We start from the raw sequence: 57,671 nt of genomic DNA, 5'->3' as shown, positions 1-57,671 counted from the left end.
GAGCCAGCTCTACGCCGACGCGGCGTGGCGAGATCTGCTACTTGGGGGGGCGGCACAGCCGGCGGCGTCCGGGGGGGGCGCCGGGAAGCGCGGTGGGCTGGGTGTTGGCCACGCGGTCGCGACGCGAAGCCGTGATCCGGGGGCCGCGGGAGGCCCCTGGCGGTCAGACGCCGGCGGGGCGGGGAGCTAGCGTGGCGCCGCGCACAGCGCGTTTTCGACGATCTCTCGGTCGGGCTCGTCGCCCGCATAGACCCAGATCATCGCCATCGGCGCGTCGCTGCGGTTGATAAACCGGTGCGGCGCGCCCTCGGGCACGCACGCGGTGTCGCAGCCGCTGAGCTCGTGCTCGCGACCGGCGACCTGGCACACGGCGGCGCCTTCGATAATCGAGATCGACTCGTCGTAGTGGTGCGTGTGGCACGGCAGGGACGACCCGGGCTGGAACCGACCGTAGCCGCCGCACACGCCGGAAGAACCGAAACGCGACGCGAACAAGTCGGTGAACTCGGCGTCGGTCGCCAGCTCGTATCGCTCCACGTCCGCGAAGCGCCGGATCGACTCGGGGCCGCCCGCCGGGGGCGCCGAGCGGTCCTCGGGCTTGTCGGTTGGCGGTTCGACGAGTTGGCGGTCGGGCGCGTCGCTCGGGAAGGAGACGTGCACCACGGCGTCCTCCGCGCTCGACGCGTTGCCCACCGAGTGGGGCACGCCGGCCGGCACGAACAAGCTGTCGAGCCTGGTGAGCCGGTACCGGCGGTTCTCCACCTGCACAACGACCGCCCCCTCGACGATGACCATCGCCTCGCCGCAAGCATGGACGTGCGTGGGCAGTTCGGTGTTTGGTGAGAAGGCGGCCAGTGCGGTAGTGAGCCCCCGCGCCCCCCGATCGCCCGAGGCCAGGACGGTCAAAGCGACTCCGCGGGCTAGGGGCTCGCCGTCGGAGCCACCGACCCGCGTGACGAATTCGACACGGTCGACTATTGAGGGCATGTGATTGACGCCTGATGGGGGGGTTGCGCGCTTGTCGGCGGCGGCCCGCCCGGTTGCGGGGCGTGGTCGCATCCGCCACGAGTCCGGGCCGGAGCGGGATCGCCGTCCTCTAACGCCGATGATGTGGGCGTCGGCCGCGCCGAGTCAACGCAACGGGCGAGGCCGTGCCGGCAAAGGCAAGAGTTTCGCCCGATCCAACAGGCGGAGGGGCCGAGGCCCCCGGTAGGATGCATCGCCACGCATCGCCACCAACGGCGCGCCGGTTGTGCGGCGTGTGGCTCTTCACCCCATCGGCCCTGATGACGCAACGCACGGCGCTGACGACCCTCTCGCTGATGCTGAGCGTCGCGATCGGGGTGGCCGTGTCGGCGTCCGGAGACCGAGGGGCGCCCACGCCCGTCGGCGGGCGTGAGAGGCCGCTGATCGGGCTCTCACTGGGCACGCTGGCCGAGGAACGCTGGCGCCGCGACCGCGATCTGTTCGTCGCGCGGGCGGAGGAGTTGGGCGCCGACGTGCTGACCCTGGCGGGCAGCGGCGACGGCATGCGCCAGAACCGCGACGTGGAAGCCCTCATCAGCCGCGGCGTGGGGGCGCTGGTTATCGTCGCCTTCGACCCGGCCGCCATGTCCAAGGCGGTCGCGTCGGCGCGCGCCCGCGGCATCCCGGTCGTTTGCTACGACAGGATGATCACCGACTGCGACGTCGACCTCTATGTCAGCTTCAACAACTTCGAGGTCGGTCGGCTGCAGGCGGAGTACCTCGTCCAGAACACACCGCCCGGCGCGCGGATCGTGCGTATCAGCGGCCCGAAGACCGACCACACGGCCCAGATGTTTCGCCGCGGGCAAGACAGCGTGCTCGGGCCGCTGGTCGAATCGGGGGCCGTCGTCTTGCTGCGGGACGACTACGCGAGCGGGTGGCGGCCGGACGAGGCGAAGAAGATCGTGGCGGCCGCGATCACCGAGCACGGCGACGCCATCGACGGCGTGCTCGCTACCAACGACGGCTGCGCAGGCGGGGCGGTCCAGGCTCTGCTCGAAGAGGGGATCGCCGGCCGGGTCGTCGTGACGGGGCAGGACGCCGACCTCGCCGCGTGCCAGCGGATCGCCCGCGGTCACCAGACGATGTCCGTTTACAAGCCCTTGGAGCGGCTCGCCACCGCGGCGGCCGACGCGGCCGTCGCGTTCGCTCGAGGGCGCACTGTCGTGGCGCGAGACCAGGTGGACAACGGCTTCGAGCGGGTCCCGGCCATCCTCGAAGAAGCGGTTGTCGTCGATCGGTTGAACCTCCGATCCACCGTCGTCGATAGCGGCTTCCACCCGGCCGAGGCGCTCGAGTGAGCCAAAGGATCATCCTGCGAGCGGCCGAGGTCCAGAAGAGCTTCGGCGCCACGCGCGCGCTCCGCGGCGTGACGTTTGACGCACGCGCGGGAGAGGTCCACGCGCTCTGCGGCGAGAACGGCGCCGGCAAGTCGACGCTCGTCGGCGTGCTGGGCGGGCTGCACGCTTGGAAGTCGTACGAGGGGGAGGTCTGGATCGACGGGAGGCTTGCCCGGTGGACCGGCGTGCGCGACGCCGAAGCGGCCGGCGTCGTGGTGGTGCACCAGGAGCTCGCCCTGATCGATTCGCTCTCGATCGCAGAGAACTTGTTCTTGCACGGCTATCCCGCCAGCCGGGTGCGGGTTCATTGGGCGGAGCTCGAACGCCAGGGTCGCGACGCCCTGCGCCGGGTTGGGCTTGGCCTCTCGCCCGACGAAGCGGTGGGCTCCCTGGGCGCCGGGCAGAAGCAGCTGGTGGAAGTCGCCCGCGGCTTGGTGAAGCGGCCGAAGGTGCTGATCCTCGACGAGCCGACCGCGTCGCTCACCGAGCGCGACGCCGCCCACCTGTTCGAGATCCTCCGGGGCCTGCGGCGCGAGGGGGTCGCGATCGTCTATATCTCGCACCGCCTCGCGGAGGTGCTGAGCCTTGCGGACCGCGTGTCCGTGTTGCGCGACGGGTCGACCGTCGCCACCGACGACGCGGCCAACCTCGACGAGCCGGCGATCGTGCGGCACATGGTCGGTCGGCAACTGGCCGCGGCCAGGCCGCGCCAGCCCCCGGCGAACGCCGCTGCGCCGGCGCTCCGGGTGCGCGACCTCACTGCCTACGGCGCCGGCGGCGGGCGGGCGGTCCGCGACGTTTCCTTCGACGTCCGACCCGGCGAGGTGGTGGGCGTCGCGGGGCTGATGGGGGCGGGCCGATCGGAGCTGCTGATGCACCTGTACGGCCTATGGGGAAAGCGGGTCGCGGGCTCCGTTCACGTCGGAGGCCGTGATTATCCGGCGCCCACGCCGATCCGTTCGGTCGAGCGGGGTGTGGTGCTGATCACCGAAGACCGCCGCGGGCTCGGCCTCGCTCTGGACGAGAGCAGCGGCCGGAACCTGTCGCTGTCGTCGCTCGGGTCGATCGCCGATCGGTTCGGCGTCGTCGACCGGGCGGTCGAGCGCCGCCGAAACGAGTCGGTTTGCGACGCGGTGTGCCTTTCGCGGGGCGCGCTGCCGCGGCCCGTGCGGCAGCTCTCGGGCGGCAACCAGCAGAAGGTCGTGCTGGGCCGCGCGCTGCTGACCGACCCTCGGCTTATCCTCCTCGACGAGCCCTTCCGGGGCGTGGACATCGCGGCGAAGCGGCAGATCATGGAGCTGGTCTCCGACCTTGCCACGCGGGGCAAAGCCATCCTCTTGGTGTCGAGCGAGCTGGGCGAGCTGTTTCAGATTTGCAATCGCTTGATGGTGCTCGCGGCCGGCCGCGTGGCGGCGTCGTTCGACGCGCCGCCGTTCTCGCTCGACGAGGTCTTGCTAGCGGCCACGCGGGCGACGCATGCGCCAGCCGGCGCAGGGGGCGGTGGGGCATGACCGGGCCGAACCTGTCCGCAGAGACCGATCGGGCGCCGCAGCGGCTGCGCTCGGCCGACGCGGCGCGCCGACCGGAGGTCTCGCTGTCGACGCTCGCGTTGCCGATTGGCTTGGCGGCGATCTGGGTGTTCTTCTCTGTCGCCGTCGATGACTTTCTAACGCCGCGCAACCTGTCGATGCTCGCGATCGAGCTGTCGGTCACGGCGACGCTCGCGGTGGGGATGCTGCTGATCATCCTGCCGGGGCACATCGATCTGGCGGCCGGATCGGGAGTCGGGTTCCTCGGCGGGCTGGCCGCTATGCTGGTCTTCCACCACGGCTGCCCAGCCGGCGCCGCGTTAGCAATTTCTTTAGTAGCTGGCGTCGCGATCTGGGGCGCGATGGGGGTGGCGATCACGCGGCTCAAGGTGCAGTCGTTCATCATCACGCTGGGCGGTTTGTTGATACTTCGCGGCAGCTTCTGGTTCCTGATTTCCAGCTCCGCGACTCCCGTCAGTCGCGGGGGCGAGACCAACCTCTACTCGGCGCTGACGACCAGCTACCTGTCGCCCGGGGCAAGCCTGGCGTTCGCGGCGGTGGCTGTGGCGTTGGGGGGCGGCCTCGCCCTGCGGCGTCGGCGGTCGCTCGCACGGAGCGGCTACCCGACCGAGCCCCTCGAATCGGCGGTGCTCAAGGGGCTGGTAGCGGCCCAGGCGTTGTTCTTGCTCGTGTTGGTTTGCAACCTCTACCGCGGGCTCCCCGCCCCGCTTCTGGTGCTTGGGGCGCTCTGTGCGGTGGCCCACTTTGTAACGAGCGAGACCGTCCTGGGCCGGCGGCTCTACGCCATCGGCGGCAACGCGGCGGCCGCGCGCGCGTGTGGCGTGCCGGTCGAGCGGGCGGTGATCACGGCCTTCGCGACGATGGGCGCGTTTGTCGCGATCACCGGCTTCCTGCAGACGTCGTACGCCGGCGCCGCGACGACGACGGTCGGGGAACTAATGGAACTGGACGCCATCGCCGCGTGCGTGATCGGCGGCGCGAGCCTCCGCGGCGGGCGGGGGAGTGTCGTCTCGACGCTCGCCGGCGCCCTCGTGATCGCGAGCCTGCTCAACGGGCTGACCCTGATGGCCGTCGCGCCGGAGGTCAAACTGATCGTCCGCGGGGCCGTGCTGGTCGGCGCGGTGACGATGGACGTCCGCCTGCGAGGCGGTTCGTAGGCCGCGTGGGATCCGGCGCCGCGGCAAGCAGCGCGAAGCGGGGCCCGTTGTCGTGGCGGCCCCGCCGCTTGCCTCGTTCGGCATGTCGTCCAACGCATCGGCCACGTTCCTTGCCCTTTCCGAGCGCGGTAGAGGATTCCGCTTGCGGGTGCGGAGTGGCGGCCGGAGACTCCGTAGGCGTGGTCGGTGACAAACCGTGTCGCGGCTCGCCCTGCTCGCGCGGCTGGGGCGGCTGCTATCGTCCGGTCCACCGGCCGCCCGCCCGCAGCGGGCCGCTTTTCAAAGCCTGGTAAAGGCCAGGCGGACCACTCTTCTAGCAGCTCTGAGGTGACCTAATGAGATTTCGAATGGCGGCGTTGTGCTTTGGGGTGTCGCTCTGTTTCGCGCACGCCGATGCGGCGACTCTTCTCGCCGGGTACGACATGGACACGAACAATGGCACGGCGGCCGGCGCAGCGGTGTTGGATGTGTCGGGTCTGGCGACTCCGCTCGACGCGGTCATCCAGCCGTCTTCTTCGGTCGTGGCCGACAACACCCGGCCGAACGCCGCTGCGGGCAACCAGGTGCTGAGCGTCGGCGTCACGGGCCTCGGCGCTTTCTCGCCGTACGACGCGAGGCTCGACACGGGGACCGACGGCTTCACGTTCGTCGCCTGGGTCAAGCACTCCAACAGCGCGAACTTCCAATCGGTCGTCGGCCGGGGCCCCTTCGCCGAGCGGATCTTCAACGACTTCGGCGGGTACCCGATCGCGATCAGCAACGGGACGAACAACCCCGGCGGGTTCCAATTCCTCGGGACCGGCACGTCCGACAACGCCGATGGCGAGTGGCATCATGTCGCCGTGTCGCTCGACCTGTCCGACCCGCTCGATCCGCGTATCAAGGGCTACCAAGACGGCATGCTCGTCGCCAACAACCCGACCGACATCCCCGGGCTCAACCCGATCAGCAACGGGATCGATATCGCCGGCCGTCAGTTCGACAACGGGGACGCGTTCCCCAACTCGATGCTCGACGACGTAGCGATGTTCCGCGGAGCGCTGAGCGATTCGGACGTCTCGGCGCTCTACAGCGGCGCCAAGTCGCTCGCCGATTTCGCGATCCCCGAGCCGTCGGCCGCCCTCCTCGCGCTGACGCCGGCGGTGGTCTTCGCGACCCGTCGTCGGTGGCGCGCGGCGTGAAGGACGCCGCACGGAGCGCCCTACCGGTGGGGGACGTTGGACGCGTCAGCTCCCTGGCGCCGCGACCGCGGCGCCAGGGAGAACGCGGCCGCCGCTGGGAGCCGCCGATCCGATGAGATGTTATTCTGGCTTTCGACCGCAATCCATGCGGGTCCCTCCTCGACGCGTGTCGTCCCCAAATCATCTACGGTGCAGGCATGAGAATCTCTACTCTTCTGGCGGTCGGCCTGGTCCTGGTGCTTGCGTTGGACGCGGGAGCGCAGCAGCTTGTCGTCGCGTATGACTTCGAGGGCGAGGCCGGTTCCAGTTTCGCGATGGACAAGTCCGCCTTCGGCTCGCCCTTGAACGCCCTGCTCACGCCCGGCGCTGAGATCGTCGCCGACACCGAGCGTGGCGACGTTCTCCAAACCAGCTCGATGGGCTTCGGCGCACAGACGCTCTACAACGAGAAGTTGGAGCTCACCTCTTCGTTCACGCTCCAAGCGTGGGTGAAGATCGATCCGAGCACGGCGCGGGCGGGCCAAGACATCTTCGAGCACATCGTCGGCCGGCCCGGATCCGGCCCTCGGATCTTCAACCACTTCGGGTTGGGCGCCCTGGGGGCGGCGCAACGCTTCAACACCGAGTTCAGCCTGTTCGAGGGCTTCAACCCAGTCGACTTCGGTCCGTACGACGGGGTCGACGGCGATGGTCAGTGGCACCACCTGTTGATCAGTTGGAACCACGTGACCGGCGACTTCTGGGGATTCTGGGACGGGGTCAACGGCAACAGCACCGAGGGCAACGGCGTGTTCGGCAACAGCCCGAACCCCTCGATCTCCGACGTGCTGGTCACGCACGAAGGACCCCCGGGGCTGATTTTCTCCATCGGCGGCAACCCGCTGACGGGCGGTGAGCGCTTGCCGGACTCGCTGATCGACGACGTGGCTTTCTGGGAGGGCTTCGCGACCCCGGAGGTTGCTCAAGGCCTGTTCGACGGCACTTACACGATCTTCGACGCGCCGATCATCGACCCCGCCGCCGTGGACGGTCTCCCCGGCGACTTCAACGACGACGGGGCCGTCGACGCCGCCGATTACACGGTCTTCCGTGACAATTCGGGCGGCGACACGGCCCTGCCGAACGACGACGGTCTCGGCACGCCGATCGGGTCCGCGCACTACGACCTGTGGGTCGCCAACTACGGGCAATCACCTGCTGAAACGGCGGCCGTCCCCGAGCCGACCGGCGTCGCTATATTGGGCGGGATTGCCGCTTCGGTTGGAGTCGCCCGTCGTCGACACGCTCGAACGGTGTGATCGGATCGCGATGGTTAAGGAAGGACGAGCCGCAGCAGCGCGCAGGACCGCCGCCTTGTTGGCGGCGGTCGCGCTGCTCGCCGCAGGAGCGGACCGTTGGGCCGCGGCGCCGTCGGTTCAGGCGCCGCCGGGGTTGCCCCTTCTTTCGGCTTCCGACACCTCCGAAGACACGCCGGAGCGCGTCGAGTTGGGGCGACGCCTCTTCTTCGAAAAACAACTATCGCGCGACGGCTCGATCGACTGCGCTTCGTGCCACGATCCGCGGAAGGGCTGGTCGAGCGGCGCGCCGCAGGCTGTCGGAATCGGCGGGGCGCTGACTCCGCGGAATCCGCCGTCTCTGGTCAACGTGCGGTACCACTTCGATTACTTCTGGGACGGCCGCGCGCCGCGCCTGGAGCAAGCGGTCACCGCGCCGATCGAGCATCCCGACGAGATGGACCTGCCGCTCGACGAGGCGGCCGAGCGTCTGAACGCATCCGAGCGCTACACGGCCGAGTTCGAATCGGCCTTCGGTGAGCCGGCGAGCCCCGAGACGATCGCCTCGGCGCTGGCCGCGTTCGTCCGGTCGCTCGTGGCCGGCGACGCGCCCGTCGACCGCTACCGGTCGGGCGATCTGGCCGCGTTGTCGGAGGCCGCCCGCCGCGGGCACGACGTGTTCATGTTCCGGGCGAACTGCCAAATGTGCCACCGCGGACCGATGTTCTCGGACGGCGATTACCACAACCTCGGCGTGGGGATGGAGCGCGACCCGCCCGACAAGGGCCGAGCCGCCGTTACGGGCGACGAGCTGTACCAGCTTGGCGCCTTCCGCACGCCTTCGCTGCGCGACGTGGCGCGCACCGCGCCCTACATGCACGACGGCCGTTTCGAGACCCTCGAGGAGGTAGTCGAGTTCTATGAGAAGGGCGGGTTCTTGAACGCGTTCCGGATGCCGATGCTGAACGTCGTGCCGCTGACCGAACAAGAGAAGTCCGACTTGGTCGCCTTCCTGAAGGAAGGCCTGACGAGTTCAAATTACCCAGCGATCGCGGCGCCCGCGGACCCGCTCGATTGACGCCCGCCGCTGGCGCCGGGCCGGCACAGGGCCTGCCATCAGTCGGCGGCATCGAGTGGGGCGTCGGACACCTCGCAGACGACCCGGAAGCCGGCGAACACGTAGCCGGCGAGAGCTTCGACCCGGTGATGAGACGCACAGAACGCCGCCGGCGTGTCCCAGGCCCCGCCCCGCAGCACCCGGTAGACGTTCTGTGGGCCGACCGGGTCGGTTGCGTCGCCGCGGTGGTAGCTCCGCAGGCCGTCGCTGCACCATTCCCACGTGTTGCCGTGCATGTCGAACAGGCCGAAGGGGTTGGGCGGGTAGGAGCCGACGACCGACATCCTGCCGAGCGCCACCAGGGCGTTTTCGGGATCGCCCAACGAGCTGAAATTCGCCTGGGCCAGCGTCAGCTCGTCGCCAAAGGCAAAGCTCGTGTCGCGGCCGCCGCGGCAGGCGTACTCCCACTCGGCCTCGGTAGGCAACCGGTAGGAGCGTCTCGCGGCTCGCTCCTCGGGCAGGTCCGAGATGCGCCGGCAGAACTCTTCGGCGAAGTTCCAAGTCACGTTGTCGATGGGCAAGCGCGAGGTGTCGATGTCCTGCACGAGTGCGCGGCCCCCGCCGGTCTTTGAGAAGAACGGTTCGATCGGGTGGTTGAAGCGCACGTCCATGACCTCGGCATACTGGCCCTGGGTTACCTCGTGTGCGCCGATGTAAAAGGGTTTGGTGAGCGTGACCCGGTGTCGGGGCGCCGCCAGGGGGTCCGTCGGGGAGGGGTCCGTCGGGGAGGAGTCCGCCGCGGCGCCCATCGGGAAGGCGCCGGGCTCCAGCCGCACCAACTCCATGCCGAGGCTGTTGACGAACCGTTGCGGCTGCGGCGCCGAGGCGGCCGGACGCTTTGTGCAGCCCAGAGACATGCCAGCCAGACAAGCCAGCAGAGCGGTTAGACTCCTCGCACAGCCAGCCGCCGCACGCCCTCGGGGAGCGAGCAATTTCCGCTGCATGTTCATTTAGGACAGATTCCTTGGCATTACCGCTCGGCCCAATCAGATCGCATTGCGGCGTTGGAAATCGAACCACTATCGTCGATATCGCCGCGGCTGGCGGTTGCAGCCGGCCGCGTGCCGAGCACGGGAGAGCGGCCGATCGGCCCCGGGCTCTGAAGCAAGACTTTTCTCATCATCGAACGTGGCGCCATGTTGTCAACGCATTTTTGCGACGATCAAGAACACGGCCGCGGGGCTAACGGCGACACCAATCGCCGGCCGACCGGGGCCCACCCACGCGGCATTGCCCGCTCGCTCGCAAGCGGCTTCACGCTGGTCGAATTGCTCGTGGTCATCGCGATCATCGGCATCCTGGTGGCGTTGCTGCTGCCGGCGGTTCAGGCGGCGCGCGAGGCGGCGCGTCGGACCGAATGCCGCAACAACCTAAAGCAACTCGCGTTGTCGATCCTCAACTACGAAGACACCAAAGACATCCTGCCGCCCGCTGGCCAGTTTGGCCCGACGGTTCTCGACAAGCAGTTCAACTACACGGGCGAGATCTACGCGAACTGGGCGACCCTCGTGCTGCCCTTTGCCGAGGAGCAGACCACCTTCGACGCGTTCGACCACGACCTGCCGTCGTCGCACCCCGACAACCGGCGGGCCCGCGGCGTGCGGCTCTCTTTCATGGAGTGCCCGAGCGACCAGAACCACGAAACGCCGTACGACGGCGCGGCCGTCGGGGCCACCGGCGGTGTGCACGGCGACAACTGGGCGCGGGGCAACTACGCGGCCAGCGGGCCCAACGCGGCCCTGGGCGGCGCCGAGCGATGGGAGTGGGCGTCGTCGTCGGGCAACGACCGACGCGGCGTGTTCGGCAGCGGCCGCCTGGGTACGAACGGCAGCTCCCGACTCGAACAGATCACCGACGGGCTGAGCAACACGATCATGCTCTCGGAGGTCCGCACCGGGGTGAGCCGGCTCGACCTCCGCGGCTCGTGGGCGTTGAGCGGCTTGGGGAGCACTCTCCACTGGCACGGTTGGCACAAGGGATCGGTGGGCCGCGCCAACGGCCCGAACGACTGCACGCCGAGCTCCGATGATTTCCCTGGGTGCTTCGAGGTCCTGTTCGAAGTCGGGTTCGGGATGCTGGACAACGAGTGCATGCCGTGCAAAGGCAGCGTCGGCGCCGAGGGACAGATCGGAACAAGGAGCAACCACGCCGGCGGCGTGTTCGCGGCGTACTGCGACGGGAGCGTGCAATGGATCGGCGACGACATCGAGACGCTCGAAGAGTGCTGCAGCACGTGGGATCGGCTGATACTGACCACCGATGGCGAGCCCGTCAGCTACCCGTAGCTCGGGCGACCGCCGGGCCGACTCCCGCCGCTCGATAGTTGCCCGCAGCTCTGCGTAGAACCCGCCCTGCCCTTCCGCGCCCGCGCCGCTTTCCGATGACCGATTCGCGAGCTTCGATCTTCACTGTCGCAGCCTTCTTCGTCGCCGGCGCGTCGGGCTGCGGGGTTTCGGCCCCGGAAGGCCTCGTGCCGGCGTCCGGCCGGGTCGCGTGGACCGACGGCAAGCCGCTGGAGTCGACTCCCGGCATGCTTCGTTTTCACCCGTTCGATCCCCAGAACCCAAGAGTCGAAATCGCCAAAACGGCAGAGGATCAGGACGTCGTCGCGAGGATCGATAGCAACGGCCGGTTCGCCGCAGAGACAGCGCTCGTGGCCGGCGGCAAGACCCACCGTTTCAAGGGCGCGCCGCCGGGCGCCTACAAGGTGATGGTGTTCTTGATGCCTGGCGACAACGGCGTGCCGAGGGTCAACCCGGACTACGAGCACCCAGTCCGTACGCCGTTGATGGTCGCCATACCCGAAGCTGGCGCGAGGGACCTCGACCTGGCTGTGGACCCCCACCTGAACGGTTGGAGCCCCTGACGCGAGCGGCCCCGGACGCAAGCCGCCTCAGAAACGACCGGAGCTGGCGCCGGTCTTGCCGGGGGCGGTCGGGGCGTGGCGGCTCCTCGGCAAGCGCCGGGTCTCGCCCTACTCGGCGGGCGCCCATTCGGGGCACGGACTCTTCAGCAATTGCGCTCCGCGGTTCGCCTGCAGGGCGCGCACCGCGGCGATCGCTTCGTCGACCCGCTCCCGTCCGGCGAATCCCTCAAGCCTCAGCGAGGTCTCCCAAACGCCGTGCGGCGCTAGCCGCACCAAGCGTTCTCTGGCTTCCTCGAATGAGAACGGGTTGGGAAAATTCGTGCCGGGCTCGATCCCGACGACGTAGCCGTCTTCGGACGCCTGAGTGTTTCTCCACAACGTGAAGCAAGGCAGCTGATCGACGTTGTAGCTCAGGGCGACCGCGGCTTCTCCGTCCGGCTGGGCGACGACGACTCGGGTCTCGCCCGAGGGGGCTGGTCGCGCGGTGACGAAGAAGACCTGCTCCCAAGAGCTCGCGTCGGCGGGGGGCATCCGATTCCAAGTTTCGACGCCCGCGTCGGCGGCCGTGCGGTCTCGCGGGCAGACCCGCTCGGCGGCGGCGTGAATCGTCGCTCCCTCTCGGAGGAACGGCTCGCCGAGATTCGTGTGATAGATAACCTGCATCGTGGCGGGCGTGGCGCTGAGGTTCACGACCTCGTCGTGAATATCGAACGCCGCGCCGTCCCACGGCAGGGTCATCCGTGTCGTTAGAGCGAGCTTCTGCCGCAGGAAGCGGCGCTCGACAACCCTGCCGACAACGGTGGTGAGTCGCGTTTCGGGGTCGGCCTCGACGGCCAAGTAATCGGCTGGCAAATTGGCTATCCGCCCATGCAGGGGGTATCGCAATCGACCGCGCTCGTCGAAGTCGGGCGTTCCGGCGTTGCCGAGGCCGCAGCGGAACAGCAGTTCCGTGGGGCCATCTAGGAACCCAAGACCGCCCGGCTCCGACGTGCTTACGTGCCGCGGGTGGACCGGCCGACCCAGGGGCGAACGCCAGCCCAGCGGGATGCCGTCCGCTTCGGCCCGCCACACCGACATTCCCCGGGTTGGCAGGATCTCTACCTTCAGCCGCGGCGTCTTGATGGAGAGCACCTCGACGCCGTCCGACACGCCGCCCCGGAGGCGTCGCAGCCCGACCTCGCAAGGCGAGTCGGGGCCGCCGACACGCTGCGTGAACGGACCGCAATAGACGTCCGAGTCGCTATCAATCAGGACGCGTTGCAAGCGGGCCCTCCTCGCTATGCGCTTCACGAATCGAAACAGGCAGCCACGGCGTGGCGAGAGGCTAAGCTACGTCGAGCGTTGACGCAACGCTCGAGCCGACAGCCCCGCGGTGCGCCGGAGAGAGTGCGTCGAAGCCAACACACCGCTCTCCCGCCTTCGGCTACTGGGCGTCGGAGAGCGAACTGCCGACGCCGACAATCGATTCGGCGCCGGCCTGCTACGAGCGAAGCCCTCTGCGGCTCCTGCGATTGCGTCGACGGCTACCCGAGCGACTCGAACACAGAGTCCCAGTGCAATTCTCTGCGCTGCGTCGCGTCGCCGGAGGGGCGCGAGCCGAGTATCCAAAATGGACAAATTTCGGCCCATGCAGGCAAGTTCCGATCTGGCGGTGTCGGTTATCGTCGCTGTCGTGGTCGGAGGCCGCTGTGCGGGGCGTCGCGGCTGCGCGGGAGCCCTGCAAGGCTGACGCTACCCCTGTTCGCGACCGCCGCGTGCCCGTCCGGCGCGGCGTCGCCTGTCACTTTTCTTGCGTCGTTCGCGACGCGCCTGGAGGATCTAATGATGAGACACCTGTTGACGTTCGGGATTCTGGTTGCCGCCTGCCAGGCGGCGAACGCGGACATTTTTGACGGGCTCGAGGTCTACTTCCCGCTCGACGAGACGTCCGGCGTCACGGCCGCGGACGGATCGGGCAACGGCCGCGCGGGTTTGTTGCTCAACCGAGGCGGGTCGAACCAGAACGCGCCTGGCACGAACGGCGCTGGTCCCCAGGACCCGAACCCCGGCCACAGCCCGTGGGTAAGCGGGCGCTTCAACGGCGGCTTCGGCCCTGCCGGCGCCCCCGACCAAGACGGCGACGCGGCGCCCCAGTTCGGCACGGGCTCGTTCTTCGCGGGTCAGCCGTTCTGGATGCTCGGGGCCAACCTGACCAACGGCGCCACGACCGGCGGCACTCCCCAGAACATCGTGAGCGACGCGTTCACCTACTCGTTCCACGTGCAGATGCCGTACAACGCGACTCTGTCCAAAGACACGAGCGCGGGGGGCTCGGGATCGGAGACCGTCCGGAGCGGTCAGGTCTTGCACGACGTGCAGGATGTGAACAATGACGGGATCGGCCTTTCCAGCGCGGACACCAACTACTTCAACATCAACGACAACGGCCACACGCAACACGTCAACGGCAACCGGTGGGCGTTCTACGAGGTGGCGGGCGACGACAGCCTGTTCCATCACTACCGCGGCGGCGCCGTCGGCCTCAACTCCGACACCACCCCGCCGCTGCTGGACGTCAACGGCCTGCTGCAGGACGGCGAGTGGCACCACGTGGCGATCGTCCAGGACTACACGATCGGCCCCGGCGGCGGCGACTCGGGCATCCAGGACGCGTTCCTGTACGTCGACGGCGCGTTGGTCGGCTGGCAACAGACGGCCGGCTCGACGGCCGCCGACGCGGTACTCGGCATCGTGACGCTCGGCGCCCAGCCGAACACCCGCGGCGGCGACGCCTCGCGGCTGTTCTACGACGACTACGCCGTGTGGAGCCGGGCGTTGAGCCCCGCCGAGATCGGCCTGCTGTCGGCCCAGTCGCTCGCGTCGATCCCCGAGCCGGCCGCCGCGATGTTGGCCGCTCTGGGCATGACGGCCGGGTGCGCCTCGCGCCGTCGCCGCTGAGCGGCCGCAGTCGAGGCTAACGAAGACGGAATAAACTCCGGGGGAAGCTTTCGCCGGTGGGCCTGTCCGGGCCCGCCGGTGATCGCCTACCCACGGCATCCCAGGAAGAGGCAACCATGGCTGCTAATCGACTCGCTCTTTCCAATTCTTGTCCCGCCCTGTTGCTGTGCTTGGCGACGGCGTCTGCCCAGGCCGATCTCAGCGACGGCTTGGAAGTCTACCTGCCGCTCAACGAGACGAGCGGCTTCTCGGCCGCCGACGCGTCGGGCAACGGCCGCGCTGGCGCGGTGGTGAACCGGTCCGGCAACCTACAGAACATCACGGTCGACGGAGATCCCCTGCCGAACGACCCGCTGGCGAACGACACGTACTTTTGGCAGCCGGGGCGGTTCGGCGGCGCGTTCGCGCCGGCCGGCGGGCCGGACGCCGACGGTGACCCGGAATCGCCGTTCAGCGCGACCGAAACCCATTGGCAGGGCTCGCCCTTCGCCATGGTGGGCGTCAACCTGACCAACGGCGCCACCACCGAATTCGGGATCCCCGCCGAAATCCAGAGCACCGCGTTCTCGTACAGCTTCCACGTGCGGATGCCCTACAACGCGACTTACAGCAAAGACGTCCACAACCGCAACGCGGGGGACGAGATCATCCGCGAGGGCGAGGTGCTCCTGGACGCCCACTCGGTTACCCCCAACGGCATCGGCCTCGCCAGCGCCGACACGGTCTTCTACTCGGAGGTCTTGCCGCCGAGCAGCCTAGGCGACCACCTGGGTGGTAATCGGTGGTCCTTTCTGCAGGTCGACAGCAACGACGACCTCTTCCACCACTACCGCGCCGGCGCGGTCGACGTGCGATCGAGCACGACCCCATCGCTGTTCGACGTCACGCCCGGCTCGGAGGGCGCGCTCGTCGACGGCGACTGGCGCCATGTCGCGTTGGTCGAGGACTACACGATCGGCACGGGCGGCGGCGATTCGGGCGTGCAGGACTCGTTCCTTTACATCGACGGTCAGCTCGTCAACTGGAATCGGTTGGCCGGGTCGACGGCCGCCGACGCGATCATCGGCGCGATCACGCTGGGCAGCACGTCGGGCGATCGCGGCGGCGACGCCGCTCGTTTGTACTTCGACGACTTCGCCATGTGGAGCCGGGCACTGACGAGCGAGGAGATTCAGCTCTTGAGTCAGCGTTCGCTCGTGTCGATCCTCTCGCCGACCGGCGGCGACTACAACGCCGACGGTTTCGTCAACGCGGCGGACTACACCGTGTTCCGCGACAGCTTCGGGCAGTCCATCACGCTGCCGAACGAGAACCCGGCCGCGGCCACCCCCGGGTTCGTCGATCTCGAGGACTACGACTTCTGGGTGTCCCAGTACGGGGCGCAGGCGTCCGGCTCGATCGCCACGCCCGAGCCCTCCGCGGCCTTGCTGCTCGGGGCGGCGATGCTCTCGCGGATCGCTCGGCGACGGCGGCGTTGAAACGCAGTTCCCCGCGCGTGTCCGCGTGCTGGGGCGCGTGGCCTTACGGATCGCATCGGACCGGACGGACCCCGACCAGAAGCAAACGTCAGGAGAAATAGCCGGTGGAGCGTCGAAGCACTCAGAACCACGCGGGCGGCTTCACCCTTGTGGAGTTGCTTGTGGTGATCGCGATCATCGGGATCCTGATCGCGCTGTTGTTGCCCGCGGTGCAGTCCGCGCGGGAGGCGGCGCGGCGCACCCAGTGCCGCAACCAGCTGAAGCAGATCATGCTGGCTGCCCTCAACCACGAGTCGACCCACCGGCTCTTCCCCACCGGCGGGATTGGGCCCTACCCCAGCCTGGAGGACTATCTCTCCTCGCCCGGCGGCTCGCCGCTGACCGGCCACCGCCAGGGCCTTAGTTGGGCCTTTCAGATCCTGCCGTTCATCGAAGGCGAAAACATCCACAGCCTCGGCAGCACGAGGGCGCTGGAAGAGACGCCCGTCTCGTCGTACTTCTGCCCGTCGCGTCGCGGCCCGACGCAGGGCGTGGAAACGTCGACCGGCGCCGAGGTGGCGCGCTGGTTGATCGATTACGCGGCGGCCGTCCCCAGCGCAACGAACGAGCAGCTCGCCGCGTCCAACCCGTTCCTCGCCGGGAGCGACGTGATCAGCAGCCCCCAGTGGTGCGGCTCAGCGCCGTTCTGGGGCGGACCGACCTTCATCGACGCGGCGTCCGTCTCGCCGGTCAACTACACGCGGCCGAGCCAGGGCTTCTTCGGCGTGATCGTGAGGACGAACCACGCGCGGCGGATGGGAAACCCGGTCATCGAAGTCGACATCGGTTGGTCGCCGAAGGTCACGGTCGCGAAGATCACCGATGGCACGAGCAAGACCATGGTGATCACCGAGAAGCGGCTGCGTCCGAGTCAATACGAGTCTCCGAGAAACATCGGTTGGGACGACCGCGGGTGGAGCGACGGGTGGGACCCGGACGTCGTCCGCTGCGCGGCCTGCCAGCTGCGCCCCGACTCCGACACCGACGAGATCAACGACGACGGGACCACCGCCTCGACGTTCGCTTACCGGATCGGTTCGGCTCACCCGGGTGGCGTGAACGCGGGCTTCGCCGACGGTTCGGTCCGGTCGGTCGGCTATGAGGTCGACATCATCACGCTCAACAATCTGGCACACCGATTTGACGGCGCCGTGACCGATCTACCGTGAGGCCCCTGGGCCTAGGGGGCCCGGGAGGGCGCCGCCCCGGCGTCGCAGCCGCGTCACGGCGCCACCCCCATCTTGATTGAGCCTCGACGAGCATGTGCAGATTCTATGTAGTGGAGCGCGTGCCGCGAGAGACGCGCCGGCCGCGACCGCCCCTCTCCGCGATCGCTCTCGTGTTGGCCACGGTCGGCTCGGCGGCTGCGCAGCTTACCCTCGACGGCTTCGTCTATCACGAGGCGACGCGCAACGGTTACGGCGTCGGGACGCAAGACTCCGGCGGCGCGTTGTTCGCTTTCGTGCGGAACAACACGGGTACGACGCAGACTTTCACGAACGCGAACATCACCCTCAACGGGCAGCCGGACAGCAGCTACGCGAACCACGATTGGTCGCGGGTCTGGCCCCTGTCGATCGAGCCCGGCGAGGTGGCGACGGTCACGCTCAAAGGCAACGGCGGGGTCTTCGCGCCGGGGGGAACGGTCCAGCTCGGCCTCGCGAGCGACGGCAACGCGACGCTTGTCCAGAGCAACCTCTCGCTGACGACGCCCAAGCTGCGTGTCGGGAATGTCGTCCCGAGCCAGGACCTCAAGAAGGCGTTCGTCTACCTCCGGAACGACGATTCTTCTCCTTACACGATCGACTCGCTGCACCTGAACGACGACGTTACGTCGCAGAGCCGGATCGTGGGCGGGAGTACGACAATCTCTCCGAATAGCATCAAGATCGTTGAGGTCGACTTCGGCGTCGCGCAGGACCTGTTAACCCCCTACGCGGTCCGAGTCGAGGCGACCCGGACGCAGAACGGACAAGCCGTCACCACCGGGGCCCCGGTGCGGCTCACCGAGCCCATCGCCCCAGTCGGCAGCTGGCAGGCGAGCCTGTCGACAGACGGGGCCGCGATGCGCGACGCGCGGCGGCAGTTCGGCCATTCGATCCACGGAGCGACGAGCCGATTTCCAGACACGATCGGGTCTCGCTACGAAGACTTCTCGATCCGGGGTTTGCACATCGATGTGCTCGACTTCCAGGGTTCTCAACCACAAAGCCCAGAGCCGCTCAACATCGATCGCGTGGAGTATATCGACTTCTCTACGGGTAACCCCGTCGCCCACTCGGCGCCCCTCTTCGAGCTGCCGGATCTCGTCGCGGAGCAGGCGGACAACCCGGCGATTTACGGCTGGTACGTTCGTGATGAGCCGGACCTGCAGCAAAACAGTTCGACACGGGATCCGCAGGCCATGTGGCGATTGAACGACACGTACTGGCGGAACAGCGAGAAGCCGACGTTTCTCAACATGGTAAAGGACGGCCAGATCCAGCGGTACGGGCTGATCGCCGACCATCCCGCGATCGATCGCTACATGCAGCGCGCCCCGCTTTCGGACAGCGTCGGCAATCGCAACATCGACCAGACTCTCCAGTACGCCGACTCGCTAAAGAACAACGTCGAGCCGCTGCGGATGTGGTGGGTGAGCCAGGGGCTGGCGAGCGTGTGGAGCGACCAACCGACCGACTGGGGGATCGACGTCCAGTTCTGGAGCTCCGTCATGGGCGGGGCGAAGGGCAACATTGGGTTCATGTTCGAGAACAACGAGTCGGCCTATCCTGCTCAGCACGCGCGGATCGAGGAGGTCCTCCACGAGTTTCAAACCGTGCGGAATCTCGTGCTGTACGGCGAGCCGCTCGACAACACCTCGATGACAATCGGCGGAGCCCCAATCGACCAGTCGGCCTCTGATATCACCGCGGCGGCGCGCTCGATCATCAGCGAGCACGCGGTCGTCTTGCCGGTCGCCAACTTGACGGGGCGTCAGTCGTTCTTCTCCTCGCCGGCTTTCGACGTGCTGAACGACGTCGTCGTCGAGGTCGAGGCGCCCGACTGGATCCAGATCGCGAGCGTGAAGCGCGTGACAAAAGACGGCTACGTGACGCTCGACGACGGCTTCTCGTTCACCCAGGACGGGCAGCGGGTGACGATCCGCATCGATTCCTTGATCGACACCGACGTGTTCCTGATTTCGGAGGCGGACACCGAAGCCCCGGCCACGATCGACAGCCTACGCGTCGTCGGCGGGAGCGTTTTCTCGTGGGACGAGCCTCACGACAATTTCGGCGTGCACGGATACCAATTGCTCGAGAACGGGATCGTCGTCGACACGGTCCCCACGCCGTATTACCAGCTCAACAACTTCGATCCTCGCAACACCTACCGGGTCCGCGCGTTCGACGCATCGAATAACTTCGGTCCGTTGAGCAACGAGATCACGGCCGCGACCGCCCGATGGGACGGAAACGACCCCTCGGCGGGCGTGGCGGGCGACGGGCTCAGTTGGTCCTCGCCGAACAACTGGTCGATCAACGGGGCGCCCGACGTCGGGCTTGCGGGGCCGCTGACCGTCACGCTCTTTCCGGCTTCTCCGCCGACGGTCGTCAATCTCCAGGGCGAGCGGTCGGTGATCTCGATCTCTGTCGAAGGCGACTACATCTTCAGCGGAAACTCGCTGACGCTCGGCTCGGGCGAGTTTGCGGTCAGCCATGGGGCGAGAGCGACCGTTGCCTCCAACCTTCTCACGACCGCGCCCGCGATTGTAAAGTCCGGCGACGGCCAGCTTGTTACGGTCGCGTCCGTCGGCGGCGATTTGTTGGTCGAGGAGGGTTTGTACGGGGGCACGGCCACGCACGCGGGTGACGTCGACGTGGTCGCCGGCGCGACGCTCCGGCCGGGCAACCCCGCTGGCGCCATGCGGGTTCGCGGCCAGTTGACTCTGCGCGAGGGGAGCACCTTCGCGATCAATGTGTCCGGCAACGGCCTGACCGGCAGCCTGCTCGCAGAAGACGTGGTCGGCATCGAGGCGGGGGCCACGCTGGCGCTTGTGCCCAATGGGTTCGTTTATCAGGTCGGCTACGCCCGCCAGGTGGTGACCGCTCTGGCCGGCGGCGAGGTCGTCGGCGCGTTCACGGAGTTCGACCTGCCCGACCTCGTGGGCGGGAGGGTCTGGACGGTGACTCAGGACCCGAGTCGGGTATTGCTGCGGGTGATCAGCACCGCAGACTACAACGCGGATGGAGTGGTCGACGCCGCCGACTACACGCTCTGGCGCGACACGCTCGGCCAGACCGGCGCCACCCTGGCGGCCGATGGGAACGGCAACGGGGCAGTCGACGCCGGTGACTACGATTTCTGGCTAGCGCACTACGGCGAGGTCGTGACGCGTCTCGGACAGCCGGCGACTCAGGCGCCCGAGCCGGCGTCAGCGGTGGCGGCGGCGGTTGCAATTGTAAGCGTTTCGGGTGGGCCTTCGCGACGAACTCGGCGCGACCGTCAGAACGCGCGGACCCGATAAGAGAGAGACACAATGCGGCTGCCGCCCCAGGAGACACCGACGCCGGCGAGCCCACAGCGCGCGGCGGCTCGAGCAGTCGCCGCCGGCCTGGCGCTCGCGGCGGCGAGCTTCTCCTATGCCGCAAGCCCCGGGCTCGCCCTGAGCCCCGTCGCGGACAGCAGTTCCGCCGGCCTTGGCCTGAGGAGCGAAGCCTTTCCTGATGACCTCGTCGAATTCCGTAGCTGCGAGGCCGTGCTCAGCGGCGATCGAGACTTCGGCTTGTTCAAGATCGCGTTGGCCGCGGCCGATTCGCTGGAACAGCCGCGGTGGCGGCGAGACGGTCGTGCGTGGTCGTACCGATGGCGTTATGACGCGGGGATCGTTGTCGGCTTCAGGGCTGAGCCCGCCGCCGATTGCGTCGTTCTGCGGTACGAGGTCGAGAACCGTACGGGCGCGCCGCTGCCGCGGGTGCTGGTGCATCCGTGTATCGTCACCACGCGAGCGCCCTCGTTCTTTGCCCCCGCAGTCGGCGCCGGGGATGACCCTTCGCCGTCGAAGCGGTCTGCGCCGCATGCAGAACTGTTCGGCCGCGTTTGGCTGTGGCGGTGTGGCGAACGATTCGCCTTCGCCGACCTTGACCTCACCCCGGAAGAGCCGCACACGGCGGTCATGCGGGCCGGCGAGCCGCCGGTGGCTTGGGCGTGGTGGGTGAACAGCTCGGCGGTGTTCGACGAGTCCCTGATCGTGCTCGAGGCCTCCCACGCCAGCGGCTCGCTAGGGATTTGGTTCGAGGAAGCGGTTTGGGCGTCGGTCAACGCAGGCGACGAGAGGGCGTGCGTTCACCTCTTTCCAAGCTTCGGCGACCTTGCGCCGGGCGAACGGGGCGTCGTGCACGGCCGGCTATTGATAAGCGAACTGGGCGTAGACGCCACTCGGCGTTGGCTCTTGGATCAGCGACGCGCGGCGCCCCTGCAATGACTCAACCCCGATCGACCGCGACCAGCGGCGGTCGTCCGTCCTGACTACGGCCGAACTACTCGTGTTGACTTCGCAAAGTGCTTCGGGCCTAGCCCGCGTATCCCTGTAGTGGACCCCAAAGCCTTGACCACCGGCTAGCAGGCAGCCGGAGGTGTTCGGATGAGCGGGAAGCGGCGGAAGTTCAGTGCGTCGATCACGGCGCGGGTGGCGGTGGACGCGGCGAGGGAGGTGGCTCAGCTCTACGTGGGCGACGTTGCGTCGTCGCTAGTCCGACCCGAGCTTGGACTCAAGGCGTTCGAGAAGGCATCGCTCAAGCCCGGTGAATCGGCCCCGGTCGAGTTTACCCTCGGCGAGGACGCGCTGGCCTATTGCGACGACCAGCCTGGTGCGTGGGTTGTCGAGCCGGGGCGTTTCGCGAAAGCTGTCGGCGCATCGTCGCGTGACACCCGGCTCCGCGAGCACGTTGAGCTGTCCGTAGACGGGTCGGACTGACTCACCCGAGCAAGGCCAGTGTGCCACACGGCACGCCGACCTCCTCTCCTGTCCGCAGCAGGGCGGCGCGGGTTTGGCCGTCGAGCGGGATTCCCTCGGCGAGTCGCTTTTCGCGATTGAGCGCCTCGATTTCGCCTGGCAACAGGATCGCTCGTTCGGCGTCGACCCGGCGCGAGCTCTTCAGGAATGCGACGAAGTTCTCGACCTCGTCGTCGAACCCGAACTCCCGCGGCAGACGGCTCGGATCGATGACGATCGTGAGCATCCCGTTGATTAGCCGGTCAACTCCCTCACGGCTGCAACCGCTGCCGGCGACCGCTCCCGCCAACAGCTCGGCGATCACGCCCAACCCATAGCCCTTGTGGGCGCCGAAGGGCAGGATCGCGCCCGGCGGATCGGCGTAGAAGGTGTTGGGGTCGGTGGTCGGTCGGCCTTGGTTGTCGATGATCGACCCCTGGGGCGCACGGTCGCCGCGGTTGCGTGCGACCTTGAGCTTGCCCTCCGCGACCGACGCGGTGGAGATGTCGAGGATGATCGGGGGTCCGTCGCGACGGGGCACGCCGGCGGCGATCGGGTTAGCGGACAGCCGGCGGTCGATGCCGCCGAACGGCGCGACGAGCAGCCCGAAGCCGCTCGTGTTCACGAAGTGCAATGAAACGCAGCCAGCGGCTGTCGCCATCAGGGGCCAATCGCCGATCCGGCCGAGGTGGCCCGAGTTCCGGATGGCCATGGCGCAAACGCCCGACCGCTTCGCGGCTCGGATGGCCATCCCCATCGATTCTTCACCGATGACCTGCCCGAACCCTTGTCCGCCGTCGATGCTGATGAGGCTATCGGTCTGGGCGACCACGCCGGCGTGCCGGTTGGGGGTGACGAGCCCCCGCTGCACGTAGCCGACGTAGTAGGAGACTCGGATCACGCCGTGCGAGTCGTGCCCCGCGAGGTTCGCCTCGACGAGGTAGTGCGCCATCTTCTGCGACTCGCTGGCGTCGGAGCCGATCCGCGAGAAGGTCTCGCTAACGACGCGCTTTAGCGCCTCGGCGTCGACAAGATACGACTCGGTAGATGGGCCGCTCACTTGGTGACATCTCCACATGGGAATCGGCGGAAAAACTGCTGGGAGACCCCCAGCGAGTCATCGGTCCCTTTCGATCGCGATCGCCCGGACGGGCGACGCGTCGCGTCCCAGCACGGGGAGGGGCAGCGCGAAGAACTCGACCTCACGCCCCACGAGGGCGCCGAGACCTCGGAGGTTTTCCACGATCAGCGTGCCGGCCCCGAGGAATTGCACGTGCGCTTCGAACGGGTCCCGATCAACGGAAGGGAAGTCCACGCCGATTAGCGTGACGCCCCACTCGACCAGAGCGCGAGCCGCTTCTCCGGTGATCACGGGGTGCAAGCTGAAATAGTCGGCGGCGCCGAACCGCTTGTCCCATCCGGTGTGAACGAGCAAGACCCGCCGGCCGACGATCTCGCGTCGCTCGCTTTCCAAGTCGCCAAGATCGATCACGCCCGCCCGGGAGGTGCTCGACAGGTCGAGCACCGTTGCCGGGCCGCAGCATTGACCGAGGGGGGCCCGGTCGATCGTTGGGCGGTCGTTGAAGAAGTGGAAGCAGGCGTCGATGTGGGTCCCGTTGTGGAGGCCCAACGAGAGCCGGCTGTTGTTGAGCCGCCGCGGGGCGTCGGGACTCGGCTCCGCGGCGACGTCGACGACGTCGATCGCCACGCCATCGTCGCCGGGGTAGACCGGCGTGCTCGGCGACAGGGGGTGGGTCAGGTCGTGGATGGTCACTTTTTGCCTTTTTGTGCCGCCGTCAGGCGTCTGCCCGCTCGATAGTGACAGGACCGCCGGCTTCGCTGGAACGGATCGCCGCCTCGGCCAGGCGGGTTGACTCCACGGCGTCGATCGGGCCGACCGAGGGCGCCTCCCTCTTGGCGAGTCGGTCGAAGAAGTCACGCACGTGGTCGTCGAGTGACCTGTAGAAGGCGTCGCCGTAGAGGAACTGGTTGGGCCGCTCGACTGTTAGTCGGTCTGGGTCGTCGGTGAAATGGCTAACCGAGCGGGTCACGTCGTCCACGACGATGCCGCCGGTCGTCCCGACCAGTTCGCAACGCTCCGTCGTGCGGGTCTGGCCATCGCGATAAGCAACAGACAAACTCCCCAGAGCGCCCGACGCGAAGAAGAATTGGGCGTTCAGGTCGGTCACAAGGCTGTCGGGCCGTGAGGAGGCTTCCATGGCGGAAACCGAGCGGACGGACCCGCCCGCCTGACGGATCAAGTCGAAGTGATGGCCCAGCAGGGTCCAGTACACGACGTCGCGGCGGGTCGCCACGTTCGCAGGGGGCGTGGCGTCTGTCACTTGCAGCCAAACCTGGCGGAGCTCGCCGATCGCCCCGCTACGGAGGAGTTGGAACGCGCGTCGATACCCGAAGGCGTAGCGGCGGTTGTAGTTGACGCCGCAGAATCGTCGGTGCTCGTCGGCTGCTCGGGCGACGGCCGCGGCTTCGGCGAGCGAAGACCCCAGCGGCTTCTCGCAGAACACGTGCGCTCCGGCACGCAGGCATTGGATCGCCTGCTCGACGTGAAGCGGGTCCGGGCTGGCGACGCAGACCACGTCGGGCTTGGTCGCTTCGAGCAACCGCTCGACTGACTCGTAGCCCGGCGTAGCGAAGCGGCGGGCCAGCGGTTCCCGGTTGGCGGGGCTAGGGGCACAGAGGCCGACGAGGCGGGCGTCGGTCCGCCGCCAGACCGCTTCGGCGTGCATCGCGCCGACCGGTCCGCAACCGATCACGCCCACGCGCAACGGCGGCGTGTCCTCCGGGGGCGTCGCTGGCTGCTGGTCGTGGCTCGTCACGTTCGGCTCTGGCTGCTCGAGTTGTCGGCGGCGTGCGTCGCGGGCTCAGGTCGCCTGTGCCGGGACGTCGATCAACCTCAAGGCGAAACGCATCGCGGCCTTCATGTCGGTTGGGTCGGCGATCCCTTGGCCCGCGATATCGTACGCGGTGCCGTGGTCGACGGAGGTGCGGACGATGGGCAGCCCGAGGGAGATATTCACCGTGTTCTCAAAGTCCATCAACTTCATGGGCACGTGCCCTTGGTCGTGGTACATCGCGACGACCAGGTCGTACCGCCCACGATAGGCTTGGAGGAAAAGCGTGTCGGCCGGCTGGGGACCCACAGAATCGATCCCGCGTGCCCGCGCGGCTTCGACCGCCGGTTGGATCACGCGACTCTCTTGGTCGCCGAACAGCCCGTTCTCCCCCGCGTGGGGGTTCATGCCACACACGGCGATGCGTGGTCGCTCCCAGCCCATACGCCGCATCGCTTCGTGCCCCAACACGATGGTGTCGACGACCCTCTTGGCGCCCACGTTCGCGGCCTCGACAAGCGAGCAGTGCGTCGTGACATGCACCACGCGCATCTTGTCGTTCGCTAGGAGCATCCGCGACTCGTCGGCGCCGCAGAGTTCCGCTAGGTACTCGGTGTGCCCGGTAAAGCTCCGTCCGGCAAGTGTCACCGCCTCTTTGCTGACCGGTCCGGTCACCATCCCGTCCGCCACGCCGTCTAGGCACAGCTCTGTGGCCACCCGGATATAATCCAGCGAAGCCTGCCCGCACGCGGCCGTAGGGCCGTGGGCGGCGGGCAGAGGGTCCGGCGCGCCGGCCACGTGGAGCAGGCTTACCCCGCTCGTGGGTCGGGAGGCGATTCTCCCGGTGAAGGTCCTCTCGATCGGCAGCCCGACTCGCGCCGCGGCGTGGCGTACGACACGCTCATCACCGACGATGACCCAGGCGGCGAGATCGCGCACCTGGGCTTCGACAAGGGCGGCTGCGACGACCTCCGGGCCGATCCCCAGTGGGTCCCCGAGAGAAACGGCGATTACGGGCGCCTCGGTTGGGTCGATCATAGAACGTGTTGCTTTCCTCTGAGCGCGGCTGGAGGCGCCGCAAGTGTCTCGTAAAGATCGACGAGGCAGGACTCGTCGCCGAAGCCACCCGCCTTGGTGACAAGCCGCCAGCCGGGGAGGCTGCCGTCCGTTGCGAGCAGCAGCGGGACGCTATCGTAGATTTCCGCCGCCACCCGAAGGCGTGTCACGCCCATGCGGTCGCAGAGGGCGGCCGCCGTGTCGCCGCCGGTCACGACGATGTGGCCGGGGCGACGCCGCGACAGAAGTGCGACGACCTCGGCGAGCTGCGCAGCTGCCTCGTCGCCGCGCCCGACACGCACCACGAGGGGTCGCCCAGCATCCAGTGCCTGATTGAGGACCGACGGGTCGTACGGCGGCTCGCAGTGTTCCGCGCTAGCCGCTTGGCAAAAGTGTTTCACCTGAGTCTGCGTTGCGGCGTTGTTCGACCCGACGGCAACCACGAATGGTCCACTCAGCCGGTCGATGCGTTGTGTCGGTGGCTCGCCCTGCTGGCCGACGCGCATCGAGCCGGCCAGCTCGCGGCTCAATCCGGCGCTGCCCGCCAGCACCATTCGCGCGGCGAACCGCGAACTGAAGCGGACGACTTGCCGCAGGTCGTCCTGCGTGTCGGCGTCGGCGACCCAGATCTCCGGCGAAGGAGGGAGCCGATGTTCGTCGAGCGAGGTACGCCGGACAAGCAGGCTGGTTTGGCTAGAGAGGAGCTCGGCCACACTCGGAGCGTCGCCCCCTTCATGCCGAACCAACAACCGGCCTCCGATCACTCGGCGCCCTTGCACAGGATGGGCGGGCGTCGTTAGCGCCACGGTGGCTCCGGTGACCCGAAGGATCGACTCGATCTCTGCGCCGGGCGAACCTTTCATGGTCGAGTCGATTTTCTTGTAGATGCGATCGAAGCGGTCCCACCCAGCAGCCGCGAGGGCGTTCCGGACGGAGTCGGCCGCTTCCGCTGGGGGCAGCTGTCGCGAGCCGGTCGATACCGACAACACGTCCGCCGCGCAAGCCCCCGCCAGTTCGCCGGAACGGGCCACTTCCACCACTCGGCCGGCGGCGAAGGGGCCCGCGGCGTCGCCGGCGCCGGTCAGATCGTCCGCGACGATCAGCAGGCGCTGCTTGGCTGGTTGCTCGGGCACCGGGGTACTCAGGCGTCGTAGCGCAAGTAAACGGTCTTGCGCCGAAGGTAGTGATCTAGGCCGTGCTTGCCGTCGTCGCCGCCGATGCCGCTCTGTTTCCAGCCGGTGTGGAAGCCGTGGATCGACTCTCCCGGGCCGCGGTTGATGTAGAGCTCGCCGACTTCGATGTCTCTTACCGCTCGCATGAGTCGGTCGATATCCTTGGTGTACAGGTACCCGGCGAGCCCGAAGGGCGAGTCGTTTGCGAGGGCGATGGCTTCTTCGAAGCCCGAGCACGTCATCAACGGCGCCACGGGCCCGAAAATCTCTTTCTGCATGACCGGCATCTGTTGCGACACGCCCGTCAGCACGGTTGGCTCGTACCAATAGCCACGTGCGAATTCGCCTTCCGTCAGCCGCCGGCCGCCCGTCGCGGCGCGGGCGCCCTGCGAGACTGCTTCTTGTACGTACTGGTCGACTTTCTCGAGTTCCGATCGGCTCACCTTGGGGCCGATCTTCGTTGCCTCCCGCAGCGGGTCGCCCACCTTGAGCTCACGCACCTTGGCGACGAACTTTTCGGTGAACTCCTCGGCGACCTTCTCGTGGACGTAGGTTCGCTCGTTGCAGATGCAGACTTGGCCGCAGTTCAGGAAGCGTGCGAACACAGCGCCGTCGACGGCCGCGTCGAGGTTGCAGTCGTCCATCACGATGAAGGGCGCCTTGCCGCCGAGCTCCAGCGACACGACCGTGACATTGTCGGCCGCCATCTTGGCGATTCGTTTGCCCGTCGCGACGCTGCCGGTGAACGTGATCAGTTGCGGTGTCGAGTTCGCGACCAGCGCCTCGCCGGTGGTCTCGCCCGGACCGGTCACGATGTTGACGACCCCCGGGGGCACGCCCGCTTCCATTGCGAGCCGGCCCAGGGCGATAGCCGACAGCGGCGTGTGCTCGTGCGGCTTGAGCACGATCGTGTTGCCGGCGATCAACGCCGGCGCGATCTTCCGGATCGCGACCGCCGAGGGGTAGTTCCAGGGGATGATGGCGCTGACGACCCCCAGTGGCTGAGGGAAGATGAAGAGCTGCTCGTTTGGGCGATCGGCGGGCAGGATCTCCCCCTCGATCCGGCGGTCGAACTCCGCGTAATAGCGGAACCAGCTGTTGCCGAACTGGATCTCGCCGTGGGCCTCCGCGAGGGGCTTACCGACTTCTTGTGTGACCAGCCTGGCGAGGGCGTCGCTGTCGCGGTCGACTAGGTCGGCCCAGCGTCGGAGGCACGCGCCGCGCTCCACGGCGGGGAGCTTCGCCCACTCGGGCCACGCCTTTGCGGCCGCGGCCACGGCTTTGTCGACCTGTTCGGCGGAGGCGGACGCGACCGTCGCAAACGCTTGTTCGGTGGCGGGGTTCACCACCTCGGTCCTTCGTTCCGACTCGATCCACTCGCCGCCGATCAGTAGCTGGTGCTCTTCCACTGCGGGTTCCTCTCGGTCCTGAGGTGGCCTCGTAGGCGGCAGTCCGGGTCGCCGAGTCGCCCTCGAACGATGCGGGTCGGAGTCACTCCGCCAGCGCGTCGACGGGCGGTTTCTGCCTGGCGAAGGCCGGGTGCTTCGGCTTCGGCGGCCCGTCGCTGCCGGAAGACTCGAGCCGCAGATCGGCGAGGAGGTCCTTGCCGGCGCTGATCAGCAGAGTGACCTCGGACTGATGGGTTACGAAGTCGAACCCATCGGCCGCGTGACGCATGGCCTCTTCTCGCGAGTAGCAATTCACACACGCCGTCTTGCCATTCGCCTTGCACGCCTCGATCGACTGTCGGACCAGCCGTCGGTGCTCTTCGTTGCCGTTGAAGTTGTCGTGAGGCAGGCCCATGGAGAGCGCGAGGTCGGTGGGGCCCAGGAAACAGCCGTCGATCCCTTCGATCGCGAGCATCTCTCGGGCGTTCCGGGCCGCTTCGATGTGCTCGATCTGGACGAACAGCTTGGTTTCGAGATTGGCGCGGGAGAAGTAGTCGTCGCCGCGGTACAGACTGCAATCGCCACCGAGCGAGCGGCCGCCCTGCGGGGGGTACTTCGCGGCGTCTGCCAGCAGCGAGGCCATCTTTACCGAGTTGACCATCGGCGCGACCACCGCGTCGGCGCCGATGTCGAGGGCGCGTTGGACCTCGGCGGGGCAGTCGATGCCGACGCGGATCCACGCGCCGACCGAGTGGCACCGCAGGGTGTGGACGCACTCGTAAGCGGTCTCCCAAGACATGGGCCCGTGCTGCAGGTCGAGAACGACGAAGTCCCACCCGCACTTCGAGAGGCACCGCGCGACCGCGACCGACGGCAGGTCTTGCCAGATTCCGAAGCGGCATCCTTTGGTTGTCGCCGTCTCGCCATTGCGGCTGGGCATGGTGAGTTCTCTCGCTCTTAAGGTGACCCGACGCCGGGCCGGCAAGCCGAGCCGTGCTGCGCTCCGGAGGAGCGGTTCTGTTGTTCCGCGAAGCTTCGGGCCCCTGCAAGCGAGCACACGATGTTCGTCCGGGGCGTCGCCTGAAAAGGTTTGGGCCTTCCCGGCCGGACCGCCGCGAGGGCTGAGCAACTCGAGTCAGACGGTTTCAACGGCGCCGCGACGGCCGACGGGCATAGTAGCCGAATGCTGAAAGCCTTGTCTCTAACCCCCGCGATCGCTCGGCGAAAAAGTCAACGATCGCGACGATCAGCGCGAGCGGCAGCCGACTTGCCGACCGCAGCGTGCGCCAACGGCTGTTAAACCGCACGACGTGTCATTATGATCGGGGTGTCGATCGCGAGGCGCCGTCAGCTTCGGCCCAGGTCGTTGGCGGCGCCTTCGCGCGGGCTTCTCAACTTGTTCTCGGGCCGGAGCTCGTTCGCGTCGCGAGCCGGCCGGCGACCGCCGACGACGCAACGGCCGCGTCGGGGCTCCGGAGCATAGCGGGCGCGTACGGCGGTATGACTCACCGCAGGTTGTCGGTATGAGCGCTATCACTTGGCCACGCCAAGACCTCATCGACTCGAACGTCGACACCAGCTACCTCGCCTACGTGCGGTCGGTAGGCCGGCCGCTGCTGTCGTTTACGTCGGGGCATTTCCCGGCGGGCGCAAGAGGGCTGCCCCACCGACACCCCTGTATCGTCCTGCACGGGTGCTTGTGTGGTCCGATCGTGTTCGAGACCGAGCACGGACGCCGCACGCTCGAGGCCGGACACATGTACTTGCTCCCGGCCAACGAGCTGCACCATTGGGAATGCGTGGGAGACGACTACGGCGCGACCATCGGCTTGTTGATCGACGCGGAGAACCCAGGAAGGTGGCCCAAGGGAACGGGAGTCGCAGAGTGCTGCGACAAGCTCAACAGACTGGTCGACGCCCCCAAGCTCTTCTCGATGGCGAGTGACCCGGGCTTGCGCCATGCGTTCTGGCAGGCGGCGGACCTGCTGACGACCGAGGAGCCGTGCAGCCAGATCATCGTCAACAGCACGCTGTGGCAGCTCTTGGGGCTCGCCGTCGACCGCTTAGAAGGAGTGGAGCAGCAATCGGACGACTGGCTCGACACGGCGAAGCGGATACGCCGTGTCCTCCTGAATCACGTCTACGACTCGCCGTCGGTCGAGTCGATCGCACGCGAGGTCGGCATGAGCCTGACGAACGCCAAGAAGGTGTTCTCCGCGACTTACGGGTGCGGCATCAAAGAGTACCTGAACCAGCTCAAGCTCTACCAGGCGAAGCGGCTGCTAGGCGACCCGACGCTCACGGTGGAGCAGGTGAGCTACAAGCTCGGCTTTTCGAGCACCGCCTACTTCTGCCGCATGTTTCGGGCCCGGACCGGCTTCACGCCGACCGATTTCCGACGAAGCCTTCAGCTCGACTGAAGAGCTGTCCCGACTAGTTGCGGGTTCCGTCGAAGCGATGCCTGGCGGCTTCCCCGGCGCTCGGGCGGGTTGGCGATCCGTCTTCGGCATTCCCCGGGTTCAGCAGCCAAGCAACCGACTGTCGCCCCCCGAACGGGGCCGCCGAAAAGGGCGCCCCGCTGCCAGCCGCAAACAGTCCGGCGTCATCTCGGGGCGGCCTCAGTCCCGCCCCTGTGACCGCGACAACCAAAAAGGCAAGGTTTGCGGACGGGGCTGCCATGGCGCGTGCAGGCGGCCCGGATAGGGTCACCGCTTGAGCCCGAACGGCTCTCTCATCACTGATCTCCTGTACCGCGCTTGCGGTCCCTGGACCGACCAGCGACCCCGGATTGTCCGGGCGGTGGTTACCCAGAAGACCCGAGCCCACCGGGGCGCCCAACGGCATGCCGACCGCAGAACACGGCGACGATCCCTCCGAGCGCGACGCGCGACGGCGCGCCGACGGGGCGCTGAGTCGCAGAGAGGTCTTGGCTCTCGCGTCTACCGCTCTGCTGCCCGCGGCGTTGTCGCCGGCTCTGGCCAACGCGGCGGCAACCCCCGAGCCCGCTGCCGGAGGGCGTGAGCCGCTGTGGTACCGCAACGCGTATCGTCGCGCGGTCATCGACATGCACATCCCGGACTGGGACCCGGGATTCCTGGCGGAGTTCGACCCCCAGCGGTATGCCGATGCGCTGGTCGCGTCGCGCTCCGAGTCGATCGTTTGCTACGCGCACTCCCACGTCGGTCTCTTCAACTACCCGACGCGGGTGGGGCGGCAACACGCGGCTTGGAAGGGCCGCGACGCCTTCGGCGAGGTGCTCCGCGCCTGTCGCGAGCGCGGGGTCGCCGTCGTGGCCTACGTGAGTCTTATTTTCGATCGAGATTGCGCCGACACGCACCCCGAGTGGCGGATCACGCGTTGGGACGGCCAACCGCAGCCGTCTGGCCGGCACGGGTTCTGCTGCCCGAACACCGGCTACTCCGACTACGTGAGCCGCTTCGCCACCGAGCTGTGCGAGCGATACGAGGTCGACGGCGTCCGGTTCGACATGACCTTCTGGCCCGGCTTGTGCTACTGCGACCGCTGCCGGGACCGCTACGCTAGCGAGGTGGGGGGCGAGATCCCGGTGATCGTCGATTGGCTCGACCCGCGTTGGGTCGCGTTCCAGCGCGCCAGGTCGCGCTGGCTGGAGGAATTCGCCGGCGTGGCGACCAACGCGGTGAAAGCCGTGCGACCATCCGCCAGCGTGGAGCACCAGTCTTCGACTTACACCGGCGACTGGCGCAACGGCGTCGTCGGTGGGTTGGCAAAGTGGAACGACTTCCTGCAGGGCGACTTCTACGGCAGCGCGTTGCAGGGCTCGTTTGTTCGCAAGCTCCTCGAGCGGCTCTCGCCCAATCGGCCCTTCGGCTATGAGACCAGCCTGTCGGTCTCCCTCCAAGACCACACGGCCACCAAGCCCGAGTCGCTGCTCACGGCGAAGGCGGCCGCCGCCGTTGCCGACGCGGCGGCGTTCATCTTCATTGACGCGATCAACCCAGACGGGTCGGTGCGACACGCGGCCCACGAGAAGATGGGACGCGCGTTCGACGGCCTTATGCCCTGCTACAAGGAACTGGGCGGCGAGCGTGTGGTCGACGTGCTTGGGTACTACAGTCTCGAATCGAAGTTTGATTTCGCAGAGAACGGGCGGCACGTCCGCCATCCCCCCGAGGGAGACTCCCACACGACCGCGGCGATGAACTCGGCGTCGCGGTTGCTCGGGCGGCACACGCTTTACGGTGTCGTGACGAAGGAATCGCTCGACCAGCTACAGCGTGCGAAGGTCTTGGTTTTGTCGGACGTCAACATGATGGACGCCGAGGAATGCCAGCGCATCCGCGAGTGGGTTGCCGGCGGTGGTCGGCTGTACGCATCCGGCCACACGTCGCTCGTGGACAAGTCGGGCCGCAGGCACGACGACTTTCAACTCGCCGACGTGTTCGGCGTCTCGGCCAGGGAGCCGATCTGGACAAACCAGAAGCGGTTCTTGGCGCCCACCGCCGCTGGCGGCGGCCACTTCGGCGAGTACAACGTCGACAATCCGGCCTTCTTCAACGGGCCGGGGATGACCGTCGCCGAACGAGCCGGCGCCGACGTGCTGGCGACGCGAACGCTGCCGTGGGAGAGCGGCGATCCGAGGCGCTTCGCGTCGATCCACAGCGACCCCCCGTGGCGGCCGACCGGCGTCCCGGAGCTCACGAGATACGCGTATGGAAGGGGCGTCTGCATCTATAGCGCCGCGCCGATCGAGAACAGCGACGTGCTGGCCGACACTTTCGTACGCCTGATCGCAGCGCTCAACACCCAACCGACCCTGGTTCTGAACGGCCCCGGATGCGTCGAAGCCACCGTGTTCGACCAGCCCGATAGGGGCAGACTGCTGCTGACCCTGGTCAACTTCCAGGAGGCTCTTCTCAAACGCGGCGACCGGAATGTGCCCGTGCCGCCCCTCGACGTGCGGCTGAGGCCGCCGCGCCGGCTGCGCGAAGTGCGTCATCTGGCGACCGGAGAAAGAGTTCCCTTCCGGGCATCGGGCGGGGCGATCACGATGCGCACGCCCCAGATCGACACACTCTGTATGCTGGCAATGGAGGCGGATCCTTGAACCTCATGAAGACCTACCCTCGAGCGCCGCTTGTTGCGGCCGCGTTGATCGCCGCGAGCGCGGCGACCACCGAGAAGCTCGTCGGCGAAGAGTTTCGCAGCCCGAAGGTCGAAGTGCTGCCGATCCACGGTGTGCCAACCTTTCATGTCAACGGCGAGCCGTACACGCTCCCGTGCTTCGAGACCTACGTGCCCACCGAGCGCTACTTCCGGCAATTCGCGGAAGCGGGGGTCGAGCTGTTCAGCTTCAACACGAATGTCTCGGCGTGCGACTACGGGCATTCGCCGCCCACACGCCCGGGCCCCGACGAGTGGGACTACTCCCACTTCGACGAGCGCGCGTCGCGCGTGCTCGCCGCGAATCCCAACGCGATGCTCATCCCCCGGATCAACCTCGGCACGCCCTCGTGGTGGATGGAGGAGAATCTCTCCGAGGCCGAGGTTCTGCACGACGGGTCGCGGCACTACCGTGAGCCAAACGCCAACGCCACGGTCCCCAAGGGGCGCGCCTTCCCGAGCATCGTTTCTCGGAAGTGGCGAGAGTCGCAAGCGGCCGCGCTGCGTCGGTTCCTGGACCACGTCGACAATTCCGAGTTCGGCCCCCACATCTTTGGGTACCTGATCGCCGGAATGGACACCGAGGAATGGTATCACTGGAGTTGCAGCTCCGAGCAGCTAGCCGGGTACAGCTCGCACACGCGGCAGGCGTTCCGTGATTGGCTGCGGGGCCGCTACGGGGACGTCGACGCCTTGAGGGCTGCTTGGCGTGACCCGGCGGTCACCTTCTCGTCGGCCGACGTCCCGTCCAAAGAGGCACGCGTCGGCCAGAGCGGCAGCCGCTTCCGCGACCCGGCGACCGACATGCCGGTCATCGACTTCTACATCTTCTACAACGAGGTCATCCCCGAAACCATCGACTATTTCGCAGGCGTTATCCGGGAGCGGGTGGGACCTAACAAAGCGCTGGGAGCCTTCTACGGCTATATGTACGAATTCCGCGGCGACCCAGAGTACGGACACAACGCCCTCGAGCGGTACAACGAGAGCAAGAACCTCGACTTTATCTTTGTCACGGCCAGCTACACCAACCGAGAGTTTGGCACGGGCGGCGACTACAGCAGAGCGCCGGGTCACTCCGTCCGCCTGCACGGGAAGCTGTGGTACCACGACAACGACGTCGTCTCGTTCCTTGCGCCAGAGGTGTACGGGAGGAAGTTGCAGCGCGACGAAAAGGGCTGGAAGTCGAGTGTCGAGCGGCAGCTGCAGGTCTTGGGCTACACAACGACCCCCGAGCACACCAAGTGGATGTACCGCCGCTCAATGGGCTTCTCGATTTGCAACGGCGCCTACACGAGCTACTTCGACTTGCACGGAGGCTACTACGACAACCCCGAGCTGCTCGCCGAGGTGGAGCGGCTGAACCGCGTCGCTCGTAGTTCTGCCGGGCGCGATCGCTCCAGCGTCAGCGAGATCCTCGTCGTTGCCGATGAGGATTCCAACGCGTATTGCTCCTTCCGCAACCCGTCGCTCGCTTCCTCGATGCTCGACTCGCCGATCATGTTCCTGAAGGTCGGCGCGCCACAGGACCACATCCTGCTGTGCGACCTGGACCGGGTCGACGTGTCCCGTTACAAGTTGGTCGTCTTCTTGAATTGCTACAACGTCACCGACGGTGAGAGGATCGCCATAGAGCGGCGTTTGAAAGCGGACGGTCGCACGCTCGCCTGGTGCTACGCGCCTGGCTACTTCAACCGGAATGAGCGGGGCGAGGATCTGATGCGAGACCTCACAGGAATCCACGTCGCAGCGACGGCCCACGAAGCGCCCACGCCGCGTCCCCTCGCGCGGGCGGCTTCGGAGTCTGGCCTAGCGGGCGCGATCGCGGGAGTGGTGGGTCAGGAGCCGCCGGCGGTCGGCGACGCGGGGGACGATTCGCCATTCTACGTGGCCGACCACGAGGCGACCGCTTTGGCGCACGACGCGGCCACCGGTCTCGTCACGCTCGCCGAGAAGACGATGCCCGGCTGGCGTTCTATCTACGCGTCGTCTCCTATTATGCCGCCGGGGGTCTGGCGCGAGATCGCGCGGTCGGCCGGCGTGCACATCTACAACGACTCAGCTGACACGCTCTACGTCAACAAGAGTTACCTCTGCGTTCATGCGGACGGTCCGGGCGTCCGCACGCTGCGGCTGCCGGCGAGGCACGACGTGCGGTCCGCGATCGGGCCCGAGCGGGTCTGGCGGTCGGTCGATGCGATGGACATCGAGTTGCAGAACGGCGAGACGGTGCTGCTCGAGCTGAGTCCAGTGGACGGCGGGGGGCAGCCTTGACTAGCGACTGGACGCGAGAGGCGCGGTGCAAGGTTCATCTAGACATGCACTGCCCGGATTGGGACGAGTCGATCTTGTCGCGCTTCGACGCGGAGGAGATCGTCGCGCGGGTCGTCAACAGCGGCGCGGACGCGCTCTATTTCTTCGCAAAAGACACCTACGGCAACACCTACTACCCTAGCCAGATTGGCAAGCCCCACCCCGCGTTGGACGGGCGCGACTTCGTCGCTGAAGTTTTGGACGAGGGCCGCAAGCACGGCCTGCCGATCGTCATCTACTGCAGTGTGATCTGGGACAATCACGCCGCGGAGCAGCACCCGGAATGGCGGATGCTCGCCCCCGATGGCAGGGCGTTATCCGACACCGTGACGTCCGACCAGGGCAAGTGGCGTTACGTCTGCCACAATTCGCCTTACGCGGACTATGTCGAGTCGATTGTCGCTGAGATCGCTGACAACTACGAAGTTGCCGGTTTCCATCTCGACATGTTCAACTGCGACTTCGGCGGGCTCTCGTGCTACTGCGACTACTGCCGCAGGATGTTCCAAGAACGCTTCCGCTCCCCCCTGCCGACGCGGGCGACCTGGGACCGTGTGTGGCGAGATTTTCTGGAATTCCGCTATGACTCGGTGGAGCGGCTGATGGTCCGGCTCAGAGAGGCCGCCCGCCGGCGAGACCCGGAACTGCCCGTCGTGATGAACTACCACGGCGCCCCCGGGTTCGACTGGCGCGTGGGGCAGCTGCCGGTCCGCCACGCGGCGCCGAGCAGCATGGCGACCGGCGAGACTTACACGCCGATGTTCGGCGACATGTACCCGGGCATGGAAGGGCGCTTCGTCCGAGCGATCGCAGGGGGCAAGCCATTCGAGATGGTCTCCTGGCGGATGAACAGGATCACCGACTTCACTGTGAAAGGGCTGCATCAGTTGCGGTGGGAAGTCTTCACCGGGCTCGCGCACGGCGGGAGCGTGATGCTCATCGACCAGCCCTTCCACGATGGCCGGCTTGACCCGGCGGCGTACGATCAGATGACAGCCGTCTTCGCGGAGGCCAAGGGACGCTCGGCGCAATTCGGGGGCGAGTTCCTGCCGCACGTTGGTCTCTACTACTCGGCAAAGACGCGGGATTGGTACGGGCGAGAGTCCCAGGAGGGTTTCGTCCTTCCGGTGATGGGCGCCTACAAAGCGCTGGTTGAAAACCACTTTCAGGTCGACTTCCTGTTTGACGAGACGGTCTCGGCAGAGTCTCTGTCGCGCTTCCCGGTCGTGTTCCTGCCGAACACGGCGATCCTGTCGACGGAAGAACAAGAGCTGCTCCGAGAGTACGTGAGGTCCGGCGGGCGTCTGATCGCGACCTTCGACGCCAGCCTTTTTGAGAAAGACGGCACGGCGGCGGCCGACTTTCACCTCGCGGACGTGTACGGCGTCCGGTTCGAGGAGAGGATCGCCTGCGACAACTGCTACTACCAGCGCGGGCTCAGTGATTTGGAAGCCCAGATCGATGCCGGATACAACGTGCTCTGCCAGGGCGAAGCGCTGCGAGTTACCGCCACGACAGCGTCCGCCGAAGGGGTCCTCCGCCAGGCGTTCCACAAGCGACGCGTGCCGGACCACTTCTTCTCGCACAATGTCCACCCGCCGTGCGAGGCGATCGGGCACGCCGAGTTCCGCAACCGATACGGCGACGGCGAGTGCGTGTACCTGCCGTTCGGCCTCGACAGGTCCTACGCCGACGCGTACGAGTTGCCCGAGCACCGGCAGCTGATCGGCGAGATCGTGCGGTCGCTGGCGCCGCCGCCGCTAGTCGACGTCCGAGCGCCGCTCAACTGCGAGGCGCTGATCCGACGCGAGGGGCCCGCCCTTCACGTGCACCTGTCGATGTTCAACCCCTTGCGGCAATCGACTTCACTGCCGAGCTTGAACCGCCCCGTGCGGCCTTCTATCCGCATGGAGGAGCCCGCCCTCTACCGGGCCGAACTGCGGTGCGAGCGGACGCCCCGATCGGTGAGCGCGGCAAACGCCGGCACGCGGGTCGAGCGATTAGACGACCGGCTGTACCGCCTTACTTGCGAAGACGTCTTCGAGACCATCACGCTTCAATTCTGACGGCGAGGCCGTCGTCCAACAAACGGTCGCCCGCCAATCGACGATGATCGTCGCCGAACTACCGATCTTCGGACGCCTGGCCGCCGCCGATTATTGGATCGTCGCCGCCTATTTGGTCGGCAACGTCGCTCTTGGAGCGTGGTTCGCCCGTCGGGGCACCAAGGACGCGGCGGCTTATTTTGCCGGGAGCGGCCAGATCCCATGGTGGATCGCCGGGACTTCGCTGTTGGTGGCGTGCTTCGCCGCCGACACGCCGCTCTGGATCGGCGACATCATCTATCGCCGTGGCCTGGAGGGCGTGTGGCTCTACTGGGCGCCCGCGATCGGGACGGCGTTCTTCGTGCTGTTGATCGCGCCATTGTGGAAGCGGTCTGGCGTGCTGACCGACGTGGAGTTCCTCGAACTCCGATACAGCGGACGGCTCGCGCCCAAGGTCCGACTGCTCAACAGCGTGTTCTACGCGGCGTTCGCGAGCATCATGTGGATGTGCTTGCAGACGCTCTCGATTGTCACGATCCTGCAGTCGATCACCGACCTGACCAAGCTGCAGTGCGTGATCGTGACAGTCGCCGTTGCGGCTAGCTACACCGTCGTGTCGGGCCTGTGGGGCGTGGCTAGCTCCGGCGCCCTGCAGTTTCTGATCACCTACGTGGGGTCGGTCATCCTGGCGATCTACGCCGTGTTCTACCTCGCGGGCGGCATCGGGCCGATGGTTTCGGGCGTCAACGCGATGAAGGCCACTTGGCCCCAGGGCGCCGACCTGAATGTCCTCCCGTCCGGGGGGCCGTACGCGTTGCCGGCGATGACGCTCGTCGCGCTATTTTGCTTCCGGTGGCTCGAACAAGCCGGCATGGGGCAGCAGGTCGCACAGCGGCTTATCGCCTCGAAGAGCCCCCGGCAGGCGGTCTACACCGCCATGATCTGGGGAGTGGGCTTCTTCGCGGTCGTGCCGCTCCCCTGGATCGTTACCGTGATCGCCGCGAGGGTGCTCCTGCCGGACCTAACCGACGGGCAAGAGGCCTACCCGCGCCTCGCGATGATGCTGCCGGTTGGCTTCCGTGGCGTGCTCGTGGCCTCGATGCTCGCCGCCTTCATGAGCACCTACTCCTCGCTGATGAGCTGGGGCTCTTCGTTGGCGATCAACGATGCCTACCGTCGGTTCCTCGTGCGGGGCAAGAGCGAGTCGCACTACGTGAGAGCGGCGCAGGTCTACATGTTGGTCATGGCGGTCGTGTCGGCTTATTTGGCGTTGCTAGAAGACTCGGTCCTCGATGTCGTTCTCTTTGTGCTCACGCTCACCTCTGGATACTGGGTCGTCATGATCCTCCGCTGGGTGTGGTGGCGGATCAACGCGTGGGCGGAACTAGGGGGATTGATCGGGAGCGTTGCGCTATCGCTGATCAGCATGGCCCTGCCCTACACGGCCCACTGGTGGGACGACCACGAGGCGTACTTCGGCCACCGGATGGTGTTCGTCGTCGTCGGATCGCTCGTGCTGTCCTTAGCGCTGACGCTCGCTACGCCAGCGACCGACCGAGAGATCATCGATCGCTTCTACGCGCGGGTCCGGCCGCCCGGTTTCTGGGGGCCGGTGCGAAAGCGGCTGGGCCTGCCGGTGCGTCTCTCGGGGTGGACGATCGCAAAGTGCTGGGGAGTGATGCTCGTCGGGATTTACGGGCCGCTCTTCGGCCTGCTCAAGATAACACTCGGCGACTACGCCTGGGGCGCCGCCGCGACGGCTCTCGGGGCGGTAGCGATCTGGTTGGCCGTCCGCCTGGCCCAGGAACTCTACTCCGATGAGGCGGAAGCCGAGCTCGCCGACGAAGCGGCACGGTGCGGTCAGTGGCCGGTTGCCGAAAGGCCTAGCGCTGACCCGTCCGGGGCGTCACCGATTGGAATTCGGTCATGACGCCCTTCGGAGGCTCGCCGATCGGGTTGTGGCCCCAGCGGTCCACTCCTCGGGCCCAATACGCTTTGAAGAATGGCCAGACGCTCGTATCGCACTCCGAGTCGCCCGCCGAGAAGCGGATCGTAAGGCCGCAGCGGACGCGGTCGGAATCGTTCCGGCGCGAGCCGTGGACGATGTTGTCGTCGTGCATGCTGCACTCGCCCGCCGTCATTGCAAGCGTGACCGCCTCGGACGGGTCGAACTGGTCGTCGCACGTTTCGACATCCAGCACCGCGTCGCCGCTCGACGCGCCTCGGTGAGACATCTGGCGGGTGTGCGTTCCTGGGACCACCATCATGGCCCCGTTCTCCGCGAAGCTGTCTTCCACCGCGAGCCAGACCGTGACCGCCTTATGCGGCTTCAATGGCCAATAGAAGGCATCTTGGTGCCACGGCACGGTCGATCCTGAGTGCGGCTCCTTAGCGAAGAACTGCGATCCCCAGAGGTAGAAGTCGGGGCCGACGATCTGCTCAACGTAGTCGAGGATGTTCGGGTGCATGCAGAGATCGAACAGCTCGCGGTCGAGTTGATGCCACCAATCGATCGCCATAGTCGACGCGCCCGCCGGAACAAGTTCGGAGAGCCGTCGGAACAGTTGCTGCGCTCGTTCAACCTCAGCCTTATTGAGCACAGGAAGCCCTGCGACGTAGCCGCGCTGTCGATAGGCCTGAACGTCGATGCTCTCGGTCGTCACCGGCATGAGAAACTCCGAACGGAAGTGACGAGGTCTTGAAAAAAGGAGGTCGTGCCCCGAGTCGCCACGGGGGCGAGTCCCCCAGCCTAAGGGAGCGCGACCGGTTGCCCAGTCGGTCGAGCGGCCGGGTGGCCGAAAAGGCGGCAAGTGCGGCTTTCTGGGCAAGCGGGCACGGGCCGACCAGCAGCGATCGGCCTCGCAGCGTTCGGCAGCGACGAAAGTCTTGCTTTTCCGGCCCGCATCGCCGACTTGACTCCGGGCGGCGCCGTACGGGCGTTACCCTAGCGTGGTCTCTGATAGCGGCGGCAAAACGGTGTGACCTCTCTCATCCGCGCTGGGCGGCCGCCCCGACCGACTCTCCAAGCAACAGTATCAAAAGACCGACGATGCGTTCTCTTCACCGGCTCGTCCTCCTCGCAGCCCTCGTTGTCCCCAGCGAGCACGCGTTCGCGGCTACCCAACAGGTCGTCGATTGCGACGGCTACCCGTGCGTCAACTTTGCTTTTGGAGCGAACGTGTCGCGCGACGGGGCGCTCTTTCGTAGCACCTTTTATAATCCGCCGCGTCTGGGGGCCGGGTTGGAGCCTCTGGGCGGCGGCCGGCTCGTGGTCGGAGCCGGCGGGGCCGAGATCCCGTTGGAGGAGCTCGAGAACCGTCGAGTCGTGCGACACTGGCCCTTCGCCTCGGTCGAAGCGAAGGACAGACGCTTGGGCGACTTGTCGGTGGATGTCGAGGCGCTGGCGCCGAACGGCTACGACGACTCGTTCACAGGATCGCTTCCGGTCGCGATGGCCTCGGTGCGGCTCAGCAATCGCGGCGACGAATCGTTAACCGTCGAGCTGCGCTACGAGCCGGGCGATTTCCTCGAAGCAGACAAGGAGGCGATCGACACGCCGACCGCCCGTGGAGCAAAGTCGGGCGCCTCGTTTGTGGCCTGGGCATCGAATGCCCCCTCGACGCGGGAAGACGCGGCTTCCCTAACGGCGCAGCGTGTGACGCTCGCGGCGGGCGAGACCGTCGAGGCGAGGCTCGTCTTGGGTCATTGGGACGACAACTACCCTTCCTCAGCCCGGCTCACCACCCCCGAGAGGTTAGCGGAGCACGTGTTTCGGTTCTGGAGCGAACTCGTCGAGGCGACCCGGCGTCTAGAGGCAAGGCTGCCGCTCACCGGCGACGCGGAGCTCGACGAGTACCTCAGGTGGTACACGACAGCGGGCGTCGCGATGACCAAGGTCTTGAAGGACGGCACGGCTCTGACGATGGGTTACCACGAGCTCAACCAACGCGATTCGTTTTGGACCAGCTGGGCGCACCTCGTCCTGTGGCCGTCGGTCGAGCGGAGGATGATCGAGGAGTCGGTGTGGGGGCAGCGGCCGGATGGCAAGGTGCCCACGACGATTCTCCCGGTCATCGAGCGCGAAGAAGATGTCGACATCAACTGCTTCTTTATCCTCCGAGGCCTACGCTTCGCTCGGTTTCATGACGACGACGAATTCGGGCGGCGGGTTTTGCCGTCTCTGAAACGGGCGGCGGAGTGGCTGGCGGGGCGCGACACGGAGGGCTTTGGCCTGCCGCGTCAGACTTCTTTCTGGAACGACTGGAAGGATGTGCCCGGCATGGAAGGCCGCGCCTACTCGCCGTACGCGTCGATGCTTTACGTGGCGGCCATGTCCCGACTCGCAGACTACTGCACCCACGTGCAGGACGCCGACGCCGAGCGCTACGCGGCGCTGGCAAAGCGCGGCGAAGCCGCCCTCATGCGACCGGCCGATGAGGGAGGGCTGTTCAACGGTCGTTACTTCGAGCACGTTTGGGACTCTCCGCCAGACGACCTGAATCACGTATCCGAAGACCAGGCTGTCGGAGTGCTTTACAACGTCGTGCCTTCGAGCGCGCAGCACGCCGTGCTCGACTCGCTAGCCGCTTCGACTACGCAGTGGGGCGTACGCGAGACTTTTCCTTTCTTCGAAGGCGACTTCGGCTATGGGCCGGGCGACTACCATAACGGCGGGGTGTGGCCGTACCTGAACCACGTGCACGCTTGGGCGCTGCTCGAGAATGGTCGGAGAAAGGAAGCGGTCGAGCTGATGAAGCGCGTCGGCCGGGCAGACCTCGTCGCGGCGGGCGACTACGTCCCCCACGAGTACCTGCACGGGGTGAGCGGCGAGCAGTCCGGTGTGCCGATGCAGGGGTGGAACGCGGCGATGTTCGGCGCCTTGTATTTCGGCTTCGACAACAGCCGCGTCGTCCCGTGACGACGGCAGCCACCGCCGCTACCGCGGACTCGCCGCCGTCCCCCGCGCTTCCTCCGATTGCTGTCGGGCTCACACGACGGTGGCGGCGACGGTCTTCGAGCCGCCCTCCCAAAGGACCTCGACCGAGACCGATTCATTGCTCCGCACGGTGACGTTCGGTTCGACTCGGGTCGAAGCGCGGCGTGGGCATTGCAGGTCGACGATGGCGTTGGGACCGAACGGGTACTTCTTCACCCCGTGAGCGTCGGTCAGCCGAACGTCCCAGACAAGTTTGCCCGCCGGCACGTCGGGGCGGAGCCCGAAGGCGTACTCGAGCAGCACCGCGGTCCCCGGCAGCCCGCCCCAGCCGACAAAGTCTTTCCTCGCCGCCCCGGGCTTTGCGGCTTCTGGCGCGTAGTTCTCCCACACGGTGCCCGTTTCCGCAAAAACCCTGTGGACGTTACGCAGGTGGTTGATCGCGATCTCGTGGGCCAGTCGGTCGTTTCCGATTTGGGTGAGCCCTCGCAAGACCATGTAGTTCGTCGGCGGCCAAACGGCTCCCTTCCAGTAGCCGCCGTTGTCGGCCTGGTAATCGGGATCGCCGGCCGACAACGTGGGGACGCGGTGGGGCCGGTTGAACTCGGCGGGGTTTTCGAGGTGAGCCACAAGCGCTCCGAGTCGCTCCGGAGGCGTCGCATCCGCGAGCAACGCCCAGTACGCCCCGATGCTCTTCACGTGGCTGAGTCGGCCGTCGCGGAAGCGGTCGCAGTAGAACTGGTGGTCCTCGTTCCACAGCGAGTTGTTGACGAACTCTTGGAGGAAGGTGGCCTCGCGACGCATGTCGCCGACGTCCGATTCTCGCCCGACTTCCTTCGCCATCGCCTGCAGCAATTTCGCCGACAACAGCATCTGAAGGCACGCGTCGACCCAGGTCATGTGGCCGTGGCTGAACTGCTCGTGAAGCCGTTGGCCCCATTTGTCGACCAAACCCGCGGGCAGGCGGGGCTGGTTGTCCATGCCGCACCCCCATCCCGAGCTGTAGTAGGACCCGTCTTGCCAGGTCCGGTAGGTCCGCAACCAGTGGTGGTAAGAGGTCAGCACGGGGAAGACCTTCGCGAGCCGCTGTTTGTCGCCGAAGTTCAGGTAGTACTCCCACTCGGTCCAACCGAGCACGTTGGGGCCGGTGCTCGTCGGGTCGTAGCGTTGAAACCGGTCGTCGCCCAGAGGCTGTCCGATCTCCCGGCAGATGAAACCGTCGTAGTGCTGCTTCGCGTAGAAGTTGTCGAGCGTTCGCAGGAAGTCGAACGCGCGGCGCCCGTAGCGGCCGAACATCAAGATGAAGGCCGAGTCCCACATGAAGATCGCGTCGTTGAACGCGGTGTCGATGTAGTTGGCGGGAAAACCGCTCTCGGGGGTCGGCTTGCGGAGGTTCTGGAACGCGAGTTCCCAGATCTTCCACCAACAGTCGATCGCGACCTCGTTGCCTTCCCAGTACGGATCGGGGAGGAGATCGCGAGATTCCGCGAACGTCGGGAGGGGCGACGGGTCTCGCGGCATCTTGATGAATTCGTTCTGGTAGTAGAGGTCATCGTAGACGTAGACCTCGTAGAGCTTGTCGGAGAAACGGAAACCCCGGTTTGCCAACTCCGCATCTGCGGACGCTCCGCTCGGGTTAGCGGCTCGGGCCGGCGCAGCGCCCACCGAGGCGGCCGATGCCGCGGCTGCTGCGCTAGCGAGGAATTCGCGACGTCGGATGTCTGACATAGGATGCTCGGTTGGTTCGCTTGCTTGCTTTCGGTTTGCCGCTTCGGTTCGTTGCCGCCCGACCGGCCGGGCGTGACGGAGCGGGGGCCGCAACCGGATGCCCGGGACCCCGGAGCTGAGTGGGAGCGACTGCGTTACGAAGATACGAAGAAGTCAGATGCTCATCCGACGACGAGCGGGCGGAATCCTTGCCCCTTCGGACCACCGGCCGACTCATCCGCTGCCGGAGGGGACGCCCACGGTTTCCCACAACGCCTCGGCGAGCAACGCGTGCCCCTGACGGTTTGGGTGGTTCGCCCCGTTCGCCAGGAGTCCGTCAGGGTCGTTCCCGCGGTCCGCATAAGCCTGCCACTTCGCGTAGCCGTCGACGATCGGCAGCTGCAGGCTCTCGGCGACTTCGCGGACACGCCGCATGTAGAGCGTGGTCCATCCGCTCACCTGGGCGCGCATCGACTGCCTGGCGAAGGGCGCCATTTGCAGCACCTCCTCGCTGACGCGGTGGTTCATCATGTTGGTGGTCATCAGCGCGACACATGCCGGGGTCTCGTCGATTGCTCGGAGTGCGAGCGTCTCAAGGCCGCGACCGAAACGGCTCAGCGCCGCGGGCCCCTCCCAGCAGTCGTTGATGCCGAACGCGATCACCAGCAGGTCGGGTTGGTGCGGCAAAACGTCGGAGTTGAAACGGGCGGCGCCGTCGCCGACCTTGTCGCCTGGCACGCCCCGGTTCACGCGGCGGAGGGCAACGTCGCTATTGGTTTGGACCAGTCGGTCGTGCCACTGCTGGTGGTAAACGATCGTGGGATCGGCGTGGGGGTCGATCTGGCTGCCGGCGGTGATGCTGTCGCCGAGGAGCACCGCGCAGAGCTCTTCCCCGCTCGCGAGCCGACCCACGAATCCCTCCACGTCGCGTGTCATGCCTCGTCCCACTTGCTGCGGATCGCCTCGACTCGTTCCATCGTAGCCTCGTCGTACGGGGCGGCGTCCACCGCCGAAAGGCACTGCTCGAGTTCGGCCACGGTCCGCGGCCCGGGGATCACCGACGAAACCTCCGGATGCGATACCACCCAGTTCAGCGCTGCCTCGGCCAGTCCCTGCACGCCCCGGTTCGAGTCAATCAAGAAGTCGAACTGTGCGGCGCGTCCGAGCTCGCGGCGGATCAGCGAGCGGTCCAGCCGCGACTTCCAGTCGTCGGGACCGAAGGGATCGTCCGGCCCGAACGACGCCGTCAAGAACCCGCGGGCCAGAGCCTCTCGCGCGACGACAGCTACGCCTGTCCCCAGCACGAGCGGTCGCAGAAGCCGGTCGGTTTCCGGGGTGAGCAGGCTTTGCTTCACCTGCAGGACCTCGACGACTCCGCTCTCGACGTAGGGCCGCACCAGCGGAAGCGTGTCGGCGATCGACTCCAAGAAACTGAATCCGATCGCCCTGATCTTGCCTTCTTCCTTTAGCCGTTGCATGCCGGCGAAGGCGTCGTCGGCGTCGAAGTCTTCGCGGAACGGGGAGTGGACGAAGAGGATGTCGATCTCGTCGACCCCGAGCCGCCCGAGCGACTGCTCGACGCTCCGCCGGCAGTTGGCGGCTGAGAAATCGCAGTCCATCGCTTCCCAATCGTCTGCGCCGTTTAGGCGCCGACCGTATTTGGTCGCCACGGTCCATCGGTCACGCCTTCCGGCGATCGCCCGGCCGACGATGCGCTCGGCGCGGCCGTCGCGCCGATCGGCGATCCCATACATGGGGGCGGTGTCAATCAGCGAGACTCCCAGCTCCTCCGCGCGGCGGATGACGCGTTCGGACTCGGCGTCGTCAGCGGCTCCGTAAACGCCGCCCCCCATGGCCCACGTGCCGAGCCCGTAGACACTCACGTCGATGCCGGTCCTGCCGAGTGGTCGCGTCCGCACAGCCCTTACAGCTCTCTGTAGTCGATGGTTGGGCGGCCGAGGCTCAGCCGTGAGGGATCTCTGCCTGAGCTGTCTCGATACGCTCGGCCCGGGGCGTTCAACGACGGGGCGGCGTCGCTTGTTCGGGGCGTTGCGTCTTCGCGGCGTTGCACGGGTCCAACGCGTGTTCCCAGCGATGCTGACATTCATCGTAGGAACTTCCGCGACTGGCGAGATGCGGACGCGGCCTCAATCCTTGCCTTCTCCGCGATCGGGTCCGAGCCGCCGTTGCCGCAACCCCGACGATGCCGGATGCTCGAAACCACTGGTTGGCGTCGGTCGACTCCTGCGCGCCGTGGGCGGCGCCGCCACGGGCGACTTGCTTCTCGTCTAGAAAGAGGACCGGACCCCGCCCATCGCGGCGCGACGGAGCGCGCAAGTCTCCGATTGAATCACCCAGGCGGCCCCGCAGGCGCTGTCGCTTGAAGCGGATCGAATCACTTCATGGGGCGTCGGCGAGCCTTGTCGCCGACCCTCGAGCATCGCCGCAAGAGCAGCCACCCGTCGCTGCGATACCTCGCACGCTACCGGCGAACCCATGCCATTCGCTACCTTGCCTTCGGTCGTCGCGGTCGCCAGCGCCCTAAAAAGCAGCCGCGCTCTCGCCTTGATCGTGACCGCCGCAAGCGCTCCGGCTTCGGCGATTGACGCCGCCCGGGCCGACCTCTCGGTCGACTACAACCGAGACGTCCGGCCAATCCTTCAGCGGTCCTGCTTCGCCTGCCACGGGGCAGACGAACAAAGCAGGTCGGCGGGGCTCCGCCTTGATCGACGCGACGACGCCGTAGCCGCCGGCGCTATTGTTCCCGGCGACCCCGAGCAGAGCGAGTTGGTCCGCAGGGTCGAGTCGGAAGACGGGTTGGACCGGATGCCGCCGGCGGAGACAGCAAATCCCCTCGGTACTAAGGAGCAAGAGCTTCTTCGTCGCTGGGTAAGCGAGGGAGCGCGGTATGAGCGTCACTGGGCGTGGATCCCGCCGGTCCGAGGCGCTCCCCCGCAAGTCGCGTTCCCCGGCTGGGAGAGCAACCCCATCGACTGCTTCGTGGGCGCCCGCCTCGAACAGGCCGGATTGACGCCGAACCCACAGGCGTCAAAGCACGAGTTGGCCCGTCGGGTGTGCTTCGATCTGACCGGACTGCCCCCGTCGCGCAAGGACCTCGAGAGATTTCTCGAAGACACTTCCAACGAGGCGTACGAGCGGTACGTCGATCGCTTACTCGCCACGCCCGCTTGGGGAGAGCACCGCGCCCGGTATTGGTTGGACTACGCGCGCTACGCCGACACGCACGGCATCCATTTCGACAACCGCCGGGAGATGTGGACTTATCGAGACTGGGTCATCCGGGCGTTCAACGAGAACCTCCCGTTCGATGAGTTCACGATCGCCAATCTCGCCGGCGACCTCCTGCCGGACGCCAGCCTCGAGGACCGGATCGGATCGGGTTTCAACCGCTGCAACACCACGACCGACGAAGCCGGCATCATCGAGGACGAGTACCGCGTGCTTTATACGAGGGACCGGGTCGAAACCGTCGCGACCGTGTGGATGGGGCTCACCGCCGGTTGCGCCGCGTGCCACGACCACAAGTACGACCCGCTCACGCAGCGGGAGTTCTACCAACTGTCGGCGTTTTTCAACAACCTCTCGCACGACATCCGCGACAAGAACCAGAGGGCGGCGCCCCCCACGATCGTGTCGCCCCCGGCGGGAAGGGAGCACGAATGGGAGTCGCTTCAAAGCAAGCTGTCCAGGACGCTCGACGCGCTCGCGGAGAGAGAAGCAACTTCACCACCCGAGTTCGAAACGTGGTTGGCGCGAATCGAGAGCGGCGACGCCGACCCCCCGGCCCCCCCTTCCCAGGGGGCGTCGCTCACGATGTGCGACAGCGGGCTTCAGGTCCACGCACCGCTGAACCACGCCCCAACCCCACTCGCCCACACCCCCGGTGGTCAGTCTTTCTCGGCGAAGGGGGCGGAGCAAGCGCAGTGGGTTGCCGGGGCGCTTTCTGCAAGCGTGCTGCAGGTCGGGGCGGGCTCGCCGCTACGATTCGCCAGCGGGCAGCGGTTTCGGATGGACGAGCCCTTTTCAGTCAGCCTTTGGATCCGGCGCAGCGCAGCCGCCAAGTCGGGCGTCCTCGTGTCGAACACGAGAGAGGCGCACCCGATCCACGGCTGGGAACTGAGGCTCGAGAACGGCCACCTCGTATTCCGCCTCTGCGAATCGTGGCCCGTCAATGCGATTGGCGTGCTGACCACCCAGCCGCTGCCCGAGGACAAGTGGGTGCACGTCGCCGCGGTCTACGACGGCTCCAGCCGGGCCGCCGGGGCAGAGCTCTATGTCGACGGCGTGGCCGACCCCAAGCTCGTGCAGGCCGACGACCTGCGGAGCTACGACCCGACCGCACCGGTGCAACTGACGATCGGAGCGCCCGACGGCGAAAACCAGAGCGTGGTGGTCGCGTTGGAAGACCTGAGAGTCTTCGATCGGTCGCTGCTCCCTCGTGAAGCCACGGCCCTGGCGACGGCGCCCGCGGCAATCGCTGCGGCATCCAAACTCGGTTCGGGGCTAACCGACGACGAGACTCGCGCTTTGCGTAGTTGGTGGAGTTGGACGCACGACACCGAACACCGGGGGTTGGTTGAAGAACTGCAAAGGCTGACCGCCGTGCGTGACGACCTCGCCGCCGCCGGCTCGATCGCCTATATAAGTGCTGAACGCCCCCAAGAGCCCGATGCGTACGTGCTCGAGCGAGGAGAATACGACCAACGGCGGGAGCGGGTCTCGCCCGCGACGCCCGCCTTCCTGCCACCGCTCGAACACGGCTTGCTCCCGAACCGTTTGGGACTTGCGTCGTGGCTGGTCAGCCCGGGTCAGCCGCTCGTCGCGCGGGTGACGGTCAACCGCTTCTGGCAGGAGGTGTTTGGCGTCGGCCTGGTGGCTACGCCTGGCGACTTCGGCGTTACCGGCGAGTACCCCAGCCACCCCGCCTTGCTAGATTGGCTGGCGGTCGAGTTCGTCGAGTCCGGCTGGGACGTTAAGCGGCTGCTGAAGTTGATCGTCACCTCTTCGGCTTACAAGCAATCGGCCAACGCGCGGCCCGAGTCCTTGAGGCTCGACCCCGCGAACCGGCTGCTGAGCCGTGGGCCACGCAAGCGACTCGACGCCGAGATGATCCGAGACGCCGCCCTGCACGCGAGCGGGTTGCTGGTGGACCGCGTCGGCGGCGCTAGTGTGATGCCCTACCAGCCCGAGGGAGTCTGGGAATCGGTGGCGATGATCGGGAGCAACACGCGGGACTATGTAGCTGGCCAGGGCGAAGACTTGTACCGCAGGAGCGTCTACACCTTCTGGAAACGCTCTGCGCCCCCGGCGTTGATGAGCGTGTTGGATGCGCCCTCGCGCGAGACCTGCACCGTCGTGCGCCAAGCGACAAACACGCCGCTCCAAGCCTTGGCCACGATGAACAGCGAGCAGCTGGTCGAAGCGGCCCGAGTCGCGGCGTCCAATGCGATGCGATCATCAGAGGACGACGAGTCTCGCCTGCAGGACTTGGCGATCCGTGTGCTGTCGCGTCGCTTCGAGACCGAAGAGATGGAGCGGCTGGGACGTGTTCTCGCGGCGGCCCGGAGTGAGTACGGGCTGGCGCCCGAGGCTGCCGCGGGTCTCCTCAGCGTCGGCCGATCGTCCCCGCCGGACGAGTTCGAAGAAGCCGAGCTCGCCGCTTGGACAGTAGTCGCCAACCTGGTCATGAACCTAGACGAATCCCTGACGAAGTAACCGGCTATGGCAAGCTCGATGCAAGAGCGATCCGGCCCTCCGCACGCGGCGCGCGAGGCCCGTCGCGCGATCACGCGTCGGCACTTCTTCGCCAACGGGGGAGGATGCCTCGGCGCCGCGACGCTCGCGACGCTCGGCCTCTCGCCAAACTCGCCCGCCGCTGGCGCCAGCGTCCCTGGACCGCACTTCGCTCCCCGGGCCAAGAGCGTCATCTACCTGCACATGGTCGGCGGTCCGCCCCAGATGGACCTGTTCGACTATAAGCCGGCGATGGAGGAGCGTTTCGACCAGGACCTGCCCGAATCGATACGTTCAGGCCAGCGTCTGACCACGATGACTTCGGGTCAGGAGCGCTTCCCGATAGCGCCATCGAAGTATGCGTTCCAGCGATGCGGCGAGTCGGGGATGTGGGTCAGCGAGCTGCTGCCCTGGACGCAGAAGATGGTCGACGACTTGACCTTCGTGCGGAGCGTCCACACCGACGCGATCAACCACGAGCCGGCGATCACCCTGATGCAGACCGGCAACCAGATCACCGGTCGTCCTTGCATCGGGTCGTGGGCCTCGTACGGGTTGGGGTCGCTCAACAACCAGCTACCGACGTTCGTCGTTCTGGTTGCAGAGAGCACCAACAAAGAACAGGTCCAAGCGATCTCTTCCCGCCTGTGGTCGGCCGGTTTCCTCGACGGCAAACACGCGGGGGTTAGCTTCCGCCAAGCCGGCGACCCCGTTCTCTACCTGGACGACCCGCCCGGCGTTTCTCGCGGGCTCCGCCGGCGCGTCATCGATGGCCTCAGCGACCTGAACCGGATCGCGCATCAGCGACACTCGGACCCGGAAACGCTCACGCGGATCCAGCAGTACGAGCTGGCGTTCGACATGCAAGCCAGTGTGCCGGAACTCACCGACCTCTCTTCGGAGACCGGCGGCACGTACGAGCTGTACGGCGAGGCAGCCCGCGAGTCAGGCACGTTCGCGAACAGCGCCCTGCTTGCCCGGCGGCTGGTGGAGAGGGGCGTTCGGTTTGTGCAGGTCTACCACAACAATTGGGACACCCACGCCAACGTGGCCGGACGCCTGCCCGACCAGTGCCGCGACATCGACCGGCCGTGCTTCGCGCTTGTTCAGGACCTCAAGCAACGAGGCTTGCTCGACGACACGCTCGTCATCTGGGGCGGCGAATTCGGCCGAACCATCTATTCACAGGGGCAGCTCACCGCGGAGAACTACGGGCGCGACCACCACCCCCGCTGCTTCACGATGTGGATGGCCGGTGGAGGGACCAACGCCGGAGCGATTTACGGCGAGACCGACGATTTCTCTTACAATATTGCCAAGGACCCTGTTCACGTCAGAGACCTCCACGCCACGGTGCTGGAGCTTCTCGGCTTTGACCACAAGCGACTGTCGGTCCGACACCAGGGGCTGGACCAGCGGTTGACAGGGGTGCTCCCGGCGCGTGTGATCCGCAGGCTGATCGCCTGATCGATCCGACATGGCTGTCGCCCGTCGACGACCTCGGGGTTATGGGGCCCTACCGGTAAGCCGAGCCAAGGCGCTCGCACGCCACGGGTTGCGTCATCTAACGACCCCGATGGCGCTGATCGATGCCCAGGCGCCGAGAAGCACGTGCCGGCGGTCTCCGGCGATCATTGGCGTCCAAACCGGTAGCCGCTTTGTCGCTCGGCGCGAGCTAGGCCTGTTGGTCCACGCCATCCCCGACGGCGTGCCCATTCGGAGCCGACCGGTGGTAAACGTGGATGTCGCGTTGCGGGAACGGGATCGTGATGCCCTCGGCGTCGAAGCGGCGTTTCACTTCGCGCGTGATGTCGGTCTTTACCTGCCACCAGTCGGACGTCTTCGCCCACGGCCTGCACACGATGTTCACCGAGGAATCGGCCAAAGCGTGCGTCACCACCACGGGCGATGGGTCGTCCAGCACCAGGTCGTGCTCGTTGACGACCTCTTCGATGATCTGCTCGGCCCGGTCGAAGTCGTCGTCGTAGCCGATCCCGAACTCGAGGTCGACCCGGCGGGTGTCGTTGGCGGTCACGTTGGTGACCACGCTGTTCCAGATCTCGTTGTTGGGGACGTGGATCGTCTGGTTGTCGAACGTCTTGAACGTTGTCGAGACGAGGTTCATCTGGTGGACGGTCCCGGTCACGCCGCCCGCCGAGACGATGTCGCCCACGTCGAACGGGCGATTGATCAGGATCATCAACCCGCTGGCGACGTTGCTGAGCGAGTCCTGCAGGGCGAGCCCGACCACCAACCCGGCGGCGCCCATGGCCGCCAGGATGGGCGTCACGTCGATCTCGAGCGCCGTCAAAGCGACCGCGAAGCCAACCACCAAGAAGACGTACTTGATCGTGTTGGCGATCAGCCTCTCTGCGAGCTTGCTGAGGTTGATCTTGCGCTCCAGCAGCCAATTGACGACGGACCCGAGGAACTTGGCGAGCGTGTAAGCGACGGCGAGCGTGACGGCGAACTTCATTAGGTTCCACGCCCATCGGCGGCCTCCTTCGCGCGAGGCGAGCCACCCCAGGATGGCCGAGAACGCCGCTTCGCTGTCGGACGTTTCTAGCTCGACGCGCGACACCGCGTCCGCGTACTGCCGGTACTCGGCAGCGTCGCCCCCTTTCTCCTCGAGCGAGTCGAGGACGACCTCCAACCGGTCGTAGAGAGCCATCCGTTCGTCCTGCAGCCGGTTGATATCCTCCAGCAACTGTCCCTTCGTTTCGGCGGCGGCGTCGGCGGGCTCGGGCGACTGGTCGCTCGGCTCCGCCGTCTGTTCTTCGGCGGGTTCGGCTCCCTCGACGGCGGCGTCTTGCTCGACCCCGAGGCTCTCCTTCGCCGAACGCGTGAGTTGCTCCTCGGTGTCCGCGGCCGACTCGTCGACCGACTTCTTGAGTTGCTCGACCTCTTTCAAGGCGGCTTCCGCCGCGCCGTTGTCTGTCGACGCCGCCGCTTCGCTAGATTTCCTCACGCCGAGGCGGACCACTGCGATCTGTCGCGCCTTGGCTCGCAGCAGCTCGAACCACGCGTCCGCCTCGACCAGCAGCTCCGATCTCGTGAGCGGCTTGACCATCACGCGGAGGTCGGCGACCTCGACGTCGAGGTCCCTGGTTGTCAGCGGGGCGGCGGCCCGGTCGGGCCCCTTCGTTGCTCCGCCGGCGGGCGATTCGTCGCTCTGGTCGGCGGCCGCGGCCGTGCATGCGACAAGCAGCAGCCAAGAGATGAGTGCAAGGCGTCGTGTCATTGGATTCTCCTTTGATACGAAGATTCGCCAAGCCGCCGATGCGGGCGTCATTCCTCGGGGCCGATGAACTCGAACATGGGCGCCGCCTCTGCCTCGGCGGAGACCTCGCCCATCAGGTCGTAGTTGCCTATGACCTGGAGCTTCCGGACGGGTCGGTCCGCGCCGAAGTCGACCTTCTTGACGTCGATCCAGAAGACCTGTGCGCTGAAGACCGAGTCGTAGTAGAGGACGGCGTTTGAAAGGTCCGTCACCGTACGCCAGATCGTCGTCGAGACGTTCGGCCGCTCGGGGTCGGCGATGCCGAACGGCGCCGACACGTTCCGCATCACGCTCATTAATGCCGCCACCGCCTCCCGATCCGTTTCTGGTTGCGGCAGGTGGCGAACATAGTAGGCGCCGCGGGCGAATCGGTCGCCCGGTTCGTGCGTGCCGGGCAGCTTCTTGTCGCCGCCGAAACCCCGGTACTGTCGCAGGTTCTCGAGCTGCTTGTCGAAGGTCGGTTGGTTGGTCATCACCGTGTGCTCGCGGCTGTGGTAGACCTTGATCTCGCCGTCGATGCACTCCAGCACGGCCGAGTCGCCGGTGGGGTCGTCCATCGCCAGGTGGATCGTCGCGGCCTTGCCGCTCCCTTCGTGGCTGGCCATCCGCAACTGAAACGGCTCGTCCTGCATCGCCTCGACCGCCTCGGCCACGGTGGCGAACCGGTCGAGGTAGTACTGCGGCCACATCGTGATGCTGAGGCCCGGCACGCTCGGATCCCGCTGGCCGACCGAGGTCTCCGGCAGGTAGAGCATGTGGACAGCGAGCCCCTTCTCGTTGATCCCGTCGGCGGTTCCCGCGTCGTAGGCGGTGATGATCACACTGCCGTATTTGCTGGTCCACTCGAGCGGGTTGACCGCCGCCAGGCCGCTGCGCTGCATGCCGCGAGGCAAGAACCAGATGTTGCTCTGGATGTCCTCGAACCAGTCCATGTTCCGGCCGACCAGCACGCCGTGGCCGTTGTCGTTCCACAACACCCGCGAACAGGCCTCAAGGGGCGTCGCGATGGAAGCGCAGACAAGCGCGGCAATCAGCGAAGCGAACTGGATTGGCTGCATGGCTGTGGGCTCCGGGGACGGACTCAACAACCGTAAGCGGTTGTTGGCTAAGGCGCCACCCTTACTGGCGGAGGGCTCCACGCGACGACCTCGAGGTTATGAGACAGACCCCTCGCCCAGCTGAAAAACCCTTGTTTCGTAGCGTCCGGCGCAGCTTAGTGCGTCGCCCAAACTCTTGCAATCGTTAGCAACGATTGTCGTTTGTTAGCAAGCGTTAGCACTTTTCGAGCAAGCCACCCGTAGTCACTTGCGGGGGTCTGAGAGGCGGACAGAATAGACGCCAACGGCAGGGGTTCGCAAAGTTTGTCGCACCGCGAACCGAGATATCGTCAAGAGTTGTGTACGGCGGTTGAATCAGGCGGCGGCTTCTTGGAGCGGGAGGCCGTCTTGGAAGGGGGTCCCTCGGAGCACGTCCGGTAGGAGTTCGGAGCCGTTGAGCGCCCGCCATCGCTTGGCGGCCGACTCGGCCAGCTTGAACATCATCGCCAGCGACGCGGTGCGGCTGCCGCAGCCCTTGGTCCGCTTGTGACGCAGGCGGATTGTGGCGAACGTCGATTCGATCGGGTTGGTTGTGCGTAAGTGCCGCCAGTGCTCGGCCGGGAAGTCGTAGAACGCCAAGAGCTCGTCGCGGTCCTTCTTCAGGCACTGGGCCGCCTTGGGGTGCTTCAGCTCGTAGTCCTCGACGAAGGCGTCGAAGGCCCGGCCCGCCTCCTCGCGTGTGTCGGCCTGCCAGATGTCGTGCAGCATCCGTTTGGCCTTGGGCTGCTTGCCCTTGGGGAGCTTGTCGAGCACGTTGGCCGTCTTGTGGACCCAGCAGCGCCCTTCTCGGGTGTTGGGGAAGACCTCGCGGAGCGCCTTCCAGAAGCCGAGCGCCCCGTCCCCCCTGAGGTGGACCCCAATCGCTGTACCACCAGCGGGGTTGAATAGTAGGTAGTAGGGGAGCGTCCCGCGGCCCTCTTCACAAGGGCTGCGCGGACGCCTGTCCTGGATCACCTCTTGGAGGTACTAACCAGGCATCGGTATTGACTCCGCCGAGGTTGCGCATCTCTATGCGGCGTTCGCTTCTGCGTAGACGTCCGCTGGCGTCCGCCGGCCGAGCGAAGAGTGCCGCCGCCGGCCGTTGTAGAACGCGAAGTACGAAGCGATGCCGGCCCTTGCCTCGTCCACCGTGTCGTAGCCCCGCAGGTAGACCTCCTCGTGCTTCACGCTCCGCCAGAGCCGCTCGATGAACACGTTGTCCAGCGCCCGGCCTCGGCCGTCCATGCTGATCGCTACGCCCCGCTCCTCGAGCCGCTCGGTGAACGCCCTGGCCGTGTACTGACAGCCCTGGTCCGTGTTGAACACCTCCGGCGTGCCGGCCGCGAGCGCCTCGTCCAAGGCCTCGCAGACGAACGACCCGTCGAGCGTGTTCGACACCCGCCAGCTCAAGACCTTCCGGCTCCGCCAGTCCATCACGGCCGTCAGGTAGAGCCAGCCGCACGACAGCGGCACGTACGTGATGTCGCTGCTCCAGACCTGGTCGACCCGCGTCACCTCGACGTTCCTCAGCAGGTACGGGTAGACCTGGTGGCCCGGCGCCGCGATGGTCGTCCGCCGCTTCGGACCGACCGCCTCGATCCCCATCAGCCGCATCAGACGCTGCACACGCTTGCGATTGACGCCCAGCTCATCGGCGAGGCGCCGGCTGCCGTAGAACGGCCAGCGGGTGTACAGCTCGTCGATCCGCCGCAAGAGCGCAAGGTTCTCGGCCGACTCGCCGCGCGGCTCGCGTTGGTAGCTCGACCACGGCAGACCGAGCAGCTCGCACTGCCGCCGCTCGCTCAGCCCGGCGTGGCCCGGCTCGACGAGCCGACGCTTAGCCGCCGTCGATTCGGGCAGCCGTTTTTTTAAGCCAGTCCAGCTCGACCTTCAGCCGCCCGATCTGCTCGTAGAGGGCCGAGGCCTCGGCCGACTCGTCGGACGAGCGGCTCTGCCGCCCGTCCTCGAACAGCTCGCTGACGCCTTCCAACAGCTGCTTCTTCCAGGCCGAGATCTGGTTCGGGTAGACGCCGTGCCGGCTCGCCAACTCGGCCAGCGTCGCGTCCCCCTTGGCCGCCTCCAACGCCACCCGCGCCTTGAACGACGCGGAGAACTTCCGCCGCTTCCTGCCCATCCGAACACCTCCGGCTGCCTACTAGCCGGTGGTCCAGGTTTTGGGGTCCACTACACCCCACCGCCAGCTTCGGCTCGACCGAGAGGCCGCGGCGTTTCACGTCCAAGAGCAGCTCGCTCCACGACTGCGCGCTCTCGCGGTGGCCGTCGGTCATCGCGATCAGCTCCTTCTGGCCGTCTTCCGTAGCGCCCATCAGCACCAGCAGGCACTGGCGGTCTTCTTCCAAGCGGATGTTCGTGTGGATGCCGTCCGCCCACACGTAGACGTACTGCTTGCCCTCCAGCGACCGCTTGCTCCACGCGTCGTACTCTTGCTCCCAGACGCCCTTGAGCCGCGTGACGGTCGACGCCGAGAGGCCCGGGCAGCCGGGGCCGAGGATCGCCTGCAGGGCGTCGGTGAAGTCGCCGCTGGAGACCCCCTTGAGGTAGAGGTACGGGATCAGCTCCTCGACGCTCTGCGCCTTGCGGAGGTAGGGCGGCAGCAGCTTCGAAGAGAACCTCTCTTGCTCGCCTTCTGGCCGTCGGTCACGCACGCGGGGCTGCTTCACCGGGACCGGCCCCAGCGGCGTGACGATCCGGCGTTCGGGCAGGTAGCCGTTGCGGACCACCTGGCGGCGGCCCGACGCGTCGGTCACGTCCGCATGGGAGTCGATCCACTCGGCCACCTCGGCTTCGACCGCCTGGGCCAGCAGCCGCCGGGCGCCGTCGCACAAGACCTCCGTCAGCAGGTCACCCGGCTCTGGAAACGAGATCGTCGTCGCGGTAGCTTCGCTCATGGCGGTGGGTTCCGGTGAAGGGTTGGAGGTCAGATGCCTCCCTTCTCCACGAACCCGCCGCCCTCTTCAACCTACGCCGTCCACAACATTCGACGATAACTC

General features: G+C 66.8%; 40 protein-coding genes and 3 pseudogenes (1 of these 43 running past the window's edge). 24 read left to right on the top strand and 19 right to left on the bottom strand.

Annotation, left to right across the window (positions count from 1 at the left end):
- Positions 1 to 190, top strand: the end of a protein-coding gene (locus tag RIC11_RS03510) for a glycosyltransferase family protein (protein ID WP_350208450.1). 545 nt of this gene lie to the left of the window's left edge; 190 of the gene's 735 nt are visible here — the last part of the coding sequence; its start codon lies off the left edge, out of view; its stop codon occupies positions 188 to 190.
- On the opposite strand, the gene RIC11_RS03505 is transcribed toward RIC11_RS03510, so the two are convergent.
- Positions 187 to 987, bottom strand: a complete 801-nt coding sequence (locus RIC11_RS03505; RefSeq protein ID WP_350208449.1) for a cupin domain-containing protein — start codon at positions 985 to 987, stop codon at positions 187 to 189. The two genes, RIC11_RS03510 and RIC11_RS03505, sit on opposite strands and share 4 nt — an antisense overlap.
- A 227-nt stretch (positions 988 to 1,214) precedes the next feature.
- On the opposite strand from RIC11_RS03505, the gene RIC11_RS03500 reads away from it, so the two are divergent.
- The 6 genes from RIC11_RS03500 to RIC11_RS03475 all read left to right on the top strand — a co-directional run bounded on the left by RIC11_RS03500 (position 1,215) and on the right by RIC11_RS03475 (position 8,606).
- Positions 1,215 to 2,327, top strand: coding sequence for a sugar ABC transporter substrate-binding protein (locus RIC11_RS03500; protein WP_350208448.1), 1,113 nt, complete (start codon positions 1,215 to 1,217; stop codon positions 2,325 to 2,327).
- Positions 2,324 to 3,877 carry a sugar ABC transporter ATP-binding protein gene (locus RIC11_RS03495; RefSeq protein WP_350208447.1) on the top strand — a complete coding sequence of 518 codons (1,554 nt, stop codon included), beginning with the start codon at positions 2,324 to 2,326 and terminating at the stop codon, positions 3,875 to 3,877. Before RIC11_RS03500 ends, RIC11_RS03495 begins: the two co-directional genes overlap by 4 nt.
- Positions 3,874 to 5,073, top strand: coding sequence for a sugar ABC transporter permease (locus RIC11_RS03490; RefSeq protein ID WP_350208446.1), 1,200 nt, complete (start codon positions 3,874 to 3,876; stop codon positions 5,071 to 5,073). Before RIC11_RS03495 ends, RIC11_RS03490 begins: the two co-directional genes overlap by 4 nt.
- A gap of 335 nt (positions 5,074 to 5,408) precedes the next feature.
- A complete protein-coding gene (locus tag RIC11_RS03485; protein ID WP_350208445.1) occupies positions 5,409 to 6,254 on the top strand; it encodes a LamG-like jellyroll fold domain-containing protein in 846 nt (281 codons plus the stop codon).
- Positions 6,255 to 6,451: 197 nt separating this feature from the next.
- Positions 6,452 to 7,552 (top strand): LamG-like jellyroll fold domain-containing protein, encoded by a 1,101-nt coding sequence (locus tag RIC11_RS03480; protein ID WP_350208444.1) that lies wholly within the window; start codon positions 6,452 to 6,454, stop codon positions 7,550 to 7,552.
- A gap of 133 nt (positions 7,553 to 7,685) precedes the next feature.
- A complete protein-coding gene (locus RIC11_RS03475; RefSeq protein WP_350208443.1) occupies positions 7,686 to 8,606 on the top strand; it encodes a cytochrome-c peroxidase in 921 nt (306 codons plus the stop codon).
- Between the two features lie 38 nt (positions 8,607 to 8,644).
- Here RIC11_RS03475 and RIC11_RS03470 read toward each other — a convergent pair whose 3' ends face one another.
- Positions 8,645 to 9,502, bottom strand: coding sequence for a formylglycine-generating enzyme family protein (locus tag RIC11_RS03470; RefSeq protein ID WP_350208442.1), 858 nt, complete (start codon positions 9,500 to 9,502; stop codon positions 8,645 to 8,647).
- A 279-nt stretch (positions 9,503 to 9,781) separates the two neighbouring features.
- Here RIC11_RS03470 and RIC11_RS03465 point away from each other — a divergent pair, with 279 nt between their 5' ends.
- Together RIC11_RS03465 and RIC11_RS03460 are read left to right on the top strand one after the other, a co-directional pair.
- Positions 9,782 to 10,930, top strand: a complete 1,149-nt coding sequence (locus tag RIC11_RS03465; RefSeq protein WP_350208441.1) for a DUF1559 family PulG-like putative transporter — start codon at positions 9,782 to 9,784, stop codon at positions 10,928 to 10,930.
- A gap of 95 nt (positions 10,931 to 11,025) precedes the next feature.
- Positions 11,026 to 11,511: a hypothetical protein gene (locus tag RIC11_RS03460; protein ID WP_350208440.1), complete on the top strand. Its 486-nt coding sequence runs from the start codon at positions 11,026 to 11,028 to the stop codon at positions 11,509 to 11,511.
- A gap of 108 nt (positions 11,512 to 11,619) precedes the next feature.
- On the opposite strand, the gene RIC11_RS03455 is transcribed toward RIC11_RS03460, so the two are convergent.
- Positions 11,620 to 12,774 (bottom strand): aldose 1-epimerase family protein, encoded by a 1,155-nt coding sequence (locus tag RIC11_RS03455; protein WP_350208439.1) that lies wholly within the window; start codon positions 12,772 to 12,774, stop codon positions 11,620 to 11,622.
- A gap of 561 nt (positions 12,775 to 13,335) precedes the next feature.
- On the opposite strand from RIC11_RS03455, the gene RIC11_RS03450 reads away from it, so the two are divergent.
- The 6 genes from RIC11_RS03450 to RIC11_RS03425 all read left to right on the top strand — a co-directional run bounded on the left by RIC11_RS03450 (position 13,336) and on the right by RIC11_RS03425 (position 21,924).
- Positions 13,336 to 14,448: a LamG-like jellyroll fold domain-containing protein gene (locus RIC11_RS03450; protein ID WP_350208438.1), complete on the top strand. Its 1,113-nt coding sequence runs from the start codon at positions 13,336 to 13,338 to the stop codon at positions 14,446 to 14,448.
- Between the two features lie 116 nt (positions 14,449 to 14,564).
- Positions 14,565 to 15,926, top strand: a complete 1,362-nt coding sequence (locus RIC11_RS03445; RefSeq protein ID WP_350208437.1) for a LamG-like jellyroll fold domain-containing protein — start codon at positions 14,565 to 14,567, stop codon at positions 15,924 to 15,926.
- 104 nt (positions 15,927 to 16,030) lie between these two features.
- Positions 16,031 to 17,134 (top strand): DUF1559 family PulG-like putative transporter, encoded by a 1,104-nt coding sequence (locus RIC11_RS03440; protein ID WP_350208436.1) that lies wholly within the window; start codon positions 16,031 to 16,033, stop codon positions 17,132 to 17,134.
- 170 nt (positions 17,135 to 17,304) lie between these two features.
- Positions 17,305 to 20,475 (top strand): hypothetical protein, encoded by a 3,171-nt coding sequence (locus tag RIC11_RS03435; RefSeq protein ID WP_350208435.1) that lies wholly within the window; start codon positions 17,305 to 17,307, stop codon positions 20,473 to 20,475.
- A gap of 231 nt (positions 20,476 to 20,706) precedes the next feature.
- Positions 20,707 to 21,432 (top strand): hypothetical protein, encoded by a 726-nt coding sequence (locus RIC11_RS03430; protein ID WP_350208434.1) that lies wholly within the window; start codon positions 20,707 to 20,709, stop codon positions 21,430 to 21,432.
- 159 nt (positions 21,433 to 21,591) lie between these two features.
- Positions 21,592 to 21,924, top strand: coding sequence for a fibronectin type III-like domain-contianing protein (locus RIC11_RS03425; protein ID WP_350208433.1), 333 nt, complete (start codon positions 21,592 to 21,594; stop codon positions 21,922 to 21,924).
- A gap of 1 nt (position 21,925) precedes the next feature.
- Here RIC11_RS03425 and RIC11_RS03420 read toward each other — a convergent pair whose 3' ends face one another.
- From RIC11_RS03420 to RIC11_RS03390, 7 genes are all read right to left on the bottom strand, one after another.
- A complete protein-coding gene (locus RIC11_RS03420; protein WP_350208432.1) occupies positions 21,926 to 23,002 on the bottom strand; it encodes a malate/lactate/ureidoglycolate dehydrogenase in 1,077 nt (358 codons plus the stop codon).
- 57 nt (positions 23,003 to 23,059) lie between these two features.
- On the bottom strand, positions 23,060 to 23,716 hold the full coding sequence (locus RIC11_RS03415; protein ID WP_350208431.1) for a cyclase family protein: 657 nt from the start codon (positions 23,714 to 23,716) through the stop codon (positions 23,060 to 23,062).
- Between the two features lie 22 nt (positions 23,717 to 23,738).
- On the bottom strand, positions 23,739 to 24,779 hold the full coding sequence (locus RIC11_RS03410; protein ID WP_350208430.1) for a Gfo/Idh/MocA family protein: 1,041 nt from the start codon (positions 24,777 to 24,779) through the stop codon (positions 23,739 to 23,741).
- A 45-nt stretch (positions 24,780 to 24,824) separates the two neighbouring features.
- Entirely contained in the window at positions 24,825 to 25,832 is a 1,008-nt protein-coding gene (pdxA, locus tag RIC11_RS03405; RefSeq protein ID WP_350208429.1) for a 4-hydroxythreonine-4-phosphate dehydrogenase PdxA, read from the bottom strand.
- Positions 25,829 to 26,983 (bottom strand): four-carbon acid sugar kinase family protein, encoded by a 1,155-nt coding sequence (locus RIC11_RS03400; RefSeq protein ID WP_350208428.1) that lies wholly within the window; start codon positions 26,981 to 26,983, stop codon positions 25,829 to 25,831. Before RIC11_RS03400 ends, pdxA begins: the two co-directional genes overlap by 4 nt.
- Positions 26,984 to 26,991: 8 nt before the next feature.
- On the bottom strand, positions 26,992 to 28,431 hold the full coding sequence (aldA, locus tag RIC11_RS03395; protein ID WP_350208427.1) for an aldehyde dehydrogenase: 1,440 nt from the start codon (positions 28,429 to 28,431) through the stop codon (positions 26,992 to 26,994).
- Between the two features lie 82 nt (positions 28,432 to 28,513).
- A complete protein-coding gene (locus tag RIC11_RS03390; RefSeq protein WP_350208426.1) occupies positions 28,514 to 29,350 on the bottom strand; it encodes an HpcH/HpaI aldolase family protein in 837 nt (278 codons plus the stop codon).
- 583 nt (positions 29,351 to 29,933) lie between these two features.
- Between RIC11_RS03390 and RIC11_RS03385 the strand changes: the two genes are divergently transcribed.
- The 5 genes from RIC11_RS03385 to RIC11_RS03365 all read left to right on the top strand — a co-directional run bounded on the left by RIC11_RS03385 (position 29,934) and on the right by RIC11_RS03365 (position 39,840).
- Positions 29,934 to 30,830, top strand: coding sequence for a helix-turn-helix domain-containing protein (locus RIC11_RS03385; protein WP_350208425.1), 897 nt, complete (start codon positions 29,934 to 29,936; stop codon positions 30,828 to 30,830).
- 422 nt (positions 30,831 to 31,252) lie between these two features.
- Positions 31,253 to 33,496, top strand: a complete 2,244-nt coding sequence (locus RIC11_RS03380; RefSeq protein WP_350208424.1) for an alpha-L-fucosidase — start codon at positions 31,253 to 31,255, stop codon at positions 33,494 to 33,496.
- A gap of 5 nt (positions 33,497 to 33,501) precedes the next feature.
- Positions 33,502 to 35,826 (top strand): alpha-amylase family protein, encoded by a 2,325-nt coding sequence (locus RIC11_RS03375; protein WP_350208423.1) that lies wholly within the window; start codon positions 33,502 to 33,504, stop codon positions 35,824 to 35,826.
- 44 nt (positions 35,827 to 35,870) lie between these two features.
- Positions 35,871 to 37,931, top strand: coding sequence for an alpha-amylase family protein (locus RIC11_RS03370; RefSeq protein ID WP_350208422.1), 2,061 nt, complete (start codon positions 35,871 to 35,873; stop codon positions 37,929 to 37,931).
- Between the two features lie 43 nt (positions 37,932 to 37,974).
- Positions 37,975 to 39,840, top strand: coding sequence for a sodium:solute symporter family transporter (locus tag RIC11_RS03365; protein WP_350208421.1), 1,866 nt, complete (start codon positions 37,975 to 37,977; stop codon positions 39,838 to 39,840).
- Here the strand turns inward: RIC11_RS03365 and RIC11_RS03360 are convergent.
- Positions 39,794 to 40,579: a phytanoyl-CoA dioxygenase family protein gene (locus RIC11_RS03360; RefSeq protein ID WP_350208420.1), complete on the bottom strand. Its 786-nt coding sequence runs from the start codon at positions 40,577 to 40,579 to the stop codon at positions 39,794 to 39,796. The two genes, RIC11_RS03365 and RIC11_RS03360, sit on opposite strands and share 47 nt — an antisense overlap.
- A 380-nt stretch (positions 40,580 to 40,959) precedes the next feature.
- On the opposite strand from RIC11_RS03360, the gene RIC11_RS03355 reads away from it, so the two are divergent.
- Positions 40,960 to 42,828, top strand: a complete 1,869-nt coding sequence (locus RIC11_RS03355; protein ID WP_350208419.1) for a GH116 family glycosyl hydrolase — start codon at positions 40,960 to 40,962, stop codon at positions 42,826 to 42,828.
- Between the two features lie 69 nt (positions 42,829 to 42,897).
- Here RIC11_RS03355 and RIC11_RS03350 read toward each other — a convergent pair whose 3' ends face one another.
- The 3 genes from RIC11_RS03350 to RIC11_RS03340 form a co-directional block, all read right to left on the bottom strand.
- Complete coding sequence (locus tag RIC11_RS03350; RefSeq protein WP_350208418.1) at positions 42,898 to 44,451, bottom strand: MGH1-like glycoside hydrolase domain-containing protein; 1,554 nt, start codon at positions 44,449 to 44,451, stop codon at positions 42,898 to 42,900.
- Between the two features lie 333 nt (positions 44,452 to 44,784).
- The gene (locus tag RIC11_RS03345) at positions 44,785 to 45,486 is read right to left on the bottom strand and encodes an SGNH/GDSL hydrolase family protein (protein ID WP_350208417.1); all 702 of its coding nucleotides are present in this window, start codon (positions 45,484 to 45,486) and stop codon (positions 44,785 to 44,787) included.
- Positions 45,483 to 46,469, bottom strand: a complete 987-nt coding sequence (locus tag RIC11_RS03340) for an aldo/keto reductase (protein ID WP_350208416.1) — start codon at positions 46,467 to 46,469, stop codon at positions 45,483 to 45,485. The genes RIC11_RS03345 and RIC11_RS03340 overlap by 4 nt, the downstream gene beginning before the upstream one ends.
- A gap of 577 nt (positions 46,470 to 47,046) precedes the next feature.
- Between RIC11_RS03340 and RIC11_RS20690 the strand changes: the two are divergent.
- The 3 genes and pseudogenes from RIC11_RS20690 to RIC11_RS03330 all read left to right on the top strand — a co-directional run.
- A pseudogene (locus RIC11_RS20690) lies at positions 47,047 to 47,379 on the top strand (c-type cytochrome domain-containing protein); the annotation flags it as partial.
- A gap of 198 nt (positions 47,380 to 47,577) precedes the next feature.
- Positions 47,578 to 50,286, top strand: a complete 2,709-nt coding sequence (locus RIC11_RS03335; RefSeq protein WP_502879366.1) for a DUF1553 domain-containing protein — start codon at positions 47,578 to 47,580, stop codon at positions 50,284 to 50,286.
- Positions 50,287 to 50,292: 6 nt separating this feature from the next.
- Positions 50,293 to 51,771, top strand: a complete 1,479-nt coding sequence (locus RIC11_RS03330; RefSeq protein WP_350208414.1) for a DUF1501 domain-containing protein — start codon at positions 50,293 to 50,295, stop codon at positions 51,769 to 51,771.
- Positions 51,772 to 51,979: 208 nt separating this feature from the next.
- On the opposite strand, the gene RIC11_RS03325 is transcribed toward RIC11_RS03330, so the two are convergent.
- From RIC11_RS03325 to RIC11_RS03305, 5 genes and pseudogenes are all read right to left on the bottom strand, one after another.
- Entirely contained in the window at positions 51,980 to 53,545 is a 1,566-nt protein-coding gene (locus tag RIC11_RS03325; protein ID WP_350208413.1) for a mechanosensitive ion channel domain-containing protein, read from the bottom strand.
- Between the two features lie 47 nt (positions 53,546 to 53,592).
- Positions 53,593 to 54,642 carry a linear amide C-N hydrolase gene (locus tag RIC11_RS03320; RefSeq protein WP_350208412.1) on the bottom strand — a complete coding sequence of 350 codons (1,050 nt, stop codon included), beginning with the start codon at positions 54,640 to 54,642 and terminating at the stop codon, positions 53,593 to 53,595.
- A 354-nt stretch (positions 54,643 to 54,996) separates the two neighbouring features.
- Positions 54,997 to 55,524: pseudogene (locus RIC11_RS03315) on the bottom strand (IS256 family transposase); the annotation flags it as partial.
- A 165-nt stretch (positions 55,525 to 55,689) separates the two neighbouring features.
- A protein-coding gene (locus RIC11_RS03310) for an IS3 family transposase (protein ID WP_502879365.1) occupies positions 55,690 to 56,794 on the bottom strand; the annotation gives its coding sequence in 2 pieces (ribosomal slippage) (positions 55,690 to 56,505 and positions 56,507 to 56,794; 1,104 coding nt in all).
- Positions 56,795 to 56,864: 70 nt separating this feature from the next.
- Positions 56,865 to 57,569, bottom strand: a pseudogene (locus RIC11_RS03305) (IS256 family transposase); the annotation flags it as partial.
- Positions 57,570 to 57,671: the final 102 nt, after the last annotated feature.

Origin of the sequence: Botrimarina sp., assembly GCF_040219535.1 — a bacterium.
Lineage (GTDB): Bacteria > Planctomycetota > Planctomycetia > Pirellulales > Lacipirellulaceae > Botrimarina.
Note: the sequence above shows the minus strand (reverse complement) of the source record. Positions and strands in the feature narration are given on the sequence as shown.

Bases quoted from the DNA above. Each gene is read 5' to 3' on its own strand.
- RIC11_RS03505 (WP_350208449.1), bottom strand. From the start codon at position 987: ATGCCCTCAATAGTCGACCGTGTCGAATTCGTCACGCGGGTCGGTGGC.
- RIC11_RS03500 (WP_350208448.1), top strand. From the start codon at position 1,215: ATGCATCGCCACGCATCGCCACCAACGGCGCGCCGGTTGTGCGGCGTG.
- RIC11_RS03490 (WP_350208446.1), top strand. From the start codon at position 3,874: ATGACCGGGCCGAACCTGTCCGCAGAGACCGATCGGGCGCCGCAGCGG.
- RIC11_RS03485 (WP_350208445.1), top strand. From the start codon at position 5,409: ATGAGATTTCGAATGGCGGCGTTGTGCTTTGGGGTGTCGCTCTGTTTC.
- RIC11_RS03480 (WP_350208444.1), top strand. From the start codon at position 6,452: ATGAGAATCTCTACTCTTCTGGCGGTCGGCCTGGTCCTGGTGCTTGCG.
- RIC11_RS03470 (WP_350208442.1), bottom strand. From the start codon at position 9,502: ATGTCTCTGGGCTGCACAAAGCGTCCGGCCGCCTCGGCGCCGCAGCCG.
- RIC11_RS03465 (WP_350208441.1), top strand. From the start codon at position 9,782: ATGTTGTCAACGCATTTTTGCGACGATCAAGAACACGGCCGCGGGGCT.
- RIC11_RS03460 (WP_350208440.1), top strand. From the start codon at position 11,026: ATGACCGATTCGCGAGCTTCGATCTTCACTGTCGCAGCCTTCTTCGTC.
- RIC11_RS03450 (WP_350208438.1), top strand. From the start codon at position 13,336: ATGAGACACCTGTTGACGTTCGGGATTCTGGTTGCCGCCTGCCAGGCG.
- RIC11_RS03445 (WP_350208437.1), top strand. From the start codon at position 14,565: ATGGCTGCTAATCGACTCGCTCTTTCCAATTCTTGTCCCGCCCTGTTG.
- RIC11_RS03425 (WP_350208433.1), top strand. From the start codon at position 21,592: ATGAGCGGGAAGCGGCGGAAGTTCAGTGCGTCGATCACGGCGCGGGTG.
- pdxA (WP_350208429.1), bottom strand. From the start codon at position 25,832: ATGATCGACCCAACCGAGGCGCCCGTAATCGCCGTTTCTCTCGGGGAC.
- RIC11_RS03390 (WP_350208426.1), bottom strand. From the start codon at position 29,350: ATGCCCAGCCGCAATGGCGAGACGGCGACAACCAAAGGATGCCGCTTC.
- RIC11_RS03385 (WP_350208425.1), top strand. From the start codon at position 29,934: ATGAGCGCTATCACTTGGCCACGCCAAGACCTCATCGACTCGAACGTC.
- RIC11_RS03380 (WP_350208424.1), top strand. From the start codon at position 31,253: ATGCCGACCGCAGAACACGGCGACGATCCCTCCGAGCGCGACGCGCGA.
- RIC11_RS03375 (WP_350208423.1), top strand. From the start codon at position 33,502: ATGAAGACCTACCCTCGAGCGCCGCTTGTTGCGGCCGCGTTGATCGCC.
- RIC11_RS03370 (WP_350208422.1), top strand. From the start codon at position 35,871: ATGCACTGCCCGGATTGGGACGAGTCGATCTTGTCGCGCTTCGACGCG.
- RIC11_RS03365 (WP_350208421.1), top strand. From the start codon at position 37,975: ATGATCGTCGCCGAACTACCGATCTTCGGACGCCTGGCCGCCGCCGAT.
- RIC11_RS03360 (WP_350208420.1), bottom strand. From the start codon at position 40,579: ATGCCGGTGACGACCGAGAGCATCGACGTTCAGGCCTATCGACAGCGC.
- RIC11_RS03355 (WP_350208419.1), top strand. From the start codon at position 40,960: ATGCGTTCTCTTCACCGGCTCGTCCTCCTCGCAGCCCTCGTTGTCCCC.
- RIC11_RS03345 (WP_350208417.1), bottom strand. From the start codon at position 45,486: ATGACACGCGACGTGGAGGGATTCGTGGGTCGGCTCGCGAGCGGGGAA.
- RIC11_RS03330 (WP_350208414.1), top strand. From the start codon at position 50,293: ATGGCAAGCTCGATGCAAGAGCGATCCGGCCCTCCGCACGCGGCGCGC.
- RIC11_RS03325 (WP_350208413.1), bottom strand. From the start codon at position 53,545: ATGACACGACGCCTTGCACTCATCTCTTGGCTGCTGCTTGTCGCATGC.
- RIC11_RS03320 (WP_350208412.1), bottom strand. From the start codon at position 54,642: ATGCAGCCAATCCAGTTCGCTTCGCTGATTGCCGCGCTTGTCTGCGCT.